This window comes from Streptomyces sp. GD-15H (assembly GCF_045291515.1).
Taxonomy (GTDB): domain Bacteria; phylum Actinomycetota; class Actinomycetes; order Streptomycetales; family Streptomycetaceae; genus Streptomyces.
Genome location: NZ_CP149447.1, coordinates 4,909,248 through 4,966,918 on the forward strand (window position 1 = coordinate 4,909,248; position 57,671 = coordinate 4,966,918).

Annotated in this window: 45 protein-coding genes and 6 pseudogenes (2 of these 51 cut by a window edge); 30 read left to right on the forward strand and 21 right to left on the reverse strand. The window is 71.7% G+C overall.

The window, feature by feature from the left end:
• The 5 genes from WJ438_RS23310 to WJ438_RS23330 all read left to right on the forward strand — a co-directional run.
• Positions 1-1,054 carry the 3' portion of a purine-cytosine permease family protein gene (locus tag WJ438_RS23310; protein WP_406726958.1) on the forward strand. It extends 395 nt beyond the left edge of the window, so only the last 1,054 of its 1,449 coding nucleotides appear in the window; the start codon falls outside the window, past its left edge; it ends in the stop codon at positions 1,052-1,054.
• On the forward strand, positions 1,051-1,923 hold the full coding sequence (locus WJ438_RS23315; protein WP_406726959.1) for a nitrilase-related carbon-nitrogen hydrolase: 873 nt from the start codon (positions 1,051-1,053) through the stop codon (positions 1,921-1,923). Before WJ438_RS23310 ends, WJ438_RS23315 begins: the two co-directional genes overlap by 4 nt.
• A gap of 178 nt (positions 1,924-2,101) precedes the next feature.
• Positions 2,102-2,884, forward strand: a complete 783-nt coding sequence (locus tag WJ438_RS23320; RefSeq protein WP_406726960.1) for a carbon-nitrogen hydrolase family protein — start codon at positions 2,102-2,104, stop codon at positions 2,882-2,884.
• A 309-nt stretch (positions 2,885-3,193) separates the two neighbouring features.
• Positions 3,194-3,358, forward strand: coding sequence for a hypothetical protein (locus WJ438_RS23325; protein WP_406726961.1), 165 nt, complete (start codon positions 3,194-3,196; stop codon positions 3,356-3,358).
• A 632-nt stretch (positions 3,359-3,990) separates the two neighbouring features.
• Positions 3,991-4,329 carry a MerR family transcriptional regulator gene (locus WJ438_RS23330; RefSeq protein WP_406726962.1) on the forward strand — a complete coding sequence of 113 codons (339 nt, stop codon included), beginning with the start codon at positions 3,991-3,993 and terminating at the stop codon, positions 4,327-4,329.
• A gap of 620 nt (positions 4,330-4,949) precedes the next feature.
• Here WJ438_RS23330 and WJ438_RS23335 read toward each other — a convergent pair.
• From WJ438_RS23335 to WJ438_RS23360, 6 genes are all read right to left on the reverse strand, one after another.
• Positions 4,950-5,276 carry an SCO5918 family protein gene (locus tag WJ438_RS23335; protein WP_406726963.1) on the reverse strand — a complete coding sequence of 109 codons (327 nt, stop codon included), beginning with the start codon at positions 5,274-5,276 and terminating at the stop codon, positions 4,950-4,952.
• A 47-nt stretch (positions 5,277-5,323) separates the two neighbouring features.
• The gene (locus tag WJ438_RS23340) at positions 5,324-5,725 is read right to left on the reverse strand and encodes a CBS domain-containing protein (RefSeq protein WP_406726964.1); all 402 of its coding nucleotides are present in this window, start codon (positions 5,723-5,725) and stop codon (positions 5,324-5,326) included.
• Positions 5,726-5,771: 46 nt separating this feature from the next.
• A complete protein-coding gene (locus WJ438_RS23345) occupies positions 5,772-7,262 on the reverse strand; it encodes a DEAD/DEAH box helicase (protein ID WP_406726965.1) in 1,491 nt (496 codons plus the stop codon).
• Between the two features lie 285 nt (positions 7,263-7,547).
• The gene (locus WJ438_RS23350; RefSeq protein WP_030039020.1) at positions 7,548-7,751 is read right to left on the reverse strand and encodes a cold-shock protein; all 204 of its coding nucleotides are present in this window, start codon (positions 7,749-7,751) and stop codon (positions 7,548-7,550) included.
• Between the two features lie 378 nt (positions 7,752-8,129).
• Complete coding sequence (locus WJ438_RS23355; RefSeq protein WP_406726966.1) at positions 8,130-8,441, reverse strand: hypothetical protein; 312 nt, start codon at positions 8,439-8,441, stop codon at positions 8,130-8,132.
• A 100-nt stretch (positions 8,442-8,541) separates the two neighbouring features.
• Complete coding sequence (locus tag WJ438_RS23360) at positions 8,542-8,958, reverse strand: CBS domain-containing protein (protein WP_406726967.1); 417 nt, start codon at positions 8,956-8,958, stop codon at positions 8,542-8,544.
• A gap of 257 nt (positions 8,959-9,215) precedes the next feature.
• On the opposite strand from WJ438_RS23360, the gene WJ438_RS23365 reads away from it, so the two are divergent.
• The 3 genes from WJ438_RS23365 (at position 9,216) to WJ438_RS23375 (ending at position 10,818) form a co-directional block, all read left to right on the forward strand.
• On the forward strand, positions 9,216-9,512 hold the full coding sequence (locus tag WJ438_RS23365) for a hypothetical protein (protein WP_406726968.1): 297 nt from the start codon (positions 9,216-9,218) through the stop codon (positions 9,510-9,512).
• Between the two features lie 307 nt (positions 9,513-9,819).
• Positions 9,820-10,038, forward strand: coding sequence for a hypothetical protein (locus tag WJ438_RS23370; protein WP_406726969.1), 219 nt, complete (start codon positions 9,820-9,822; stop codon positions 10,036-10,038).
• 300 nt (positions 10,039-10,338) lie between these two features.
• Positions 10,339-10,818 (forward strand): DUF6098 family protein, encoded by a 480-nt coding sequence (locus WJ438_RS23375; protein WP_406726970.1) that lies wholly within the window; start codon positions 10,339-10,341, stop codon positions 10,816-10,818.
• A 69-nt stretch (positions 10,819-10,887) separates the two neighbouring features.
• Here the strand turns inward: WJ438_RS23375 and WJ438_RS23380 are convergent, their stop codons facing one another.
• From WJ438_RS23380 to WJ438_RS23390, 3 genes are all read right to left on the reverse strand, one after another.
• A complete protein-coding gene (locus tag WJ438_RS23380; RefSeq protein WP_406726971.1) occupies positions 10,888-11,367 on the reverse strand; it encodes an ATP-binding protein in 480 nt (159 codons plus the stop codon).
• Between the two features lie 424 nt (positions 11,368-11,791).
• Positions 11,792-12,022, reverse strand: coding sequence for a helix-turn-helix domain-containing protein (locus WJ438_RS23385; RefSeq protein WP_406726972.1), 231 nt, complete (start codon positions 12,020-12,022; stop codon positions 11,792-11,794).
• Complete coding sequence (locus WJ438_RS23390; protein WP_406726973.1) at positions 12,022-12,642, reverse strand: DUF2975 domain-containing protein; 621 nt, start codon at positions 12,640-12,642, stop codon at positions 12,022-12,024. The genes WJ438_RS23385 and WJ438_RS23390 overlap by 1 nt, the downstream gene beginning before the upstream one ends.
• Before the next feature lie 439 nt (positions 12,643-13,081).
• Between WJ438_RS23390 and WJ438_RS23395 the strand changes: the two genes are divergently transcribed.
• From WJ438_RS23395 to WJ438_RS23405, 3 genes are all read left to right on the forward strand, one after another.
• Positions 13,082-13,285 (forward strand): hypothetical protein, encoded by a 204-nt coding sequence (locus tag WJ438_RS23395; protein ID WP_406726974.1) that lies wholly within the window; start codon positions 13,082-13,084, stop codon positions 13,283-13,285.
• A gap of 758 nt (positions 13,286-14,043) precedes the next feature.
• On the forward strand, positions 14,044-15,111 hold the full coding sequence (locus tag WJ438_RS23400; protein ID WP_406726975.1) for a nitrous oxide reductase family maturation protein NosD: 1,068 nt from the start codon (positions 14,044-14,046) through the stop codon (positions 15,109-15,111).
• 970 nt (positions 15,112-16,081) lie between these two features.
• Positions 16,082-16,963: an SDR family oxidoreductase gene (locus WJ438_RS23405; RefSeq protein WP_406729784.1), complete on the forward strand. Its 882-nt coding sequence runs from the start codon at positions 16,082-16,084 to the stop codon at positions 16,961-16,963.
• Between the two features lie 237 nt (positions 16,964-17,200).
• On the opposite strand, the pseudogene WJ438_RS23410 reads toward WJ438_RS23405, so the two are convergent.
• Positions 17,201-17,518 (reverse strand): annotated as a pseudogene (locus WJ438_RS23410) (transposase); the annotation flags it as partial.
• A 191-nt stretch (positions 17,519-17,709) separates the two neighbouring features.
• On the opposite strand from WJ438_RS23410, the gene WJ438_RS23415 reads away from it, so the two are divergent.
• A complete protein-coding gene (locus WJ438_RS23415) occupies positions 17,710-17,784 on the forward strand; it encodes a 50S ribosomal protein bL37 (RefSeq protein ID WP_109381338.1) in 75 nt (24 codons plus the stop codon).
• Positions 17,785-18,409: 625 nt separating this feature from the next.
• Positions 18,410-18,586, forward strand: a complete 177-nt coding sequence (locus WJ438_RS23420) for a hypothetical protein (RefSeq protein WP_406726976.1) — start codon at positions 18,410-18,412, stop codon at positions 18,584-18,586.
• 99 nt (positions 18,587-18,685) lie between these two features.
• On the opposite strand, the gene WJ438_RS23425 is transcribed toward WJ438_RS23420, so the two are convergent.
• The gene (locus tag WJ438_RS23425) at positions 18,686-18,856 is read right to left on the reverse strand and encodes a hypothetical protein (protein ID WP_406726977.1); all 171 of its coding nucleotides are present in this window, start codon (positions 18,854-18,856) and stop codon (positions 18,686-18,688) included.
• A 568-nt stretch (positions 18,857-19,424) separates the two neighbouring features.
• Between WJ438_RS23425 and WJ438_RS23430 the strand changes: the two genes are divergently transcribed.
• Entirely contained in the window at positions 19,425-19,679 is a 255-nt protein-coding gene (locus WJ438_RS23430; RefSeq protein WP_406726978.1) for a hypothetical protein, read from the forward strand.
• A gap of 52 nt (positions 19,680-19,731) precedes the next feature.
• Here WJ438_RS23430 and WJ438_RS23435 read toward each other — a convergent pair whose 3' ends face one another.
• Positions 19,732-21,213 (reverse strand): TrkH family potassium uptake protein, encoded by a 1,482-nt coding sequence (locus WJ438_RS23435; RefSeq protein ID WP_406726979.1) that lies wholly within the window; start codon positions 21,211-21,213, stop codon positions 19,732-19,734.
• A 62-nt stretch (positions 21,214-21,275) separates the two neighbouring features.
• Positions 21,276-22,589, reverse strand: a complete 1,314-nt coding sequence (gene trkA, locus WJ438_RS23440) for a Trk system potassium transporter TrkA (protein WP_406726980.1) — start codon at positions 22,587-22,589, stop codon at positions 21,276-21,278.
• Positions 22,590-22,956: 367 nt separating this feature from the next.
• Here trkA and WJ438_RS23445 point away from each other — a divergent pair.
• Both WJ438_RS23445 and WJ438_RS23450 read left to right on the forward strand, forming a co-directional pair.
• Positions 22,957-23,160, forward strand: a pseudogene (locus tag WJ438_RS23445) (IS5/IS1182 family transposase); the annotation flags it as partial.
• Between the two features lie 356 nt (positions 23,161-23,516).
• Positions 23,517-26,465 carry a BTAD domain-containing putative transcriptional regulator gene (locus tag WJ438_RS23450; protein WP_406726981.1) on the forward strand — a complete coding sequence of 983 codons (2,949 nt, stop codon included), beginning with the start codon at positions 23,517-23,519 and terminating at the stop codon, positions 26,463-26,465.
• A 101-nt stretch (positions 26,466-26,566) separates the two neighbouring features.
• On the opposite strand, the gene WJ438_RS23455 is transcribed toward WJ438_RS23450, so the two are convergent.
• From WJ438_RS23455 to WJ438_RS23475, 5 genes are read right to left on the reverse strand one after another with little or no spacing between them, the layout of a single operon-like run.
• Positions 26,567-28,006, reverse strand: coding sequence for a condensation domain-containing protein (locus tag WJ438_RS23455; protein ID WP_406726982.1), 1,440 nt, complete (start codon positions 28,004-28,006; stop codon positions 26,567-26,569).
• Complete coding sequence (locus tag WJ438_RS23460) at positions 28,003-29,241, reverse strand: cytochrome P450 (RefSeq protein WP_406726983.1); 1,239 nt, start codon at positions 29,239-29,241, stop codon at positions 28,003-28,005. Before WJ438_RS23460 ends, WJ438_RS23455 begins: the two co-directional genes overlap by 4 nt.
• Positions 29,238-30,008 carry a thioesterase II family protein gene (locus WJ438_RS23465; RefSeq protein WP_406726984.1) on the reverse strand — a complete coding sequence of 257 codons (771 nt, stop codon included), beginning with the start codon at positions 30,006-30,008 and terminating at the stop codon, positions 29,238-29,240. The genes WJ438_RS23460 and WJ438_RS23465 overlap by 4 nt, the downstream gene beginning before the upstream one ends.
• Positions 30,005-33,163: a non-ribosomal peptide synthetase gene (locus tag WJ438_RS23470; protein WP_406726985.1), complete on the reverse strand. Its 3,159-nt coding sequence runs from the start codon at positions 33,161-33,163 to the stop codon at positions 30,005-30,007. The genes WJ438_RS23465 and WJ438_RS23470 overlap by 4 nt, the downstream gene beginning before the upstream one ends.
• A gap of 9 nt (positions 33,164-33,172) precedes the next feature.
• A complete protein-coding gene (locus WJ438_RS23475) occupies positions 33,173-35,038 on the reverse strand; it encodes a non-ribosomal peptide synthetase (RefSeq protein WP_406726986.1) in 1,866 nt (621 codons plus the stop codon).
• Positions 35,039-35,603: 565 nt separating this feature from the next.
• Between WJ438_RS23475 and WJ438_RS23480 the strand changes: the two genes are divergently transcribed.
• Positions 35,604-36,458 (forward strand): aspartate/glutamate racemase family protein, encoded by an 855-nt coding sequence (locus WJ438_RS23480; protein WP_406726987.1) that lies wholly within the window; start codon positions 35,604-35,606, stop codon positions 36,456-36,458.
• A 25-nt stretch (positions 36,459-36,483) separates the two neighbouring features.
• Here the strand turns inward: WJ438_RS23480 and WJ438_RS23485 are convergent, their stop codons facing one another.
• Entirely contained in the window at positions 36,484-37,107 is a 624-nt protein-coding gene (locus WJ438_RS23485; RefSeq protein WP_406726988.1) for a hypothetical protein, read from the reverse strand.
• Positions 37,108-37,299: 192 nt separating this feature from the next.
• Here WJ438_RS23485 and WJ438_RS23490 point away from each other — a divergent pair.
• The 5 genes and pseudogenes from WJ438_RS23490 to WJ438_RS23510 all read left to right on the forward strand — a co-directional run.
• Positions 37,300-37,581, forward strand: a pseudogene (locus WJ438_RS23490) (AMP-binding protein); the annotation flags it as partial.
• Positions 37,514-39,142: a non-ribosomal peptide synthetase gene (locus WJ438_RS23495; RefSeq protein WP_406726989.1), complete on the forward strand. Its 1,629-nt coding sequence runs from the start codon at positions 37,514-37,516 to the stop codon at positions 39,140-39,142. The pseudogene WJ438_RS23490 and the gene WJ438_RS23495, both read left to right, overlap by 68 nt.
• Positions 39,126-45,584, forward strand: coding sequence for an amino acid adenylation domain-containing protein (locus WJ438_RS23500; protein WP_406726990.1), 6,459 nt, complete (start codon positions 39,126-39,128; stop codon positions 45,582-45,584). The genes WJ438_RS23495 and WJ438_RS23500 overlap by 17 nt, the downstream gene beginning before the upstream one ends.
• 37 nt (positions 45,585-45,621) lie before the next feature.
• Positions 45,622-46,887 (forward strand): annotated as a pseudogene (locus tag WJ438_RS23505) (condensation domain-containing protein); the annotation flags it as partial.
• A 1-nt stretch (position 46,888) separates the two neighbouring features.
• Positions 46,889-48,214, forward strand: a complete 1,326-nt coding sequence (locus WJ438_RS23510; RefSeq protein ID WP_406726991.1) for an MFS transporter — start codon at positions 46,889-46,891, stop codon at positions 48,212-48,214.
• 93 nt (positions 48,215-48,307) lie between these two features.
• On the opposite strand, the pseudogene WJ438_RS23515 reads toward WJ438_RS23510, so the two are convergent.
• Positions 48,308-48,517 (reverse strand): annotated as a pseudogene (locus WJ438_RS23515) (MbtH family protein); the annotation flags it as partial.
• A gap of 251 nt (positions 48,518-48,768) precedes the next feature.
• Between WJ438_RS23515 and WJ438_RS23520 the strand changes: the two are divergent.
• The 7 genes from WJ438_RS23520 (at position 48,769) to WJ438_RS23550 (ending at position 56,174) form a co-directional block, all read left to right on the forward strand.
• A complete protein-coding gene (locus WJ438_RS23520; RefSeq protein WP_406726992.1) occupies positions 48,769-49,251 on the forward strand; it encodes a methylated-DNA--[protein]-cysteine S-methyltransferase in 483 nt (160 codons plus the stop codon).
• A 399-nt stretch (positions 49,252-49,650) separates the two neighbouring features.
• Entirely contained in the window at positions 49,651-50,283 is a 633-nt protein-coding gene (locus tag WJ438_RS23525) for an SMI1/KNR4 family protein (protein ID WP_406729981.1), read from the forward strand.
• Positions 50,284-50,679: 396 nt separating this feature from the next.
• Positions 50,680-52,320 carry a helix-turn-helix domain-containing protein gene (locus WJ438_RS23530; RefSeq protein ID WP_406726993.1) on the forward strand — a complete coding sequence of 547 codons (1,641 nt, stop codon included), beginning with the start codon at positions 50,680-50,682 and terminating at the stop codon, positions 52,318-52,320.
• 400 nt (positions 52,321-52,720) lie between these two features.
• Positions 52,721-54,181 (forward strand): amino acid permease, encoded by a 1,461-nt coding sequence (locus tag WJ438_RS23535; RefSeq protein ID WP_406726994.1) that lies wholly within the window; start codon positions 52,721-52,723, stop codon positions 54,179-54,181.
• 332 nt (positions 54,182-54,513) lie between these two features.
• Positions 54,514-54,783: a type II toxin-antitoxin system prevent-host-death family antitoxin gene (locus tag WJ438_RS23540; protein WP_406726995.1), complete on the forward strand. Its 270-nt coding sequence runs from the start codon at positions 54,514-54,516 to the stop codon at positions 54,781-54,783.
• Positions 54,773-55,240: a type II toxin-antitoxin system VapC family toxin gene (locus WJ438_RS23545; RefSeq protein WP_406726996.1), complete on the forward strand. Its 468-nt coding sequence runs from the start codon at positions 54,773-54,775 to the stop codon at positions 55,238-55,240. The genes WJ438_RS23540 and WJ438_RS23545 overlap by 11 nt, the downstream gene beginning before the upstream one ends.
• 358 nt (positions 55,241-55,598) lie before the next feature.
• Positions 55,599-56,174, forward strand: coding sequence for an SMI1/KNR4 family protein (locus WJ438_RS23550; protein WP_406729785.1), 576 nt, complete (start codon positions 55,599-55,601; stop codon positions 56,172-56,174).
• Between the two features lie 303 nt (positions 56,175-56,477).
• Here the strand turns inward: WJ438_RS23550 and WJ438_RS23555 are convergent.
• Positions 56,478-56,807, reverse strand: a pseudogene (locus tag WJ438_RS23555) (IS3 family transposase); the annotation flags it as partial.
• Positions 56,808-57,304: 497 nt separating this feature from the next.
• Here WJ438_RS23555 and WJ438_RS23560 point away from each other — a divergent pair.
• Positions 57,305-57,671, forward strand: the 5' portion of a protein-coding gene (locus tag WJ438_RS23560; RefSeq protein ID WP_406726997.1) for a fascin domain-containing protein. It continues 296 nt past the right edge of the window; only the first 367 of its 663 coding nucleotides appear in the window; its start codon is at positions 57,305-57,307; the stop codon falls past the right edge of the window.

Genomic DNA, 57,671 nt, shown 5'->3' on the forward strand with positions numbered 1-57,671 from the left:
CGGGCTCGTCCTGCCCGACGCCAAGTTGTTCTGGTACCCCGTGCTCATCGCCGCCTCGATCATCATCGCGGTGGTCGGGCACGATCTGCTGCACTTCGTGCAGCGGTGGCTGACGTATCTGCTCATCGTCGTGTTCGCGATCATCACGGTCGTGGCCATCGTGCACTTCTCCTCGACGCCGCTCGCGGTGGACGCACCGGCGGCCACGGCGGGCTGGGACACCACGGCCTTCCTGGTGCAGATCTCGCTCGCGGCCGGGTACAACATCAGCTACTCGGTGTACGTCTCGGACTACACCCGCTACCTTCCGGCGAACGCGCCCGCGAAGAAGCTGATCGGCTCGGTGTACGCCGGCGCCACGTTCTCCGCCGTATGGCTGATGTCGCTCGGCGCGGTCCTGGCCAGCTACCTGCCGGATCCCGACCCGATCCTGGCGGTGCGACAGGTCGGTGACCTGGTCTTCCCCGGATTCGGCACCATGGCCGTGATCGTTTCGGTGCTCGCGCTGGTCTCCATCATGGGGGTCAACGCCTACGGAGCCATGCTGACCGGAACGAGCGCCGTCGACGGCTTCAAGAAGGTCAGTCCGACGGTCCGGCTGCGCGTCATCGGACTCACCGTGGTCGGTCTCGGCTCGCTCCTCGTCGCGCTGCTGATCCCCGACAACTACATCGGGAGCTTCAACACCTTCGTGCTGCTGATGCTCTACTTCCTGGTGCCGTGGACCTCGGTCAACCTCGTCGACTTCTACTTCGTGCGCCGCGGCCGGTACGCGATCGGGGAAGTCCTGAAGCCGAACGGCATCTACGGGCGCTGGGCGTGGCGGGGTGTGCTCGCGTACCTCCTCGGGTTCCTCTCGATGATCCCGTTCTTCTCGACCAGCTTCTATGTGGGACCGGTCGCGGAGCTGCTCGGCGGAGCCGACTTCTCGTTCGTCGTCGGGCTCTTCGTCTCCGGCGTCCTCTACCTGGTCTTCTCGCGCAACCTCGACCACGGTGCCGAGGCCGACGCCCGCGTGGAGGACGAACCCGAACTGGAGGGATCGGTCCGATGACCCCCTCGCTGCCGTCATCGGCGTCCGCCGCGTCCGCCGTCACGGTCGCCTGCTGCCAACTCGCCCCGCAGGTCGGCCGCGTATCGGAGAACCGGGAGCAAATCCGCGAGGCGGTCCTGTCCGCAGCGGACCGGGGCGCGAACATCGTGGTCCTGCCGGAGCTCGCCAACTCGGGGTACGTGTTCGACGATGCCGAGGAGTTGCGGGCGACAGCCGAGCCGATCGGTGGCGAGACGATCAGGGAGTGGGAGGCCCTGGCGTCCCGGCTGCGGCTGGTGATCGTGAGCGGCTTCGCGGAACTCGGCGCCGACGGCCACGTCTACAACACGGGTGTCCTGATCGACGAGACCGGGCTCCGTGCCGTGTACCGCAAGGCGCACCTGTGGAACGCCGAGAAGACCCGGGGTTTCACGCCGGGTGCGGCGCCGCCGCCGGTGGTCGACACCCCGTACGGCCGTATCGGGATGCTGGTCTGCTACGACCTCGAATTCCCCGAGTGGGTGCGCATGGCGGCGCTCGAGGGAGCCCAGCTGCTGTGCGGGCCGGTGAACTGGCCGCTGTACCCGCGACCGGAGGGTGAGCGCCCCGGCGAGATCATCCGGGTGCAGGCGAACGCCGCGGTCAACCGCATGTTCGTCGCGGTCGCCGACCGCGCCGGCGTCGAACGAGGGCAGGAGTGGCTCGGCGGCAGCGTGATCGTCGACGCCGACGGATATCCGGTGACGGCGCTGCGCCTGGGCGAGGCGGCGACCGTCAGCGCGACGGTCGACCTCGCCGAAGCGCACGACAAGTCCATCAGCGAACTCAACGACGTGCACGCGGACCGGCGCCCCGAACTGTATTCGGGTGTCGGACCGGAGCAGCCGTGACCCGGACGCAGGTGGCCATCGTCCAGCAGCCGCCCGCGTTGCTGGACCTCGAGGAGTCGGTGCGCCGGGCCCGCCGGTCACGTGGCGGACGCGGCGGCCTCCGGCGCGACGCTCGTCGTGTTCCCGGAGACCTGGCTCACCTGCTACCCGGCCTGGGTGTTCGGCTTGGCGGGCTGGCGTGACAGCACGGCACTGGCACGCGCGCCTGCTCGAACAGAGCCCGGTGCTCGATCACACCGGTGGCGTGGACGACGATCTCGCCCCAATCCGGGCGGCGGCTCGCGAGGCCGGCGTGACCGTGGTCCTGGGCCTCAACGAGCGCCCGTCCGCTGCCGCCGGGTCGCTGTACAACTCGCTCGTCACCATCGGTCCGGACGGCCGTACGCTCAACCTGCACCGGAAACTGACGCCGACGCACACCGAACGCATCGTCTGGGCGGCGGGCGACGGGGCGGGCCTGCGCGTCGTCGACACACCGGCCGGGCGTATCGGCTCTCTCGTCTGCTGGGAGCACTTCAACCCGCTCGCGCGCCACGCCCTGCACGCGCAGAACGAGGAGCTCCACGTCGCCGCCTGGCCGGACATGCCCGAGAGCCACACGATCGCGGCCCGGTCGTACGCCCTTGAGGGCCGCTGCTTCGTGATCTCCGCCGGGCAGATCCTCTCGACGGACGACATCCCCGCCGACCTCGTCGACGCGTACCGAGCAGGTGTCGGCCCCGACGCACCCGAGAACGGGCTGCTCTTCAACGGTGGTTCGAACATCGTGGGTCCCGACGGCACCTGGATCGTCGAGCCGGTCTTCGACCGGGCCGGCCTCATCACGGCGCCCCTGCCCACCGGCCGCCGCTACGAGGAACTGCTCGACCTCGATGTCGCCGGCCACTACGCCCGGCCCGATGTATTCCGGCTCTCCGTCGACCGCCGCCCCCGCACGAGCGGTGTGAGCTTCACGGACTGACCGACGCGGCTCAGCACCATGCCAGTGGTGTCGCTCCTCGCCGGGCCCCACCGGGCTCCGCGCGAGAGCACCAAGGTCCCGGTCGAGGATCCGGCACGCACCTGGCACGCGAGTCGTGATCACCGTCCAAGGGCTCCGTGCACCGCCGACCGGACCCCAGCGGCGGCCTCGCCGCATCGCGCCGATCGGCGAACCTCCGCGAGAGCGTCACGGACGTGGCCGGCTCAGCCCAGGTCCACCTCACGGTTTCGGGACCACCTCGAGCCTCGGGGGGTTCGACCGGGGGAGCCGCTTCTTCGCTGTTCGCACGTGCTCGCGGCCACGGGGATCACGAAGATCGAGGCACTGCCCGAGATGCTCCACCGCGGGGTGACATCGAGCGACGACGGCTTCGAGGAGTTCCTGTTCTCCCGGCCGTTCGAGGGTCTGGAGTTCGGCGCATGCTCCTACGACGAGCAGACGGACGCCGAGTGATCCACCTGTTCGGCGCCCACGTGGTCGCCGGACCCACGACCCGGGCCACGCCCGATCCTCGCGTCATGTCCCAGCCGCAACCGAGCGGCTGAGGCAGAGGGGCACGGGCGTAGAACCTTTCACTCGCACGGGCTGAAATCTGTCATGGCTGCTGTAGACATGTGCCCGCGAGGGGGTTAGTGTGTCTGCTGTAGCCAGGAAGTCAGTGAGGCGTGGCAGACACGGACTGCCCGCGTGGAACAAAGGTTGTGGCACGGCGGTGGAGTGGTGGGGCCGGAGTAGGCGTGGGGCCCCCTCGCTGACCGCCGGGCCCGGTGGCCTCGTGAGGGCTGCCAGCAGTACGTAGGATCCGCAGTACCAAAAGGTCCGTCAGAAGGAAGAAAGAAGGAGGAGTACGCCATCAGGATCGCCCGGGCGAGAACGGTTCGCTCGGGTACCGCAGGCCCCGGAACGGAAGGTGGTCCCACGGTCACGCATCCGCGATCCCCGCACTCTCCGCCCCCTGCTGGGGGCCGGTGCGGAAACAGAAGGCCGGCATCGCAGTAAGCCGGCCGGTGGTGTTACAAATCCCTCGGGGCCTTGGTGCCGTACGGCACCAAGGCCCCTCGACGCATTCCCCATCAGAGGTGCAGATGACCGCAGACACACCGCTCGACCGAATCGACGACGACGACTACCCCGCTTACACCATGGGGCGAGCAGCGGAGATGCTCGGCACCACGCCCGCCTTCCTGCGGGCCCTCGGCGAAGCCAGGTTGATCACGCCCCTTCGCTCCGAGGGCGGCCACCGTCGCTACTCCCGCTATCAGTTGCGTATCGCCGCCCGCGCCCGTGAGATGGTCGACCAGGGCACCTCCATCGAGGCGGCCTGCCGCATCATCATCCTGGAAGACCAACTCGAAGAGGCCCAGCGCATCAACGACGAACTGCGACGCGGTGATGTCGGGTCCGGCCACAAGGCGGACGCCTGATCCGCACCCTCACAGTGGACGGTAGCCCCCTCAGGCCCGTAGCCGGCAGCCGATCAGGCCGGGCGTCGCAGTCCGGCCTGGGACGGCAGTCCGAGGAGACGGAGCGCGGGTGCCGCCGTGTCGACGGTGGACCGGCAATCGAGTCCCACCGTCCGGCCCGCACGCCATGTGCCAGTCGCGCGGGCTGCGGCTTGCCAGGTGCCCCCCGTGGGAGCGCCCGGACCCATGGTCGCCCTTGCGCCGAGTCGGCGCGGCTGTGGACGCGGAACCGGGTGGGCGTGTCACCCGGAGCGGGGCACGGGTCGACGGCGACGGGGCCGGCGAAGGTATGTGTCCCTGTGCCGAAGGTATGTCCCCGTTCGGGGCCGTGACGGTACACCTGGGGGCAAGGACGGGGCCATCGGCAGAGGGGTGTCGGAGAGCCGCCGGGGCATCTCCGGGGCATGCGGAAGAGCCCTGCCCTGCGTCGGCGTGTTCGGGGACGGCCCGAGGCTGCGCCGCAGGGCCGGCCCCGGCGGTAAGAGTGCACGCCCACTTGCCCGACCGGCCGACGAGGTCGGGAACAAGCCGGCTCGGGCTCTGGCCGCTGTCCTGGTACCGGCTCGCACCTCTCCCGTCGGTCAGATGGACATGGGGGCGCCAAGCAACGCGGAAGCCCGCTGGAGCGGGTCGACGATCCTCGCCGCCGAGGCCGCAGGGGCCTCTGCGGCCTTGGGGACGGTGCGGCAGGTGAAGCCGAGCTGGGTCATGGCCCTGAGGACTTCGCCGCCGCTGAAATCGCGGCGGTCCTGGCGGGTGATGACCTGGCCGACCTGCTTGGCGGGGTAGTGGCGGCGCCCGATGACCACGGAGTCGCCGGTGACCGGCTCGGGTTTGACGCCCTTCATCGCTTCCAGCACGCCACTCTTGGTGAGCTCGAACGGAAAGCGGGCGATGACACAACGCATGAGGCCTCACAAGGAGAAGGGGAAGGGGCCGACCGTGGGGAGGCGGTTCAGCGGGAGTGGGCGACGACGCCCAGGGCGTTGCCGTGTTCGTCGACCACGGGCAGGGCCCCGAGCCGCCGGTGGCGCATCGCGTGCTCGGCTTCGGCCACCGTGGTCAGCGGCGAGGCGAAGGGCCCGCCGTCGGTGATGTCGCGCAGGCGGACCCGGTCGGTGTATCCGGAGCTGTCCCGCACCGCGGTGAGCCGGGCCCGGGTGACCAGGTCGGTGTACTGGCCGTCCTCGTCGCAGACGACGAGGTGACCCGTGCGGGCGGCGGCCATGACGGACAGCGCCACCTCGACGGTCATGTCGTCCCAGACCTGAGGCCCGGCCGCGTCCATGGCCTCGGCAACCGTCCTGTGCACGGCGTTGGTGCTCGTTGAGCGGGAATGCATCCGGACCAGCGTCAAGAGGTGCCTCCTGCAGAGATGGGTCAGCTTCCTGAGCAAGACGGTTCTAGGCCGCGTCGGGGACGGACCGCCGTGCGGGCGCGCGCCGGGTCGCCGGAGCCGAGCGGCGCCGACCGCGTGAGGTGGCGCTGCGCTTCGCACGTTCGACCACCGGCGCGGTGATGACGACCGGGATGCCGGAGGGGGCTTGGGCACCGGTGATGCGGTGCAGGGCCTCCGCGCCCGCCTGGACCTGGGTGGTCTGCGGGACGATGCCGGCTGTTGCCATGAGGCGGGTCATGGCGCGGCGCTGGTTCGGGGTGACCAGGGTGACGACGCTGCCGGACTCGCCGGCGCGGGCCGTGCGGCCGCCGCGGTGGAGGTAGTCCTTGTGGTCGGTCGGAGGGTCGACGTTGACGACGAGGTCGAGGCTGTCGACGTGAATGCCGCGCGCAGCGACGTTGGTCGCCACCAGCACGCTGACGTGTCCGTTCTTGAACTGCGTCAGCGTACGGGTGCGCTGCGGCTGCGACTTGCCCCCGTGCAGGGCGGCGGCCCGCACCCCGCTGTTCAGGAGGTGCTCGGTGAGGCGGTCGACGGCGTGCTTGGTGTCCAGGAACATGAGCACACGGCCGTCGCGTGCGGCGATCTCGGTGGTGGCCGCGTGTTTGTCGGCGCCGTGGACGTGGAGTACGTGGTGCTCCATCGTGGTGACCGCGCCGGCCGACGGATCGACGGAGTGCACGACGGGGTCACTCAGGTAGCGGCGCACGAGCAGATCGACGTTGCGGTCGAGAGTGGCGGAGAACAGCATGCGCTGCCCCTGGGGGCGGACCTGGTTGAGCAGGGCGGTGACCTGCGGCATGAAGCCCATGTCGGCCATCTGGTCGGCTTCGTCGAGGACGGTGATGGCGACCTGGTCCAGCCGGCAGTCGCCGCGTTCGATGAGGTCCTTGAGGCGTCCGGGGGTGGCGACGACGACCTCGACGCCGCCGCGCAGCGCACTGGCCTGCCTGCCGATCGGCATCCCTCCCACGACCGTGGCCAGGCGCAGCTTCACCGCGCGGGCGTACGGCGTGAGCGCGTCGGTGACCTGCTGCGCCAGCTCACGCGTCGGTACGAGGATCAGCCCCAGCGGCTGCCGGGCCCCGGCGCGCTGCCCAGCCGTACGGGCCAGCAGGGCCAGCCCGAAGGCCAGGGTCTTGCCGGAACCGGTGCGCCCCCGGCCGAGGACGTCGCGGCCGGCGAGGGTGTTCGGCAGCGTCGCGGCCTGGATCGGGAACGGTACGGTCACGCCTTGCGAGCCGAGCGCGGCCAGCAGCTCCGCGGGCATGTCGAGATCGGCGAAGCCCGTCGCCGCGGGCAGCGCCGGGGTGAGCGTCTCCGGGAGGGCGAACTCACCCTGGAACGCGGCGGGGCGGCGGCTGTGACCGTGGGAACGGATCGGCCCGCCGGAGCGGCGCGGGGACGACGAGCCGAACCGGTTGCCGTTCTTCCCGGGGGCGGCGCTCCCGTTCCGAGTGCGGGCGAAGCGGTCGTTCGTGCGTGTGCGGTTCATGCGGAACCTTCCTCGATGCGGCACATATCAAGGAATTCCCGCGGCAATGAGCGGCGTGGAGAATTGCAAGAACGGGCCGAATGGAATGCGAAAGTAATCGTGCGCTGCGACACGTTCGAGAGGAGATGCAAGGGCATCCTCGAAGGGGAATCCGTGTGTGTGATCCAGCGGATTCCCGCAGTCGTCCCGCAGTCGTCCCGCAGGAGAAACCACTGCGGGGAGTGCGTGCAGCTGGGGCCCGCACCCCGAAGGATGCGGGCCCCAGCTGCGAAGTGTGCGCCGACGTCAGGCGAGGACGATGTTCTCGGCCGTCGGGCCCTTCTGGCCCTGCGCGATGTCGAAGCTCACCTTCTGGCCTTCGAGCAGCTCGCGGAAGCCCTGGGCGGCGATGTTCGAGTAGTGGGCGAACACGTCAGCGCCGCCACCGTCCTGCTCGATGAAGCCGAAGCCCTTTTCCGCGTTGAACCACTTCACGGTGCCAGTAGCCATGTCTTTTCTCCTTCGGGGCAGTGAGTCGGCATCCGCACTGTACGGACACCGTGTCGCCGCGATGATGACCCCGCCCGGAAAAAGACCGGTGCCAAAAGGCACTTCCAGTGGCACAGAAGCCGACTGAGAAGAACTTGGAATTCGGGAACCACAACTGCAACTGAGATCGACAGTAGCACGTTGCGGCGGTCCGTGTGCGTTGAATAATTCCGCTCCGATCGTTACTGCAAGGAAACTGCCCGCACGGTTCCGTAAAACCCTCACCCCGCGGATACAGATATAATGTTGTCCCGACCTTGCTGGCCCGTAAATCCCCGGCTCCGGCCACGGGCCCGGAGCGGTATCGCTGCTGGGGCATCGACGGACCCTCGCAGCGGTTCAGTCGCGGGACAGGCCCTGGAGGCCGACCACGCGCAGCAGCTCCAGCCGTTCGTGGGACTCGCTGCCCGAGCGGGCGGTGCAGACGATCAGCCGCTGGTCGTGCTCCGGCCTCAGCAGTACCTCGCAGTCCGGCTCCGACAGGCCGACGACCGGATGCGGGAAGCGCTTGACGTCGCTGCGGCGCACGCCGACGTCGTGGGTGTCCCACGGCGCCGAGAGCTCCTCGCTCCGGGCGCGGAGCCGGCGTACGAGCCTTGCCGGCCGCGCGTCGTCCGGCCGACGGGCGAATGCGGCGCGCGGATCCGCCACCACTCCCCCGGGGTTGCACACGGACCGCTTGCCCCGGGCTCCGGCCGCTGCTCCTCCATGTCCCGGGCGAGCGGCCGAAGCCCCTGAGGCCGGCAAGGGATCAGTCGGTGGACAGGGCCTGGAGCAGGTCACCCACCTTCGGGTCGGGCAGGGAACGGGCGACGTCGGCCTGGGCGACCATGCCGACCAGGTCGTGCCCGTCGATCACCGGCAGGCGGCGCACCTTGTGCTCGGCCATCGTGCGCAGGACCTCCTGCACGTCGTCGTCGGCTCCGATGGTGACGGCCTCACCCTGAGCCAGTTCCCCGGCCTGACACGTCGCGGGGTCCTTGCCCGCGCCCAGCACCTTCACCACGATGTCCCGGTCGGTCAGCATGCCCTTGAGCCTGTTGTCGGTACCGCAGATCGGCAGCGCGCCGACCCCGAGGTCCTTCATCTTGCGGGCCGCGTCCAGCACCGTCTCCTCGGCGCCGATGCACTCGGCTCCGCTGGTCATGATGTCTCGCGCCTTGGTCATGGCATCCCCTTCTCTGGCTGTGCCGCCCGCCCTCACGTGTCGATGCGCCGAGGGGGCGGCTCCGTGGATGATGTGGTCTGGGTTCCCCGACGCCGTGCTCGGTAACGGACTCCGTCTCCGCCCCGGTACCGGGTCTCCGGGAAAGGAAGGCAGCGACTCGCCCGGCGCGCCGACGGTCCGGCTCTTCCGGACGGGGCTTGGCTCAGGGCCCGCCGGATACCCGGCGGGCATGACTGACACACGACCGTTCCCGCTCAGTGACCAGGAACGGTGACACCGCACTGAACCTGCGCCTCCTCGGCCACTCGGCACTGGCCGTGCGGGGGCCCGAAGCGGTCCCGTCCTTCTACGGCGAACGGCACGCCCGGCGCCACGGCGCCCTCCCCGGCCCGGTCCCGAGCACGCTCTTCGACGATGCGGCGGGCCACACGCTCGACGGCGATGCCCACCGGTCCCGCAAGTCCTTCTTCCTGTCCCTGCGGGAGAACGACGCGGTCGCGGGCTCGGCGAAGCACCTCACCGCCGCCACCGTGACGCCTCCGGCACCGGGCTGACGCCTCAGACAGCCCCGCGGTGGAACTGCTCCACGCATCCGGCTCACGGTGGCGCTCTGCCGGTTCGTCGCCTTCGCCGTGCACGCGCCGCACCGCCGGGCCGAGAACGGGCGGCGGTGCGGCGGTGCGGCGCCGCGTTCGCCACCGCCTTCGCCCGCGAGGCCCGCACCCGGCGAGGCCGGAGGGTCCCGGCATGCGGGTCGGGCGCTTTGCACGTTTGGTACCAGAATCTTCTGGCTACCCGCGTCGACGCGCGGGACGAATGAGGAGATCCGCCGGACCGAACAGAGGGAGAGGTGGAAGCGCGATGCCGAATCCGCAACAGCCGGAGATGCGGCGCAGCGGCGAAGGCGCGAGCACACCGCAGGACGGTCGGGAGCTCAAGGCGTCGCAGGAGTCCCGGGCGGGGCCCCGGCTCACGGCACGGACCGTGACGACAAGGGTGGCGGCGAGGGCGGTGGCACGCCTCCCGCACGGCGCCCTGACCAACCGGAGCAAAGAGACGACGCCGGAGGGCGACCGGTGATCGCCGCCGCATGCCGCCGCATGACGGGAACGGGCCGCCGTAGACCAGAACGGCCGATGAACCCTCGAGTCGAGCCGACGAGAAGGACCCACCGAGCGGGGGACCGGTGGTGCGAGCGAGCACACTGCAGGTGAAGCCCGGAGAAAGCCGATCTGTGGCCGGAGGGCGTGCGGGAACGACGCGCCGCGGCGCTCGCGGCCTCACGACGGGTCGGTTCCCATGTCCCGGCAGTCGGTGAGTCCGGAGCGCCTGCCGGTGCTCGAACCGGGCGTAACCGATCATTCCGGAAGAAACGTGAGAATGCCCACGGCGCTGACCACTCTGCACACTCTCGATGAGGTCGCCGACAAAGTCCGTCGGCAGAATCATCTTTACGTTCGCTGGTCACTCGGTCCGGAGAAGGACCTGCGCGGTACGTCCAGCCGTGACGAGCTCACCGGGGTACTCCTGCCCGGGCTGTCTGCCAACTCGCTGGACGTCGAGTCCTGGTGGCAGGACCGGCCGGTACGGATCTGGGTCGCCCGTCGCCTCTACGACTACTGCCACCTGCCCCGCCATCGAGGCAACGGTGTGAGGCCCTGGCTACTGCGGGGCCAGGAGAGCGGGCGCGGGCCCGACAACGAACCGTTGGTGGATCATGTGGAGCCACTGGCCTGGATCGCCGCGGCGGTCATCGAGGAGGCGGTGGGAGTGATCGAGGAGCAGCCCGGTCCCTGGGGCCCGATGGAACGTATGGGGCAGGCTCCGCGGTCGGACGGAGACACCCCCGGGGCGCGTTGACCTGCTCGGCGACGGCGGTCAGTTCGATGTGGGTGCGCGGGGGAGCCGTCCCTGGGCGTTGCGGAACCGTCACACGGGACTCCGCCCGGCGATGCTGCTCGCCGGGTCGTCGAGCAGGGCGATGCGGGCGGTGATGCGTTTGCCGACGGACTCGCGCTGGACCGCGAGACTCTGTACGACGGCCCTGACGATCTCCAGCCCGTGCTGCCCCACTCGTCCGGCATCGGTGGGCCGGGCCGCCGGCAGTACCGGCTCGGAGTCCCACACCACCACCTCCACCATGTCGCCTGCGATGCGCAGGTGCATCAGCGCCGGGCCCGGTGCGTACTTGCGTGCGTTGGTGACCAGCTCGCTGACCACCAGCTGTGTCAGGTCCAGGGCGCGCTGCGAGACGCGCAGGCCGCGCTCGGCCTGTACCCGGGTGAGGAAGCCCGCGGCGCGGTGGCGGGCCCGGGCGATGGACGTGCCATCCCCGTCCAGGGCCACTGTGGTCTGCAGGGCCGACCGGTCCAGCGCGGCTCCGTCCTCGGCCCCAGGTACAGGTTCCATACAACCGCCTTCGCTTCCCGGCTCACACCCCCGCGTGTACCCGGGCTCGCCCCGGTACACGCCCTGCGCCCCGGTACACGCCCCGCGCCCCTCGCCGGCTCCCTTCCCCCTCGCCGGAGCATCGCCCTGGCCGTGCGGGGAAGCACTTCGGGCGGAAGGCCTGGTGTGCACGTATCACCGGCATGGCTGAGGAACCAGGGCCGGACGGCGAACAGGCCGGACAGCCCGGCGGCCTGTCAATCGTGACCACCGCCCTCAACGGTATCCGCGTGTTCCACCCGACCGGGGAGGCCGACCACCACACCTGCGAAGAACCGGAGCTCCACGCGATCGGGGTCAGCACACGCCACGAGCCCGGGAAGACCGTGAAACGAGTGGCACCCTCACCGGACATGTCCGCCCGAAAGAGCGGCGAGGTGGGGCATCAAGTTCGGTCCTCGCGGATGCTGAGCAGGTCACCGGGCCGGCAGTTCAGTTCGCGGCAGATCGCGGTGAGGGTGGAGAAGCGGATCGCCTTCGCCCGGCCGTTCTTCAGGACGGAGAGGTTGACCACCGTCACCCCGACCCTGGCCGCCAGCTCGGACAGGGTCATGCCGCGGTCGGCCAGCAGCCGGTCCAGGTGGACTTGAACCCGGTGTTCCTCCGCCGGCGGCATCAGACCAGCCCCTCGGTGTCGGCGCGTAGCTTCGTACCGCGCCGGAAGACCTCACTCAGGGCCAGGATGAGGAAGGCGAGCAGGACGTACGCGCCGGAGAAGGTGGCTGAGAAGGGGATCCGGTCGGCCATGGGGGTGCCGCTCACCAGCGCCTGTGTGGTGAGCGCAGACAGTACGGGGGAGAGGACGGCCTGCACCAGCACCGTGAGTCCTATGACGCTCAGGCGTCGGGCGTTCTTCGGCGCGAAGACGTCGCCGCCGCGCAGGGTCCTGGCCATCTGCAGGAGGAGGACCAGGATGAGGAGCAGGAGCAGGCTGCCGATGAGCTCCGGCAGGGCGAGCAGCAGGCGCTGACCCGGGTCGGGATCGGCGAAGGCGAGGTCGGCCTGGTGAGTGCCGGTGAGAGTCATGCCGTGGCCCGCCGCCCCGTCGGTCACGGTGCCTGGCACCTGGGTCGTGGTCGCGGCCTCGACCTCGCGGGTGTCCACCGGGTCGACGAGGCCGACCGCTCCGAGGGCCGGGACAAGCACCCCGAAGAAGCCGACCAGCAGAGTGGCCAGAGCCAGAGCTGCCCCCAGCATTCGATCGTCGGTCCGGCTCCACCAGGACTTCGCACCCATGCTTCCCCCTGCCATCCGCAACGCACTTATCGACTATCGATACTATCGATAGTCGATAGGTTTGTTGTCAAACTCACGAGTCTGCTTCCCGAGGCGGAGCGGGCGATCGCCGAGGTCGCATCGTCCCGTACTGCGGGCACGAAGTCCGCTGAGCTCTCCTGGCCCGGTGGCGAGGCGGCCTGCGCTCGCGGTGGTCGCCTGCGGTCGCCATGGTCGCTGTGCTTCCGTGTCGTACGGCGACGGCTCCGGAGGCCTTGGCTCGTTCGTTGTCCGCCCAGGGCGCAGCCATGCGCGGGAGACCGGTGCTCCGACCTGGTCGCGAAGAGGCCGGACCTCGGCAGGCGGGCATCGTCGGAGCAGCGCACCGGCGGATTTATCCGGAAATGTTTGCCATAGAGGGCGGGAAGGAGCCAGAGTCGGAGGGGGACAGGAGGCGACCGTGACCGTCCTCGCGATGTTTCTTCTCGTCATCGGGACACTCTTGATCCTGCTCGGGACGGTGCTGGTCGTCGTCGGGACACTCTTGATCCTGCTCGGGGCGGCGTTGGTCGTCGTCGGGGCAATCGTGATTCTCATGGGGATCGCCCCGCTCGCCATTGTGGCCTTCCTGCTGATCCGGAGGGCGCTGAGGCGCCCACAGTAGAAATGGCAAGGCCGAGGCGGGTGTCTGTGCGTTCGGGCCGGGCGGTGGCCGCGGTGGGGATTTTGGAGGTGGGCATGGTGGGCACATGGTCCGCGATCCTGCCTCGCGTCCACGGATCCCCGCACTCACCACCGCGGCACTGAACCGGGCGGAGGGGACGTAACGAGCATGGGGCCCTCGTGACCATGAGCGTGTTCCCGGTGGTGCGCGCTCTGGGCGTGCTCCTCATCCACCTGCTCAACTCGATCCACCTGCTCAACTCGCAGCGCGATGAACACATCGCCGCCTTCCGCTACGGCCGCTCCCGGTCGGCTGTCCCGGGATCGGTGCCACCGGTTCCGCGGAAGGCACGCGGTCGGGCCGGAGCGAGCGGCATCGGTGCCCGCCGTGACCCTCGCGACGGGGAACACGGCCGGCTCGCTCGCCCGCGTGCGTGGCCACGGCCATGGCCCTACGGGCCGTACGGGACGACAACCACCTTTCGGCCGAACGGATTCTGGCCGTCACCGGCGTCACGCCCATCGGCCGGACGGGCGTACCGACCGACGCTCCACCGGCCGCCCCGACGTCCCGCCGGCGGCGGGCGCGGCTCGAGCGGCGACCGCCCCCGGTTCGTCAGATCCCCTGCCCCTGCCGCGTCCCCGTGCCGGCCGGGCGGCCGGCGGCGGAGCCGGGGAACAGGTCCGATCGGTGACTTTCCATATCCATATGGTTGCTAAGAGTGGCGATGCTGCGGGGTGGCCCATAACGTTGGGATCATGAGGAAATACCAGGCCACAGGCCTTAGTTGCGCCATCGCGCCCCTTGTCGTCGGCATGGGCGCCCTCGCTCCGGTCGCCTCCGCCCACAGCGGACCCGAGCAAGTGGTCCGTCCGGACCAGTCCATCCAGAAGGCCGTCGACGCGGCCAGACCCGGAGCCACCATCGTCCTGACGCGGGGCACCTACCGCGGAAGTGTCACGATCACCAAGCGGCTGACCCTCCGGGGCGCGGGCGAGCAGACCGTGATCGTGCCCGGAAAGGACAAGGAGGCACAGAGTGCGTGCGCCAAGGCCGGGGACGGCATCTGTGTCACCGGCACGGACGAAAACCCCGTCACCGGGGTGCGGATCCAGTCGCTGACCGTCAAAGGGTTCAAGAAGAGCGGTGTCTTGGCCACGCGTACCGACCGGCTGGAGGTCCACCGGGTGACCGCCCGGGACAACGGCCAGTGGGGCATCGCGCAGGATCGCTCCACCCGCGCCTCGTTCCGCCTCAACACCGCAAGCGGCAACGGCGACGCCGGGCTGTACACCGCCAACGTGTTCGAGGCCGACGCGGAGAGCAAGACCTTTGACACCCGTGGCACGGTGATCAGTGACAACCGCCTGACGGGCAACCGGATCGGTATGACCACCCGTCGGCTCAGGAACCTCACCGCCGAGCGCAATGTCATCACCGGGAACTGCGCGGGTGCCTTCGTCGTGCTGCCGCGCACGGTGAACGACCTGACCGTCCGCCACAACATGGTCTACGAGAACAACGCATACTGCCCCGCCACCGCGCGCCTGCCCCACCTCCAGGGGGTCGGCATCGTCCTCGTCGGTGCGGAGAAAGTACTGGTGACGCAGAACGTGGTCCGCGGCAACGTGGGTGACTCGCCGTATTCCGGCGGGATCGTCGTGTTCGGCAGCATGGACGGCATCCCCAACGATCGGAACGTTGTCCGCGCCAACCTCGTGCTGGGCAACCTCCCGGCGGACCTGGCCACCCGCGACGACAAGGGGAAGGACAACAAGTTCGTCCACAACGTCTGCCAGATCTCCGTCCCGGCCGGCGCATGCTGACCGGCCGGGTCGCGGCGGCCCGGGGCAGCCGTCTCCGGGGGACACGGGCCATCGCCGACCGGCTCGGTGCCATGGTCCGGGACGGTGGGGGAGCGGCGTCGGGCTCCTCCGGAGGGAGCGCCGAGCGGACGTAGCGGCACGCGTGTGGCACGGCGTCCGGAACGACGAAGGGCCGGCCCGGGAGGAAACCCCTCCTGAGCCTGCCCTTTTCTGTGCCCCCGGCCGCAGTGCCCCCGGCAGGATTCGAACCTGCGACACCCGCGTGGGGAGTTTTCCCCGAGCGGTGCTGTGACCTGCAAAATCGCTGTCTGCCGGTGTCTGGCCCGGGGAACACCCCTCCGGGGTCCTCACATGTTCACAAGGCTTCCCGGCCGCATGTGTGCCGTATGCGTTCCGACTGTCAAGGAGAACGACGGGACCGCGCAGGACGGGGACGGCACCCGCCGACGAGAGTGAGGGCGCCCGACATCGTGGTCGTCACCAGCGGGTGCCTGGGGACGCCGGCTCCACGAAAGACTCTGCGGGCCGGTCGGAAAGGCGCACCACGCACAGGACGGCTCTCCGGTCCCGAGCGAATCGCCGGGTGACCGACGGGACGCTGACACCCGTGGCCGTGACCGGCGTGGTCACCCAGGTGGATGACCACCGTACGGACTCCGGGTACTGCGACCGCACCACAGCGGTTCGCCGGCGCCACGCGTGCCCTGGTGAAATCGATGGCGTCGTCGCTCTCGATATCCGGGGCGGAGCCCTGCACGTCGTGCCACCAAGGCGTCGAGCGTCCCGGTTCCCCCGGTCGCCGAAGGCTCCATGACCAGCGGACAGTTTGACCTCGCCTGATGCGGACACGCGAGGTGAGTCGTTGTCGGTCCGGCAGCGTCGACTGTTCTGGCCTGGAAGTCCGAAAGCGAAGGGAGCAGCCATGTCGGAGGGGGAAGCAACGGACCGTACGCCGCCCGAGCGCCTGGCGATGCCGCAGGAGGAGGCGGAGATCTCTCCGCCCTACCGCTTCCAGCGCCAGCAACGTCCGGGGCTGGAGGCCGATATGGAGGTACGTCCGAGGTATCTGGCGCCGAACTACCGCGGATCGGGGAAGCTCGACGGCAAGGTCGCCCTGATCACGGGAGGCGACTCGGGGATCGGCCGCTCGGTGGCCGTCCTCTACGCCCGGGAGGGGGCCGACGTGGCCATCGTCTACCTTCCGGAGGAAGAGCGTGACGCCGCCGAGACGCAAGAAGCGGTGGAAAAGGAGGGGCGCACTTGCCTGCTGCTGCCGGGCGATCTGTGCGATCCGTCCTTCTGCACCGACGTCATCGAGCGGACGGTGGCGGAACTGGGCGGTCTCAACGTCCTGGTGAGCAACGCCGCATACCTCAACAGTCAGAATGACCTGTCGGAGCTGACCGCCGAGGACTTCGACCGTGTCTTCAAGACGAACGCCTACGCCTACTTCCATCTGGTGATGGCGGCCCTGCCGCATCTCTCCCATGGAGACGCCGTGATCGCCACAGCCTCCGAGGAAGCCCTCAAGGGCAGCGAGATGATGATGGACTACGCGGCCTCGAAGGCCGCCGTGGTCGTCTTCACCAAGTCCATCGCCTCTCACCTGGCCCAGCGCGGTATCCGTGCCAACGTCGTCTCGCCCGGACCCACATGGACCGTGCTCAATCTGGCGGGCCAGCGCTTCCCCGACGACTACCTGACGAATCTGGGCAGTTCGGCCCCGATGGGGCGGGTGGCTCAGCCGGAAGAAGTGGCTCCCGCCTACGTCCATCTGGCATCCGACGCGGACTCCAGCTTCACGGTCGGCGAGGTGATAGCTGTCACTGGCGGGCTGACCGACACCCGTTGAGGCCTTCGGACCACAGTTGACCGGTTCCCTCGCCTCCTGGGGCCCGATTCCTGCCCGGTGTCGCGCACCGTGCCCGATGCACGGGCTTGTGGGCGCCTGATACACAGGCTGACGTCCGCCACTCTTGGACGACCCTGACGTCGTCCACGGGTTCTGTGTGGCGCCCCGCTCTTCTCGAAGAAGCCGGCTTCGCACCGTAGGAGTGTGGCGAGAGGCCGCGAACATCGCACAACCGCTTCACCTTGTGGGCGTTCCGGCGCTCGTCGACGAAACAGCAAGCGGATCGCCGTGTCGTCTCCGCGCAAAACAGGCGGCGGCTTTCCGGAGGATCTCGTTGTCCTCCTTCAGCCGGGCGTTCTCCCGCCGCGGGCGCTTGGGTTCTTCCTTCTCGTCAGGGGGCGTGTCGGCGCCATTCCCGCCGTCCGCCGTATGGGCCCGTGCCCTGTCCTCGCGGAACCACTTGCGCAGGGTCTCCAGACGAATGCCCGGACTGCGGGCGATGCCGGTGAGGGAACGGTCCGTCGGGGAGCGCACCAGGTCCACCGCGTCCCGCTTGGACTCTTCGGGGCGGTTCTTCCGCTCTGCAGCCTTGGATCACTTCCCCTGGACGGCCTGGCACATCCAGCGTCCAGGTGTCGGAATTTCGGGGGCGCTCCACTGTGGCTGCGGCACCACTGATGCGGACACCCCGGGCCGAATCTAGACTGGCGAAGGCAGGAAGAGTCCCGACCAGGGAGATGTGCGCCATGGCCAAGCGAGCCAACAAACGACGCGGCCGTAAGAAGAAGAAGGCCAACCACGGCAAGCGTCCCAACGCCTGAGCCGACCGAGCGCGCCGCCGAGGACAATCACGCTGGAAGCGCCCCGGCAGGATCAATCCCCGCATACGGCTCGAAGGCCCCATGCGGGGAAGGCCGCATGCGGGGCCGACGTTTCAGCAGGTCAATCGACTGCGCTGCCTGCAGGAAGGCCAAGTACGCCTCTCGGCGCTCGGTTCTGAGCGTGTTGCGGTGCGTGGCTTTCCCTGGTCGTCGGCCTGCCTCCGAGCTGCCGAGAAGGTCAAGCCCGCCTTCCCCATGGTCCCAAGCACGCCGACACTCGCTCCGAGTACGGCCGATATGCCTTGATCCATACGGTCATCGCGCCTCGAACACGTCGCCGTCCGTGGCAGATCGGCAGGAGGCTGGGACGGCCCGGACCCTGAGCCGGGCGGTCACTGGTTCGGAAGATCGCGTGTGCGGCTCCCTGCTGACCTGACGAGTGCTCGCGCTGGGAGAGAATGCGACTGGACTCGTGATTCACCGTGGTTCCCCGCGGCCTCCTGCCTGAACGGGCACGCAGCGGGCACGGCACACTCGGGCGGTCCGGTAGTGGTGAGTGGTTTCGTCAAGGAGAAACGCGACCAAGGGCTGGCCCAAGCGCTGGTGGACGACGGTTCTCGGGGCCATGGGGCTGACCGGCATCGTGACCTACGACGTCTGGTGGGTGGTGAGGATCCTTGCGGAGCCGGCAGTGGACTGGTGGGACCTTCTCGGGCCGTGCCTGGGGGAACCTGGTTCGCGCTCCTGGCGGCTCAAGCTGCTCGCCGAGCGATCGCCCTCTACGAAGTGGCACGCCCCGTAGGCGGTGAGACGCAGGCTGGCCACTGAATCTGTGGCACGACTGCACGGACCTCGACCACGCGGTCGGCGGAGTCTCCATGCCCTGGTCAAGCGCCGTGGCTTATCTGCTGAGAGCTTCCGCGAGAGCCATGAAGACGCCCACGCCGAAGACAGCGAGTGCAACGAGACCGAGGGTCAGCAGCGAGCAGCAGGAAGCGATCGCCACCATGACCCACGCCCGCCCTGCGGCCTGGTGGTATTCGGTGTCGTCGTCCCAGTCCTGATCGACCATGTCGCCCCCTCGCCGTACACCGTACAGAGCGGTCGGTGGAGCGGCTTCGAGCGGGAGCACCGTTCCCGAAGCGGAGCCCGAGCCCCACAGCACGGAGAAGCCCGGCCCGGAGTCCGTGCCGGATGACACTGATCCTTGGGGGAGATACTCGGGAGTCCGACTCCCCGCCCGCTCACGCACACGGCCCCGGACGAGCAGCCCGAGGCCGACCAGAGCGCTTCTCTGGGGAAGGAACCCCAGGTCAGAACGGTGATGTGTGGTGCCCCCGGCAGGATTCGAACCTGCGACACCCGCTTGAGGAGTTTTCCTCGGTCAAGGCCCTGACCTGGGCAGACGTTGCCTTGAGTGCGTCCGGCCCGGGAAAACACGCTTCAGTGGTTCTCGCGTGTTCGCAGGGTTTCCCGTCCTCATGTGTGCCGAATCCGTTCCGGTCGGCCACCGGATTGAGGGTGGAGCCCTGAATCCGGACGGATGCCCGCTCCGGTGGCAAAGCTGTGAGCGGGTGGGTGGGAGCCCGTAGCCCGGGGCCAGTCCCTCGCGTGCCGACGGGCGTGCGTGATCCATGCCGATGGGTCGGTCGTTCGACGACTCACCGGCGGGGCAGGAGCAGGTGGCCCGGTTCGGCCGGTCGGGCGAGGTGCCCTCGCAGCACGAGTCGGGGCGGTTTTCCTTCCTCGATGACGCCGACCGCGTGCTGGCCGGGCGGCACCGTGAGGAGCACAACCGCCTGGACCTCAACCTTCAGCTCGCCAACGGTGCTGTCAACCGAGGTTCGCCCGATGCCGGAAGCGAACCGTACCCGCCGTCGTTACCAGCGCGGTGATCCTCAGCCGCCTGAGCTTCGGACAGGACAGTGGGACGAGCCGCCCCATCGCCTACGCGTGCCAGTAGCTGCGGCGGAGCAGTACCGCCAGGGGAACGATCTCGATACGGCCGAGGAGCATGAGAGCGGTGAGGACCGCCTTCGACAGGTGCCCGAGCGGCGCGTAGGAACCAAACGGGCCAACCTCGCCGAACGCCGGGCCGACGTTACCGAGGCAGGCCGCGGCGGCGCCGAGTGCGGTGAACGCACCGGTGCCGGGCGTGCTCGCTTCGGCGTCGAGGGCGAGGCCGAGCGTTCCGAGCGCGAGGGCAAGCATGTAGAGGAGAGCGAACACGAGCACCGAGCGGAGCATGGGGTTGTCGACCACCCGGCCGCTCACCCGCACCGGGAGAACAGCGTCGGGGTGAACGGCCTGTTCCAGCTCGTGGCGGGCGAAGCGAAAGAGGATGAGATGGCGAACGACCTTGATCGAGCCACTGGCTGACCCGGCGCAGGCCCCGACGAACATCAGCGCCAGTAAGGTGAGCGTCGCGAGTGGTCCCCAACTCGACCAGTCCAGTGTCGCAAAACCGGTGGTGGTCATCACCGAGACCGTCTGGAAAGCCGCGTGCCGGACGCCGCCGAGCCCGTCCACCGTGTCGTCGGCGGCCAGCTCGACAGCCAGGACGGACGTGCTCACGGCCAGCAGGACCAGATACAGGCGCAGTTCCTCGTCGCGAGACACGGCCCGGATCTGACGCAGCGCAGCGAGGCGGTACAACCGCAGCAGGTTCACCCCGGCCACCACCATCAGCACGCACAGCACCCACTGCGTCACCGGCGCGAGGCCCCGAGCCGAGTCTGCCTCCGGGGCGAACCCACCGAGGGCCACGGCGGACGTCGCGTAGGAGAACGCGTGGAAGAGATCCATCCGCGGGTCCAGCCCGGCCCACCCCAGGGAGGCCAGGACCAGGACGCCGATCACCGTCACCGCGAGGTAGACCTTCCAGAGCCGTCGGGCGGTCCCACGGATGGTCGCGCCGAGCGACTCCACCTCGACCGGCCCCGGTAGTTCGGAGCGCAGGAGCTCGCGTCCGCCGATGCGCAGACGCGGCAGTACCGCGAGCGCCAGCACGATGATTCCCAGACCGCCCAGCCAGTGGGTGAGCTGTCGCCAGAACAGCATGTCGAGTCCGAGCGCGTTCACGTCGGTCAAGACAGTCGCGCCGGTGGCGGTGAATCCCGACATCGCCTCGAAGTAAGCATTGACCGGGTGATCGAGCTGCGGGACGTGGCCGAGCACGAATGGCAGCGCACCGAACGCGGGCACAAGCAGCCAGACGGCGACGACGACGAGAAATCCCTCCCGGATGCCCAGCGGGGGCCGCTTGCCCATCAGACGCTTGAGCGCCAGGCCCGTCACGGCCACGGTAAGTCCGGTGATGAGGAAGGGCCATGGGGGCTCGCCGGTTGAAAGCGCGACGACTGCCGGCGCAACGAACGCGACCGCGAACCACGCGAGCAGAGCACCGACGACGCCCAGCACGGTCCGCACGTCGACGCCGATCCGTCTGCGCGGGCGCCACCGTCGCTGACGCGGCGACGAGCACGACGGCGTCACAGGTCGTGCTCGATCGCGGGGACGCGTCCGGGTTCGGTGAGGACGATCGCGCGGTCCCCGGGCCGCAGTTCGCCCTCCCCGTCGGGGAAGAAGACGGTGCCGTCGCGAACGATCGCGCCCACGCCGGCTCCGGGAAGCGCGTCGACCGGACAATGTGCGAACCGACTGTCGGGCCGGACGGTGATGTCGAGCACCTCGAAGCGGTCGTCCTCCAGCATCGCCATCTGGTGCGTGCGCTCGTCGAACGTGAAGCGGGCCATCTTCTCGGCGGTTTCGTCACCCGGGTCGATCGTCACGTCGACGCCGGCGGCTTCGAAGACTTCGGCGGCAGCGGGGTCGTCGAGGACCGTCAGCGTGAGTCCGACCCCGTGGACCTTTGCGAGCACCGCCGCGTGCAGGTTGCGCGAGTCGTCTCCGCCGGCGAACACCGCCGCTCCCGCCGCACCGATGTGCTCACGGCGCAGGAACACCGGGTCGAGGCCCGTCGCGTGGAACACCCGTGCCCGGTCGAGTCCGTCCGCGGCCGCGCGCGCTCGTGCCGCATCCGGCTCGATCAGCCGCACAGAGATCCCTTTGTCGAGCAGCACTCGAGCAATAGCCGTCCCCATGCGCCCGGCGCCGAAGAGCGCGACGTCATCGACGGGATCGGCCCCGGTGACCAGCCGGCTCCACGTGCGCGCTGCCGCAAGTGACGCCATCACGATCACCCAATCGCCAGGCCGCACCACCTCATGCGCGGTCGGTCTGACCCAGTTCCCGTCGCGCACGATGGCGACCACCCGCAACGCCGCGGGCAGGCCCGCATCACGCAGGAGGCGGCCGGCGAACCACGGCGGCTTCGCCTCGCGGATGTCGACGCCGAGCACGACCACCTCGCCGCCGGCGAAGAAGTCCACGTGCCGTGCGCCCGGCACGTGAAGAACGCGCGCGACGGCGCTCGCCGTCTCGAACGCCGTCGAGACGAGGAGGTCCACATCAAGATCGCCCGCACGCCAGGCTGCCAGGTAGTCCATTCCGGTGGCACGCACGACCGTCCGCGCCGACGACAGCCGGCGGGCGAGCATGGCGGTCACCAGGTTGACCTCGTCCCGCGACGTGCATGCCAGGACGAGCTCGGCGTCAGCTGCACCGGCTTCGAGGAGCGTCTCGCGCCAGGTGCCACTACCGCGCGTGATCCGCACGTCGTAGGCGTGCGACACGGCCTCCAGGCGCGCCTCGTCGATGTCGATCACCGTGCACTCGTGCGTCTCGGCGAGCGACTTGACCACGGTGTGACCGACCTGGCCCGCACCCACCACGATGACCCGCATGCCAGCATCGTGGCACGCACGGATGCCGACCGCCGCCGCAGTGTCAGCAACGAATCCCTCAAGGCCGACCACGAGCACACCGGACCGCGCCCGGCCACGCCACACCCGCCGACCGTGGTGCGGAGACGGCCGAGGTGCCCCGGCTTACGCGGATGAGAGTCAAGTCGGACGAAGGCTGCTTTTCGGGAGGCCGTCAAGCCTCACTGAGTAAGCGCCGGAGCTTCAGCAAGCGTCACAGCCGCCTCTGAAGGTGCCTCTGCCACATCCATGGCATCGGCCCCTGACCAGCCAACGCGTGGTCGGCGAGTCGAACCTGGCCGCAGCCCCTCCCCTGGCTGCACTCGCCCACGGGGGATGGCTGTACTGCTGCCAGGTGAGGGAGCGGGCCCGCCGATGAGAGGACCCGACCCTGGTGGTGCCGGACACGCAGAGTGTCCACGTGGCCGCCGGGGTCCCCGCCGCCACGACCGGCCTCGACGCCGCGGAGCGGGTGCCGGGCCGCAACCGCGGACTGGCCGTGGACGTCCTCGGCCTGGTCATCGCCGTCACCGTGCCGGCCGCGAACACGCACGGCAAGGCTCTGGAAAGGTCCCTAGTCCACGGTGACTTTACTGGTCGCTGGGCGCCCTCCGGGATAGGGAGGGGCTCGCACATGATCCCGCGGCGGAAGGAGGGGACCGTGCTGAGGTTCGCGGCGCACCGGCAACGGATCGGTCCCGCCCGGCACACCGGACCGACGGGCCGGACCCGTGGCGGCCCTCTCCGCACGGCAGGAGAGACGAGGTGTCGCCGATGAGGGTCATCGCCCGAGGAGGCCTGCCGGGCACCCGTGATCCGGCCGCCGGGCCGGGTCCGGACGGGGCCGGGCCGCCGAGCGTGCGCGTCACGAGATCGCAGCAGTCGGAGAGGGGAGGTGGCACTTTGCCGATGTACCGGGTGCTGGGGCCGGTGGAGTGCTTCCGCGGGGGAAGGGCCGTCGCGCTCGGAGGGGTGCGCCAGCGGCGGGTGCTCGCCGCGCTCCTCATGGACGCCGATCACGTCGTCTCGACGACCCGGCTGATCGGGGCGACCTGGCAGCAGCCGCCGCCCACCGCGCAGAGCCAGATCCAGATGGTCATCTCCCGGCTGCGCCGGGCACTCGGGGTGGGCCCCGGCGACCATGTGATCTCGACCGAGCCGTCCGGGTACCGGCTGCAGGCCGGTCCCGGGCAGCTCGACAGCGCGGTCTTCCAGGAGCATGTCGCCGCCGCGCAGGACCTCGCCCGGTCCTCGCTCGACGAGGCCGTGGCACGACTGCGCGACGGGCTCGCGATGTGGCGCGGATCGGCCCTCGCGGGCCTTGAGGGCAGCACGGTGCTCGACTCCTGGGCCGGATCGCTCGAGGAGGCCCGGCTGGCCGCACACGAGCTGTGCCTGCGTCTTGAACTCCAGCGCGGGCGGCACACCGAGACCGTCGGCGAGCTGATGGAGGCGACCGAGGCGCATCCGCTGCGCGAAGGACTCCAGGGGCTGCTGATGCAGGCCCTCTACCTCTCCGAGCGGCAGGCCGAGGCGCTGGCCGTCTACCGGCAGACCAGGCGGCGCCTCATCGAGGAACTCGGCGTCGAGCCGGGCGCCCGGCTGCGCAGGCTCCAGTACGAGATCCTCTCCGGCGACACCCGGAACTGGCTGCCGGTGAGCACCGCCCCACCAGTCCGGATCCGGCACGCGCAGCTCCCGGCCGCGGCGAGCGTGTGCACGCTCCCGGAGCGGGACACCGACTGCGTCGGACGGGCCGAGCTGCTCGAGCGGATCCGCCGGCAGCTGACCGCGGCCGGGCGGACGGCGGACGGTGACGTGCCGGTGGTCGTGCTGCACGGACGCGGCGGGTCGGGCAAGAGCACGCTCGCCGTGCACGCCGCCCACGAGCTGGCCGGGGAGTTCCCCGACGGCCGGCTCTACGTCGACATGCAGGGCCGGTCGCTGCGGCCGCTGACGACCAGCGAGACGCTGTCGCGCCTGCTGAGCGACCTGGGGGTGGACGCGGCCGACCTGCCGCAGGGACTCCAGGCGCGGGCGGAGCTGTTCCGGAAGCTGGTGGGCCGGCGGCGCGTGCTCGTCGTCGTCGACAACATGTCGGCGGATGTGCCACCGTCGGAGTGGCTGCCGGAGAAGGGCAGTTGCGCCGTCCTGCTCACCGGGCGCCGCCGGTGGCCCGGCGGGCCCGGCGTGCGGGGGCTTGAGGTCGGCAGCCTCGGCAGTGAGGCCGCGGTGGAGCTGCTGGGCCGGATCGTCGGCCCGTCGCGGGTGGCCGCCGAGTGGCGGACCGCCCACCTCATCGCACAGCTCTGCGACAGGCTGCCGCTCGCGCTGTGCATCGTCGGCGCACGGCTCGCGACGCGCTCCGGCTGGACGCTCGAAGAGATGATGCACCGGCTGGGCGACGAGTCCCAGCGGCTCGCGGAGCTGGTCCACGGCGGCACGGCCGTGCGCACGGTCCTGGCCGAGGCGTACCAGGACCTCTCGCCCGGGGCGCGGCGGCTGCTGCGCCGGCTGGCCGCCATCGGCATGCCCCCCTTCGCCGGCTGGGCGGCCCCCGTGCTGCTCGGTTGCGGGGCGGGCGAGGCGGCGTCGACGCTCGGCGAACTGCTGGACACCCATCTGATCGAGGTGGTCTCGGGCGCCGACGCGGACTCGCACTGTTACCGGATCCCCGATCTGGTGCGGGTCTTCGCGTGCGAGCGCGCCGCGTCGGAGGAGCCGGAGGAGGAGATCGCACGGGTCAGGCACGAACTCCTGGAGGTCTTCCTCGGCCTGATGGTGCGCGCGCACCGCGCGGACTACGGCGGCGACCACGCCCTGGTGCACGGCAGGGCGGCCCTCCGGCGCGAACCCCCCGTCATACCGGCCCTGTTGCAGCGGGAGCCGCTGCGCTGGATGGACGGCGAGCGGGCCAACCTGGTGTGGGCGCTCCGCGAGGCCGCACTCGCCGGGGCCGACGAGGTCTGCTGGGACCTCGCCGTGACGGCGGTCACGCTGTTCGAGAACCGCTGCTACCACGAGGAGTGGCTGATCACACACACCGAGGCGCTCACCGCCGTGCGCCGGGTCGGCAACCGGCGCGGCGAGGCCGTGCTCCTGGCCTCGCTCGGCGCGCTCAACATCCGCCAGTACAACTTCGCCGAAGCGGGCTCGCTGCTTGAGCGGGCGCTCGCGGGCTTCGACAGCATCGGCGAGAAGCAGGGCCGCGTCCTCGCGCTGCGCCACGTGGCCTACCTCCACAGGATGCGCGGGGACTCGGCCGCGGCGCTGAGTACGTACCAGGAGGCCCTGGCGGGCTGCCGGGACTTCGGCGACCGGGCCGCCGAGACCCTGGTACTCATCGGCATGGCGCGACTCGCCCTGGCCGAGGGACGGTTGCGGGACGCGAGCGCCCTCCTCGACGGCGCCCTGGCGATCTGCGTGGAGATCGGGGCGCGGCGCTGCCTCTCACAGGTGCTGGAGTGCCGGGGCATGGTCCTGCTCCGACTGAAGAAGTACGAGCGCGCCGAGCGGACGCTGGAGCGGGCACTGGAGATCGTCCGCCTGCGCGGCGACCTGGAGGGCGAGGCGCGCGTCGCCTACGGCATGGGCGTCATGCGGCTGAGCCAGGGCCGGCTCACGGAGGCGGCGGGGCTGCTGCACACCGGGACGGCCCTGGCCCAGTCGGTTGGCGATCAGGCGCTGCGGGCCCGCGGGCTGCGCGCCCTGGGCGCCCTGGGCGAAGCCACCGGTGAGGACGCGCTGGCCGCGGTGTCGTACGAGGAGGCACGCGCGCTGTTCCACCAGATCGGGCTGGCGGAGGAGCCGGGCGCGCTCACCGAGGTCGACGAACCGGTCTCGCAGCCGGCCGTCTGACCGGCGCCAACCGACCGGGCAGGCCGGTGAGGTGGCGGGCGGGCGGGGAGCCGCCCGCCCGGTCCCCGCCCCCGGCGGCCCCCCGCACCCGCGGTCCCCGGTCACGGGCGGCCCGCGTCGCCGGGGCGCAGGGCGGCGAGCGGCGCGTCAGGCTGCTCGCCGCCCTGCCGCAGGACGTCCAGGAAGCGGTTCTGGAGGTGCCGCACGGTGGACTCGTCCAGAAGCGCGGAGCGGTACTTCCAGACCGCGACGAGGTCGAGGCCGCGCCGCCCCAGGCTCACCGTCATGTCCAGCGCCGACTTCTCCGCGAACAGCTGCCGGTAGGAGACCTCGACACCGTCGAAGCGGGGCTCCGCGAAGTCGGTGTTGTCCAGCTGGAAGATCACCTGCACCAGCGGCTGGCGACCCGGCACCCGGGCCTGCCGCACGGCGTCGACGATGCGCTGGAAGGGCACCTCGCCGTGCGCGAAGTCGTCGAGCGCGTCCTCCCTGAACCGCAGCAGCAGCTGCCGGAACGACTCCTCGGGCCGGACCCGCACCCGCATCGGCAGGGTGTTGGTGAACACGCCGATCAGCTGCTCGGTCTCGGGCAGCTCACGGCCGGCCACCGGCGAGCCGACGACCAGATCCTGCTGACCCGAGCCCTGCCACAGCATGACCGCGAACGCCGCGAACAGCGCCATGAACCCGGAGGCGCCCGCTGCCGCGCTCACCTTCTCAAGCTCGGCCACCACCGTGCCCGGCACGGTGGCGAAGGACGTGCCCGACTCCAGCGAACTGTCCTCCCCGGGCGCCCGGTCGAAGGGCAGCGGCACCGTCGCGGGCGCGTCCGCCAGTCGCCGGCGCCAGTGCCCGAGCCGCCGCTCCAGCCGGGCACCGGACTGCCGCTCCCGCTGCCCGGTCGCGAAGTCCGCGTACTGCAGGGAAAGTTCGGGCAGGTCGACGGGGCGTCCGGTGAGCCGGGCCCGGTAGAGCCGGGACAGGTCCCGGTTCAGCACTCCCTCCGACCAGCCGTCGGCGGCTATGTGGTGCAGCCGCAGCACCAGGTGGTGCTCGTCCGCCGCACGGCGCAGCAGCGTCCACGACACCGGTGGCTCCGCGGCCAGGTCGAGCTTGCGGAGCAACTCCTCACGGGCGAAGGCCTCCACCGCCTCGGCCCCGGCGTCCGGCGGCAGATCGACGGCGGGCAGCGCCACGTCCGCCCGGGGCAGGATCCGCTGCACCAGCCGGGCGCCGTCCGGCTCCACCACGGTGCGCAGCACCTCGTGGCGCTCGGTCAGGTCGTTGACGGCACCGCGCAGCGCCGCCACGTCAAGGTCTCCCCGAAGACCGATGACGAACACCGTGGACTCGGTGGACGCCTCGGGGTCGAACCAGTCGGACAGCCACATGCGCTCCTGTCCGAAGCTGGCCGGGATCACCTCGGGCCGCTTCCCGACGGTCTGCCGGGCCGCGGCGGCACGCGCCAGCAGCATCCGCTCGAACGCGATCCGCTCCGCGGAGACCGACGCCCCGCCACCGCTGTCCTGCCCCGCCGTCATCCCCGCTCCTTCCCGGGCGCCGCGGCGGCCTTGAGCGAGACCACGGCCTCCTCGAATCCCGCGATGTGGTTCGACCGCACCCTGCGCACGGGGCCGGCCACCTCGACCGCGTCCACCCGGCGCGCCAACTCGTCGAACAGCACCCGCAGTTCGCTGGTCGCCAGGGCGCCGCCGAGGCAGTAGTGGGTGCCGTGGCCGAAGGTCAGGTGCCGGTTGGGCCTCCGGTCGAGGAGGAAGGCGTCCGGCTCGGCGAAGACCGTCTCGTCCCGGTTGGCCGAGGGGCCCCAGACGACGACCGGCTGCCCCGCCTCGATCTTCCGCCCCGCGAGTTCGGTGTCGCGGGTCGCGGTGCGCAGCGTGTGGGCGCCGGGCGAGGTCCACCGCAGGATCTCGTCGACGGCCGTGTGCAGCAGGCCGGGGTCCTCGCGCAGCGCCCGCCACTGGTCGGGGTGCGCGGCCAGCGCGAGCAGGCCGCCCACCGCGGCGTGCCGGGTGGTCTCGTTGCCCCCCGAGATCAGCCCGTCGCAGTTGAGGAAGATCTCCTCGTCGCTGAGCGGCTCGCCGTCGACCTCCCCCTGGACGAGCGCGGTGACGACGTCCTCGCCCGGCTCGCGGCGCCGCCGGGCCGCCAGCTCCGCGTAGTAGAGCAGGATCTCGGCGTGTGCCTCGACGGCGGCGTCCGTGGGCGCCCCGTGCTCGTCCACGGCGCCGAAGGCCACGGTGGTCCGGTCCAGCATGAAGTCCCAGTCCTCCCGGGGGACTCCGAGCAGATCGCAGATGACCGACACGGGGAGCCTGGCCGCGGTCTCGACGAAGTCGCAGGTGCCCTGTTCAAGGGCCCGGTCGAGGCTGGAGGTGACGGTCTGCCGCATGTTCTGCTCAAGGCGGCGCACGGTGCGCGCGGTGAACGCCGAGCCGATGATGCGCCGGACGGCGTCGTGCCGGGGCGGGTCGGTGACGATGAGCATCTTGCGGGAGGCGGCGGCCGCCGCCCGCGGATCGCCCTCCAGCCGCATGCCGCGCTCCGAGGAGAACGTCCTGCTGTCGCGCAGCACCCGCACGCCCTCCGCGTGGGTGCAGACCGACCAGTACGCCGTCCCGTTGGGGCGTACGTTCCACCGCACCGGGTCGTTGCGGCGCAGCCACCGCCACACCGGGTCCAGCACGCCGTCACGGTGCAGCCGGGGGTCCGCGACGTCCGCGGCCGCGGGGTCCGCGAGGTCGTTCGTGGTCATCGCATCTCCTCGGTACGCTCGCCGGTCAGCAGCCCGGCGAGGAAGGACGGCAGCCCGGAGGCGGGTTCCAGGTGGTACAGGTGCCCGCCGGGGAACATCCGCTGCTCACAGCCGCCGCATGTGTACTTCCGCCACCCCGCCAGGTCGGCGGGGGTGACGTCGGGGTCGTCGGTTCCGCCGCACACGGTGATCGGGCACGGCACCGGCGGCCCGGGCCGGTGGCGGTACTCGTCGCACACCACGAAGTCCCTGCGCAGCGGCGGCAGCACCAGCTGCTGCACGTCCGCGTCGTCCAGCACCCAGTGGGGCAGCGAGCCGTTCGCCACGAAGTGGCCGAGCACCTGTGCGTCGTCGAAACCGCCGAGATCCACCTCGGTCTGGCGGTGGTGCGGGGGCAGTGCGGCGGAGACGACCAGCCGCTCGGGCCACTGGCCGTGCACGGCGCCCAGCCGCCGGACCAACTCGTACCCGACGATCCCGCCCATGCTGTGACCGAAGACGGTGAACGGCCGGTCCAGCCTGGGCGCCAGGGCCTCGCACGCCTCCGCGACGATCTCGTCCACGGAGTGCAGGAAGGGCTCACCCCAGCGGTTCTGGCGGCCGGGGAGTTGCAGCGCGAGCACGGCCGTGTCCGGCGCAAGCCGCTCCTGCCACGCACGGAACTGGGACGCCCCGCCGCCCGCGTGGTGGCAGCACACCAGCAGCCGCCCGGCCGCCTCGGCGGCCGGCCACTCCATCAGCCACGGAGTGCGGGTGGTGCTGCTCATCGGCCGCCTTCCCGCTGTTCCTCGCCGAGCGCGCGCTCCGTGATCGCCTCGGCGAGGTCGGCCGGCACCCGGTGCTCGAACAACAGCCGCACCGAGACGTCCACCCCCGTCACCGCCCTGATGCGGGCGATGACCTGGGCGGCGAGCAGGGAGTGCCCGCCCCGTTGGAAGAAGTCGTCGTCGACCCCGATCCGCGGGACGGCCAGCACCTCCTGCCAGATCTCCACGATGACCTCCTCGAGCGGGGTGCGGGGCGCCCGGTAGCCGGCGTCCCCGGCCCCGGGCCGCTCGGCGGCCTCGTCGACGAGCGCGGCCAGTGCGGCACGGTCGGCCTTGCCGTTGCTGGTGCACGGCAGGCTCTCCAGGAACAGGTAGCCCGCGGGCAAGCAGGGGGCGGGCAGTCTGCCGGTCAGGTGCTCCCGCAGCTCCTCGGCGGACGCTTCGGGACCGCCGGGTTCCCGTACCACGCAGGCCGTGAGGCGGGTGACGCCGAGGGTGTCCTCGCCGGCCACCACCGCGCACTCGCGCACCGCGGGATGCGCGGTGAGCGCGGACTCGATCTCGCCCGGCTCGACCCGGAACCCGCGGACCTTCACCTGGTCGTCGGCGCGCCCGGCGAACACCAGCCGGCCGTCGGACCGTCGGCGGGCCAGGTCCCCGGTCCGGTAGAGCCGGCCGCCGGGCACGGCGGAGTACGGGTCGGGTACGAAGCGCTCCGCGGTCGTTCCGGCCCGGCCGAGATAGCCGCGGGCCGTCCCGGCACCTCCCAGGTACAGTTCGCCGACCACGTTCGCCGGCACCGGGCGCAGCTGCTCGTCGAGCACCAGGGCGCTGTATCCCGGAATCGCGGTGCCGATCGGCAGCACCCCGTCGCCGTCACCGGCCGCCACCTCGTGACCGGTGGCCCAGATGGTCGCCTCGGTGGGGCCGTAGAGGTTGAAGCACCGTGCCTGGCCCGTCCAGTGCCGGACCGTCGCGCCCGTCAGCGGCTCACCGGCTCCGATCACGACCCGCAGGCCCGGTACGTCCGCGGGCCCCAGCGCGGCGATCGCGGACGGCGGGGCCGTCCAGGAGGTGACCCGGTGTCGGCGCATCAGCTCCGCCAGCGGCTCGCCGGGGACCAGCTCGTCCCGGGTGCCGAGCACCAGACCGGCGCCGGCCCCGAAGGCCAGCCCGATCTCGAACATCGAGGCGTCGAAGCTGGGCGAGCAGAACTGGAGCACGACGTCGTCGGGACCGTGCGGCAGCAGCGCCCGCTGCGCGGCCATGACCGCGGCGTACGCGGCGTGGGTGATCTGGACGCCCTTGGGCCGGCCCGTGGACCCGGAGGTGTAGACGATGTACGCGAGGTTCTGCGGCGCCGGGCCCGGACCGCCGCCCGGCGCGTCCCCGGGTGCGTCGGGCGCCACCAGCGGCACCCCGCAGGTGCGTGCCAGCTCGTCGGCGACGGCGCCCGATCCCACCAGCACCGCGGCGCCCGAGTCCGCCAGCATGAACTCCCGCCGCGCGGCCGGATACTCCGGGTCCAGAGGCACGTACACGCCGCCGGCCTTCAGTACGGCGAGCAGGGTGACCAGCCACTCCACCGACCGCGGGAGGCACACCGCCACCCGCACCTCCGGTCCCACGCCCCGTGCGCGCAGCACGCCCGCGAGCCGGTCCGCCGCCGCGTCCGCCTCGGCGTAGGTCAGCGACCGCTCGTGGGAGGTGAGCGCCACCGCGTCCGGCCGCTCGCGCGCCCGGGTCGCGAACGCCTCGTGCAGCAGCGGCGGTTCGGCCTCGGCCGGCGGACCGGGAGCGACCAGCTCGGCATGTTCCGCCTCGCCCAGTACCGGCAGCTGCGAAAGTCGCAGTGCCGGCTCGGCCACGGCCGCCTCCAGAAGCCTGCGGAAGTGTCCTTGCATGCCCTCGATGGTCGCGGTGTCGAAGAGGGCGGCGTCGTACTCCCACGCGGCGGCGAGACCCGACTCGGCGGTCGCCAGGGTCAGCGCCAGGTCCACGCCGGGGGCCTGGGTGTCCATCCGGACCACGTCGGCGGTGAGCCCGTCGAGGCGGATGGTGTTCAGCTGCACCTCCGCGAGGTGCAGCACCGCCTGGAAGAACGGCTGCCTGATCCCGTCGCGGTCCGGACGCAGCTCCTCGGCCAGCCACTCCAGCGGCACCTCCTGGTGCTGGATCGCCTCCAGCGACACCTCACGGACCCGGGCCAGCAGCTCCTCGAACGTCGGGTCGCCGTCCAGGTCGGTGCGTACGACGAGGGTGTTGACGAAGCAGCCGATCAGTTTTTCGAGACCCGGCTGGGTGCGGCCCGCCACTGGTACGCCGACCATCATGTCGGTGCGGCCCGAGTAGCGGTGCAGCAGGGTGTTGAAGGCCGCGAGCAGCACCATGAAGACGGTGGCGCCGCGCTCCGTCGCGAAGGCGCGGACCTCGTCGACCAGGTCTCCGGGCAGCGCGGTGAGCAGCATGCCGCCCCGGGAGGCCGTGCCGGGGGTGCGGCGCCGGTCGGCGGGCAGTTCCGGGGCGTCCTGCGCCCCCTTCAGCCGCCGGCGCCACACCTCCATGGACGTGTCCAGGGTCTGCGGTGTGGTGTTCTCCCGCTCCCAGGCGGCGAAGTCCGGGTACTGGATCTCCAGGTCGTCGCCGAGCGGCGGCTCGCCCGCGGCCAGCCGCCGGTAGTTCTCCATCGTCTCCTGGTAGAGGATCTGGAGCGACCAGCCGTCCGCGACGAGGTGGTGCAGGCACAGGGCCAGCAGGTGCTCCCGCTCGCCGAGGCGCAGCAGCGCGGCGCGGAACAGCGGACCGGCCTCGATGTCGAACGGCCGCCGCCAGGCCTGCGACAGCCATTCGTCCGCGGCGGCCTGCGGATCGGCGCCGCCGTCGCACGGCACAGTCTCCAGCTCGGCACCCGGCCACGGCCACACCACCTGCACCGGGTCGCCGTCCTCGGCCGCGAACGTCGTGCGCAGCGCCTCGTGGCGGCGGACGACGGCGTCCAGCGCGGACCTCAGCAGCCCCTCGTCGAGGGTGCCGCGCAGCCGGAGCACGGCCTGGATGTTCCAGGCGGGTCCGCCGCCCTCCATCTGCTCAAGGAACCACAGCCTCTTCTGCGCGTACGACGCTGGTACGGCGAACGTCTCGTCGGTGAGATCCATGGCCACTCCTCACATCGGGTTGGCGTCGGCCGGACGCGCTGGACGCGCCGGACGCGGTGCGCGGCCCGGGCGCTGAATACGGGTGATGCGCGGCCGGCCGGTGCCGCCGCCGGCCGCCGCACGGGAGACCTCGCCGGCCAGGTCCTCGACCGTCCGGCCGCGGGCGAGCAGCGCCTCGGGTGAGAGGTGCACGCCGTGGGCCTGCTCGATCCGGGCCACCACCTGGGCGGCGAGCAGCGAGTGGCCGCCCAGCTCGAAGAAGTCGTCCCGGATCCCGATCTCCGGCTGCCCCAGCAGCTCCTGCCAGATCCGCAGCAGGTCCTTCTCGACGGGTGTGCGTGCCGGAACGGGTGCCGAGGTGCGCAGCCGCGCGACCGGTCCCCGCGAGGCCAGCGCCGCATAGTCGATCTTGTGGTTCGCGGTGAGCGGGAACTCCCGCACCAGGGTGATGGAGTTGGGAAGCATGTAGTCGGGCAGTTCCCCGGCCAGCCGGCGCCGGAGCGCCCCGCCGGTCACCGCGGGCACCGCCGCGTCCCCGGCCGGTGCCGGCCGGACGAAGGCGAGCACCTGCCTGCCCACCAGACCGGCGTCCGAGACCGTCACCGCGGCCTGGCTCACCTCGGGTTGGCGGGCGAGAGCCTGCTCGATCTCGTTGAGTTCGATGCGGTGGCCGCGGACCTTCACCTGGCGGTCGGCACGGCCGCGGAACTCCAGGTTGCCGTCGGGCAGGAGGGCGCCCAGGTCCCCCGTGCGGTACATGCGCGCGCCCGGGGTGCCGGAGAAGGGGTCGGGAACGAAGACGGCCGCGGTCTGGGACGGGCGGGCGAGGTAGCCGCGGGCGACCCCGGCGCCGCCGATGCAGATCTCGCCCGTCTCGCCGGGCGGTACCGCGTTCGCCCGGTCGTCGGCGACGTACAGGGACATGCCGCTCATGGCCTCACCGATGGGCACGGAGTCCAGCTCCCCGAGGTCCGGGGAAGCATGGAAGAGGGAGGCGGCGACCGTGGTCTCCGTGGGCCCGTAGCCGTTGATGAAGTGGACCCGGGAGGCGAACGCGGCGGCGAGCTTCGGCGGGCACGTCTCCCCTCCCGAGGCCACCACGGCGAGATCGGGGAACTCCCGCTCGGCCACCGTCGCGAGGACCGAGGGCGGCAGCACCACGGTGTGGATGCGGTCGGTCAGCAGCCGGTCGGCCAGCCGGTCGGGCGAGGAGACCTCGTCCTTGGCGGCGACGACGAGCGTGCCGCCGCTGATCAGCGTCGTCAGGGTGTCCACGAGGGAGATGTCGAAGCTGAACGACACGCACTGGAGAGTGCGCCGCCCGGGCCCGACCCCCAGCTCCGGCACCAGGCAGGCCAGTACGTTGCCGAGCGAGGCGTGCGTGATCTGGACGCCCTTGGGGGTGCCGGTGGAGCCGGAGGTGTAGATGACGTACGCCAGGTTGTCCGGTTCCGCGGCGGGGCCGGCGGCCGTCTGCCCGGCGGCGTCGGGCGCGATCAGCGGTACGGCGCTCGCGGCGGCCAGCCGCTCGGCCGCCGGGCCGGTGCCGACCACCACGGCGGCGCCGGAGTCGGCGAGCATGAACTCCAGCCGCGACTGCGGGTATTCGGGGTCGAGTGGCACATAGACACCGCCGGACTCGAACACCGCCAGCAGCGCGGCCACCCACTCCACCGAGCGCGGCAGGCACACCGCCACCCGCACCTCCGGTCCCACGCCCCGTGCGCGCAGCACACCCGCGAGCCGGCCCGCCGCGGCACCGACCTCCTCGTACGACAGCGACCGGCCGCCGGAGGTCACCGCCACCGTGTCCGGCTGCTCCCGCACCCGCCGCGCGAACACCTCGTGCGTCAGCGTGGCCGAACTGCTCTCCATCGACTCTCCCCTCACCCTCGGTGCCCCGCGCTCATTGCCCGGCCGGCGAGCAGGAGATCCCCCGGCGACGTGATTCCGTCAGAATTCCTCGACCCTTTTCGGGTGCTGCGCTCCGTGCCTTTCACGCCTGCGGAGACCCGCTGCGCCCCGGCCTTCGGCGAGCACACCGAAGTCGCGCCGGTCGCCGGTCACTTCGCTGTCGCCGGACAGACCCTAGACGCGGTTCCCATCCGTCTCCCATCCGCCCGCCGTCCAGCGGTTATCCATTCGCTATTCGTCCGCCGCATTCCGGCAAATGCCTCTTGACTCGACGAAGTCGGCGCTGGAAATCTGCACGACGGATCGATTACCCGACCGAGGAGTCGAAGTGGCTGAGGACCAGGCAGTGGGGATTCCCACCCGGGCCGCGGACCGCGACGCCCCGCCGGAGCCCCACCCCGCGGCGGCCGTCGCGGGAACGCGGGTGGGCAGCCCGGCATGACGACGGTGCTGCCCGGCGAGACCACCGTGCCGCCAGGCATCCCCGTCGCCACCGCCGACCACGGACGGAGCCCCTTCGGCAGCGATGGCCGCCGGTAGTTCGCCCACGACGAAGGACGCCGACGACACGATGCTGAAACCGCCGCACACCGGGCCCGGCACACTGCCGGGCATCCCGGCGACGTTCCCGGTCTCGTCCGGCTGTCCTGATCGTGCGACGTCCGGCGGCGGTGCCGGTGACGTGCTGGGAATCCTCGGCGGCATGGGACCGCTGGCCTCGGCCGGATTCCTCCAGTCCGTGTACGAGGCGGCCGTGGAGCGGGAGGGGCCGTTCGCGGAGCAGGCCCTGCCGCGCTGCCTGCTCGACTCGGACCCGGCGTTCCCCGACCGCACCGAGGCGATCCGGGCAGGCGCCGAGGCGGAGTTCCTCGCGCGCATGCGGCGCAGGCTGACCGCGCTCACCCGGCTCGGCGCCACCAGGACCGTGGTCGCCTGCGTCACCGCACACCACTTCCTGGAGCTGCTGCCCGCCGCGGAACGAGAACGGGTGATATCCCTCGTCGATGTGCTCCTCGACGAACTCGCGGCCGTCGGGCCGGGCGAGCGGCTGCTCCTGGTCGCCACCCACGGCACCCGCGAGGCCCGGGTGCTCGAACGCAGCGTCCGCTGGCCGGAGGTCGAGCAGCGGGTCGTACTGCCGGGGCCGGACGCGCAGCACACCGTGCACCGACTGCTCTACCGGCTCAAGCGGGAACCCGTGTCCGAGGAACTCGCCGGCTGCTTCCTCGCGCTGGCGGACGAGCACGGCTGCCAGGGACTGATCGCCGGCTGTACGGAGGCCCACCTGCTGACGCGCTGGCTGCGCGGTCGCGACGGCCCGCGGATCGTCGATCCGCTGCTCACCGTCGCCACCCGACTCACGTCCCTGCTTGCCGGTTGACCGAAAAGAGGAGTAAGCGGTGAATTCAGACCAGGCGATGCGGTACTGGCGGGAACGGCTCGCCGGGCTCACCCAGCCGACCCGGCTGGGCGTCGAACGGGCCGGTGCCGGCGGTGGGGACACGCGCGGGCACGCGCGGCTGCCGTGGACGCCGCAGCGGGTCGCCGGCCTGGAGCGCACCGCGTCCTCGGCGGGCATCCGGGTCGAGCATCTGGTGTACGCGGCCTGGGGGCTGGTGTTCGCGGCCCACGCGGGCGAGCAGGACGTGGCCTTCGGCGTGCTCCCCGAGGAGGGACACCCCGGTGCGGGCCCGGCCGCCGGCGGGGCGGGTGACCGGCCGTGGCCGCTGCGGCTGCGGGTGGATCCGGCCCGCGGCCTCGGCGCATACCTCCGCGAAGTGCACGACGACTGCGTGCGGGGGGCGGTTCATGCCCTGGCGGCCCCCGCCGAACCGGCCTCGTACGCCGAACTCGACGCAGGTGCCGCGCTGTTCACGACGGCACTGCGGTGTACCCGCCGGGCGGGCACCCGGCCCGTCCCGGCGCACCCCGTGGAGATCGGGGTCGCGCTGGGCCCCGAGCCGGGACTCCACCTCGACCACGCCGCCACGAGCCTCGACGCCGCCGACGCGCAGCGCCTGCTCGAACATCTCGACCGGATCCTGACCGCTCTGGCCGACGCCTCACCCGGTACCACGCTCGGTGCCCTCAGCCCGCTGTCCGCGGCGGAGTACGCCCGGGTCGTCGAGGACTGGAACGACACCGACCGGGACCTCGGCGAACCGCGCTGCCTGCACGAGCTGTTCGAGCGGCAGGCCGCCCGCACACCGGACGCTGTCGCAGTGCTGCAAGGCCGGGACTGCCTCAGCTACGCCGAACTCGACGCCGCCGCCGACCGGGTGGCCGCCGGGCTCGCCGCCGCGGGCGTGGGCCGCGGGGACACGGTGGCGCTGAGCCTGGGCCGCAGCGTGCACATGGTGGTCGCGCTCCTCGGCGTGCTCAAGTCGGGTGCCGCCTACGCCCCGGTGGACCCGCAGCTGCCCGCCGAGCGGGCGCGTGAACTGGTGGCCGAGCTGGCCGTGCCCGTCGTCCTCGCCGACGCCGGTACCGCCCCCGAGATGCTGCGGCGCTGCGCCGGACTACCCGCGCTGCGCGAGGTGCGCTGGCTGGGCGACGGCGACGAACTCCCCGCCCATCCGGGCACGGACGGCATCCGGGCCGTCCACGCACTCGCCGAGCCGGCCAGGCGCCCGGCCGACCGGCCGCGCCCGGCCCGAGGACCCCGCCTACACGATCTTCACCTCGGGCTCCACCGGAACCCCCAAGGGCGTCATGATGGCGCACGCACCCGCGGTCAACCTGATCCGCTGGGTCAACGACACCTACGGCGTGGGCCCCGAGGACCGCGTACTGTTCATCACCTCGCTCAGCTTCGACCTTTCGGTGTACGACGTCTTCGGGCTCCTCGCGGCGGGCGGCAGCATCCGCGTGGCCACCGCCGAGGAGGTCGGCGACCCGCAGCGGCTGCTCGCCGCGCTCGACGGCGAACCGATCACCTTCTGGGACTCGGCGCCGGCCGCCCTGCAACAGCTCGAACCGTTCCTCGCGCAGCGCGAGCCGTCCGCGCGACACCCCCTGAGGCTGGTGTTCCTCAGCGGCGACTGGGTGCCGCTGACCCTGCCGGACACGGTGCGCACTGCCTTCGCCGCCCCCGAGGTGGTGGCACTCGGCGGCGCCACCGAGGCGGCGATCTGGTCCAACTCCTTCCCTGTCACCAAGGTCCCCGCGGAGTGGACGAGCATCCCCTACGGCCGGCCCATCGCCAACGCCCGCTACTACGTGCTCGATTCCGGCCTGCGCCCGGCGCCCGTCGGCGCCCCGGGGGACCTCTACATCGGCGGCCGCTGCCTGGCCACCGGCTACCACGCGGACCCCGCGCTGACCGCGGCCAAGTTCACCCCCGACCCGTACGGCGGGGAACCGGGAGCGAGGCTGTACCGGACCGGCGACCGGGCCCGCTTCTGGGCGGACGGCACCATCGAGTTCCTCGGCCGGCAGGACGACCAGGTCAAGATTCGCGGCTTCCGGGTCGAACTCGGCGAGATCGAGGCGTGCCTCGCCACCCTGCCCGACGTCGCCTCCGCGGTCGCCGCCGTCCACGGCACCGCCCCCGACCTGCGCCTGGCCGCGTACGTGGTACCGCGGCCCGGAACCCTGGCCGACCCCGCCGCGCTCCGCGCCGAACTGGCCGACCGGCTGCCGCCGTACATGGTGCCCGCGCAGGTGACGGTGCTCGACGCGCTGCCCACCACCGCCAACGGCAAGCTGGACCGGGCCGCCCTGCCGGCCCCGGACCCGGGGGACGCGGACCGCGTTCCGTACGTGGCGCCGCGCACCCCCGTCGAGGAGGTCGTCGCCGCGCTGTGGGCCGAGGTGCTCGGGGTGGACCGGATCGGTGCCGACGACGACTTCTTCGGCCTGGGCGGCCACTCGATGCTGGCCACGCAGGTGGTGGCGCGGCTCAAGTCGGACCTACAGGTCTCGGTCGCCCCGCTGGGGATGCTGAACCACCCGACGCTGGCCGGGTTCTCCGGCCTCGTCGAGAAGGCGCTGCTCGAACAGATCGAGGCGGGCGAGACGGACGGGGCGGACGGAACGGGAGAACACAGTGACGACCGGCGCTGACGACCACGCGGACCAGCTCCGCGACCTGCTGGCCCGGCGGCTGTCCGCGGCCCGCCGGGACCGCGGTCCCCGCGCCGCCGCCGAGCGCCGCGGCGGCTCCGCCCCCGCGGCCGCCGCCCAGGAACGGCTGCTCTTCCTTGAGGAGCTGGAACCCGGCACGTCCGCGTACCACCTCATCTTCACCCTGCGGCTTCGGGGCCCGATAGACACCGCGGCGCTGGAGCGTGCGCTGCGCGGTGTCGAGGAGCGCCACGAGGTGCTGCGCAGTGTGTACGAGCGGCGTGACGGCACGGAGACGCTGGTGCCGCTCGACCCGTCCTTCGAGCTGCGCCGCGCGGAACTCGCGGACGCCCCCGAGGCGCTCGCGAAGCTCCAGGCCGAGGAGCTGCAGCGCCCCTTCGACCTGCGCCGCGGCCCGGTCTGGCGGGGACTGCTCGCACGCAGCCACGACACGCTGCACCACCTGGTGCTGACGGTGCACCACATCGCCTTCGACGGCTGGTCGATCGACCTGCTGCGGCAGGAACTGATCAGCGGATACGCCGCCGAACTCGGCCTCGGCCCCCGCCCGCAGGCCCCCGCCGTCCAGTACGCGGACCATGCGGCGTGGGAGCGCCGGCGCCTCGCCGCGGGCGAGCACGACGAGCAACTGGACCACTGGCACAAGCGGCTGGCCGACCTGCCGCCCGCGCTGGAGCTGCCCACCGACCGGCGCCCGCCGCGGCACCGCACCCGGCCCGGCGGACTGGTGTACCGCACTGTCGATGCCGAGCTGGCGCAGGGCGTCCGCGCGCTCGCGCGGGCCGCCTCGGCCACGCCGTTCATGGTGCTGCTGGCCTGCCTCCAGACGCTGCTGCACCGCTACTCGGGCCAGTCCGACTTCCTCGTCGGCGTCCCCGTGGCGGGGCGTTCCGAGCCGAGCGCCGAGCCGCTGATCGGCATGTTCGTCAACACCGTCGTGCTGCGCGCCGACTGCCGCCCCGAGCTGACCTTCCGCGAGCTGTTGGCCGCCGCCCGCACCGAGGCCGCCACCGCGTTCGCGCACCAGGAGGTGCCGTTCGAGCGGGTGGTGGAGGCGCTGCCGGCGCAAGGGGGCCTCGCCGGCCCCTCGCTGTTCCGGGTGATGCTGGTCTGGAACGGCGCCGACCAGGGCCCCTCGGTCCTCGGTGAGGCGAAGGCCGAGTACGTGCCGTGCGAGGCCGCGGGCACCGCCAAGTTCGACCTGAGTCTCCAGCTCACCGAGGCCGGTGACGGCTACGAACTGGCGCTGGAGTACGACCGCGAGCTGTGGGACGAGGCGAGCGCCACCCGGATGCTCGACCACTTCGCCCGCCTCACCCGGGCCGCCGTCGACGACCCCGACCGGCCCGTCGGGACGCTGGCGCTGCTCGGCGACGAGGAGCGCGCACTGGCCGCCCGGCACGCCGCGGGGCCGCTGCGCGACCACTCCGGGGCGATCGACCTGGCCGCGATGGTCGCCGAGCAGGCGGCGCGCACACCGGACGGTGTCGCCCTGGTGAGGGGCGGCGAGGAGCTGACGTACCGCGACTTCGACCGGCGGGCGAACCGGCTCGCGCACCACCTGCGGGAGCGCGGCGCCAGGCCCGACGAGCCCGTCGGCGTACTCCTCGACCGCTCCTTCGACCTGGTGGTGGCGATCGTCGGGATCGTGCGGGCCGGCGCCCCGTACCTGCCGCTGGACCCCGAGCACCCGGCGGCACGCACCACCGAGGTGCTGGGCGCCGCAGGTGCCCGCCTCGTCGTCACCGGGGCCGCCGGTGCGGCCGCGGCACGGGCGGCCGGCTGCGAAGCCGTGCTGCCCGACGCGCACGCCGCGTCGGCAGCGGGCGCCCCGGACACCTGGGAGCGGCCCGCCGCGGAGCCCGACCAGTTGGCGTACGTCTTCTTCACGTCCGGGTCCACCGGCCGCCCCAAGGGCGTGATGGTCACCCACCGGGCGGCGCACAACCAGATCCGCTGGCAGATCGACCGCTTCGGCCTCGGCCCCGGCGAGACCGTGCTGCTGAAGACCAACGTCACCTTCGACGACTCGGTGGTCGAGGTCTTCGCCGCGCTCGCCGGCGGCGCCCGGCTGGTCCTCGCGGAGCCCGGCGGCCACCGCGACCCGGAGTACCTGCGCGGCCTGATGGCCCGGGAGCGGGTCACGTACGTGCGGTTCGTGCCCACGATGCTGGCCGCGCTGCTGGAGCACGGCGGCGACGTCCCGGTGCCCTCGCTGCGGGTGCTGAAGAGCGCGGGGGAGCCGCTGCCGCCCGAGCTGGCCGCCCGCTGCCTCGCCACGTTCGACGCCGAGTTGTACAACGCGTACGGCCCCACCGAGACGGCCGTGAACGTCACGGCGGGACGCTTCAGGGCCGGTGATCCGCCGGTGTCGATCGGGACTCCGGTGGACAACGTCCGCTGCCACGTCCTCGACGCCGAGCTGGAGCCGCAACCCGTCGGCGTACCGGGCCAGTTGTACGTAGGCGGGGTGCAGCTCGCCCGCGGCTACCTCGGCCGCCCGGGCCTGACTGCCGAGTCGTTCGTGCCCGACCCCTTCGGAGCGCCGGGCGACCGGCTGTACCGCACCGGCGACCTGGTGCGCCGGCTGCCCGACGGCCGCCTCGACTACCTCGGCCGCGCCGACCGCCAGGTCAAGATCCGCGGTATGCGGATCGAACTCGGCGAGATCGAGTCGGTGCTCGCCGAGCACCCCGCGGTCGGCCAGGCCGTGGTCGTGGCCCGCGACGACCGGCCCGGCGGCCCGCGCCTGGTCGCCCACCTGCTGCCCGCGGCAGGCGGCGAGCCGGACACCGGTGAACTGCGCACCTGGCTGTCCGCCCGGTTGCCCGAGCACATGGTCCCGGCCGCCTTCGGCGTGCTGGCCGAGTTCCCGATGCTGTCCAGCGGCAAGGTCGACCGCAACCGCCTGCCGGATGTGGCGCCCGCGGCCGGACCGGCCGCGGCGTTCGAGCCGCCGGAGGGCGAGGCGGAGGGGGCCGTCGCCGCGATCTGGGCCCGCACCCTCGGCGTCGACCGGCTCGGCAGGAACGACAGCTTCTTCGTCCACGGCGGCCACTCGCTGCTCGCCATGGAGGCCCTGCTCGCGGTCCGGGAGGAACTGGCCCCGGACGTCCCGCTCCGGCTGATGTTCGAGGCACCCACGCCCGCCGCCTTCGCCGCCCGCCTCGCCGAACTGCCCGCCGCATCCGGGCGCACCGCACCGGTGGAGCGGGTACGCGCCCGCGGCGACAGCGCCGCGCCCGTCTCCGCGGCGGAGGCCCGGGTCTGGTTCGCCGACCAACTCGACCCGGGCGACCCGGCGTACAACCTGCCCGTGGTCTGCCGGCTGCGCGGCCCCGTCGACGTCGGCGCGCTGCGTGCCGCCCTGGGCGCGCTGCCGGCCGCGCACGAGGCGCTGCGCACCTCCTTCCCCGCCGCCGACGGCCGGCCGGTGCGCACCGTGGCCGACACCGCGGAACTTCCCCCGCGCCTCGTCGACCTCGGCCACCTCCCGGCGGAAGAGCGCCCCGACGCGCTCGCGGCGGCCCTCGCCGAGGAGACCGGCGCCCGCTTCGACCTGGCCACCGGGCCGCTGGCGCGCGCCGTCGTCGTCCTGCTCGGCGGGGACGAGCTGGTGCTGGCGCTCACCCTGCACCACATCGTCTGCGACGGCTGGTCGATCCAGGTGCTGCTGGAGGACCTGCGCACCGCCTACCTCGCCGCCCGCGCGGGCCGTCCGGCCGAACTGCCCGCCCGCCTCGGCGCGGGCGACTACGCGAGCTGGCGCAGCCGCCGGAGCACCGGCGAGGCGCGGGCGGCGGAACTCGTCCACTGGCGCGAGCGCCTGGCCGGTCTGACCCAGCCGCAGGAACTGCCCGCCGACACCCGGCGCGACGAGGGCGGCAGCCACGCCGGCGCCGGGCACCACTTCACGGTGCCGCCCGCGACCGAGGCCCGGGTGAGGGAACTGGCCCGGGCCGAGGGCTGCACCCCGTTCACCGTGCTGCTCGCCGCGTACGCCGCCGTACTCGCCCGGCAGTGCGCCGCCGACGAGGTCGTGCTGAGCCTGCCCGTCGCCGACCGCGGACGCCGTGACCTCGACTCCATCGTCGGCCTGCTCCTCGACACCGCCGTCCTGCGGATCCCGGTGCGGGGCGACCGGAGCTTCCGGACGCTGCTCGGCGAGGCGCGTACCGCGGTGCTCGACGCCCAGGAGCACCGGCTGCTGCCCCTCGACGAGGTCGTCAACGCGCTCGGGCTCGACGGCCGCGCGCTCGGTCGGTACGCCGTGTCGATGGACCCGCTGCACGTCGGCACCCTGCCGTTCGCCGACGGCGTCACCCTCGAACCGGAACCGTACGGCCTTGAACACTCCAAGGCCGACCTCGCCGTCTTCTTCGAAGACGGTGAGCAGGGGCTCGGCGGCCTGATCGCGCACCGCACGCCGCTCTTCGGCGAGGACCGCGTCCAGCGCCTGACGGGGCATCTGCTGACGCTGCTCGACGCGGCGGTACGCGCCCCGGGGACCCCGCTCGCCGGGCTGGGCATGCTCACCCCCGCCGAGCGGGCGGCGCTCACGCCGGGCGGGCCGGGGACCGGCGCCGCCGCGCCCACCTGCCTGCACACGCTGGTCCTCGACCAGATCGCCCGGACCCCGCAGGCCGTGGCCCTGGTCACCGACGAGGGCGAGTGGACCTACCGCGGGCTCGGCGAGCAGGCCGCCCGCCTCGCCCGCCACCTGTCCGCGCGGGGAGTGCGCCCGGGGACCCTGGTCGGTCTCTGCCTCGGCCGCGGGGCGCGGCAGCCCGTCGCCGTGCTGGCCGTGCTGCTGGCCGGCGCCGCGTACGTCGCCGTGGACCCCGCTCACCCGCCCGCCCGGATCCGCGGCGTCCTCGCCGACAGCGGCGCCGCCTTCCTGGTGACCGACCGGCCCTGGGCCGAGGCGTGCGGGGGCAGCGGACTGCCCACCGTGGTCCTGGGCGACGACGAGGAGCCCATCGCCGCCCAGGACGCGGGCATCCCCCCGAGCGCCGCCGCGACCGACCCGGCCGCACTCGCGTACCTCGTCTACACCTCCGGCTCCACCGGCCGCCCCAAGGGCGTACGCACCCCGCACGCCGCCGCGGCCGCCTACCTCCGCGACTACCTCGGAGGTTTCGGCCTGGGGGCCGGGGACACCGTGCTCCAGCTCGCCGGGCTCTCCTTCGACGCCTCGGTGCGCGACCTGCTCGGCCCGCTCACCACCGGCGCCCGCGTCGTCCTCCTCGACGACGAGCGGATCACGGACCCGCGGGCCGTGGTGGCCGCCCTCGAGCGGCACCGGGTCAGCTGTGTGCTGAGCGTCGTGCCGACACTCCTGCGCGCACTGCTCACCGCCGCCGGGGAACAGCACCCGGCACCCGGCGGCCGACTGCGCCTGCTGCTGACCGCGGGCGAGGCCCTGGACCTGGCGGACTGCGCCCGCGCCGCCGCGGTGTTCGCCGGACGCCCCACGGTGGTCAACCAGTACGGGCCCACCGAGGCCACCATGACCACCACCAGCACCGTGATCACGGCGGCGCCGGGGGACAGCGGCCCCGCCGCGCTCGGCACACCCGTCGCGGGCGCCCGCGTGTGGCTCGTCGACCGGCACGGCGACCTCGCCCCCGTCGGCGTGCCGGGGGAGGTGTGGATCGGCGGCGACCGGCTGGCCGAGGGCTACCACCTGGCGCCGGCGCTCACCGCGGAGCGCTTCGTGCCCGACCCGTTCTCCGGCGTCCCGGGCGCTCGCGCGTACCGGACCGGCGACCTGGCCCGGTGGGAGCCGGACGGCAGGCTGACGTTCCTCGGCCGGAGCGACGACCAGGTGAAGATCCGCGGCCAGCGGGTGGAGCCGGCCGGGGTGGAGAGCGTGCTGCGCAACCTGCCGGGGGTCGCGGAGGCGGCGGTCGTCGCCGTGCGGCCGGACACACCCACCGGCAGTGTCCGGCTCGTCGCCGGTGTCGCCCCCGCCGCACTGGACGCCGGCGTGCTCCGTGCGACGCTGCGCGGCCTGCTCCCCGAGCACCAGGTGCCGGCCGTCATCCGGGTGCTGCCGGCGCTGCCGCGCACCCCGAACAACAAGGTCGACCGCCGACTGCTGGCCGCGCTCGACGAGCCCGCCGACCGGTTCGACCCGCCGCGCACGCCCACCGAGCGCACCGTCGCCGCCGTCTTCGCGGAGGTCCTCGCCGACGAACTCGCCGGGCGGCGGCCCATCGGCCGGGACGACGACTTCTTCGACCGCGGCGGCCACTCCCTGCTCGCCGCCCGGCTGGCCGCCCGGCTGCGCCCGGCCACCGGCCGGGACGTGCCCCTGCGGCAGGTCCTCGACCTGCGCACCGTGGCCGCACTCGCGGGCTGGCTCGAACTCCGGGGGCCCGACGGCCGGTGCCCGGCCCGAGGTCCCGCCCACCCCTGACGCCGCCGTACGCCCTGCCGCCCCCACCCCGGGCCAGGAGTCCGTGTGGCGGCACTGGAGGCGGGAGCCCGGCACCGCCGCCTACAACGTCGGCTTCTGCGCACACCTCGCCGGAGCCGTCGACGACATCGCCCTGGCCCGGGCCCTGGACGCGCTCACCGACCGCCACCCAGCGCTGCGCACCCGCTTCCCCGCGGACGGGGACGGGCCAGGCGTCGTCGTGGAACCGAGGGCCCTGCTCCCGCTCGCCCGGCACGACGTGTCGGCCGCGGCCGACACGCGGCAGGAGGCCGTCCGGCTCGCCACCGCCGAACTGCGCGCCCCCTTCGACCTGGAGCACGGGCCGCTCGCCCGCGCCGTCCTCGTCCGCTGCGGCCCGCAGGACCACGTCCTCGGGCTGACGGTGCACCACATCGTCGCCGACGGCTGGACGCTGTCGGTACTCCAGCGGGACCTGGTCGCGCTCTACGACGAACTGGCCGCGGGACGACTGCCGCAACTGCCGCCCGTGCGCGGCTTCGACGGCTACGCTGCGGACCAGCTCGCCTGGCTCGACACACCGCAGGCCGCCGCCCACGCCGAATTCTGGCAGGAGCGGCTCCGGGACGTCCCGAAGCCGCTGCCGCTGCCCACCGACCGGCCGCGCCCGCGGCACTGGTCGCTGGACGGGGCCGTGGAACTGTTCGACATCGACCCCGAAGTGGCCGCCGGAGTGCGCAGGCTCGCCGACGACTCCGGCGCCACCCCCTTCGTGGTACTGCTCGCCGCCTTCGAGCGCTGGCTGCACCGCCTCGGCGGCGCGGAGCACTTCCTCGTCGCGGTGCCGGTCGCCAACCGACCCGACCCGGAGTCCGAGCAGGTCGCCGGACCGTTCGCCAACATCGTCGCGGTGCCCGCCGACCTGAGCGGGGAGCCGACCTTCCGCGAACTCGTCGCGCGCGTACGGGAGACCTTCCTGGACGTGTGGGAGCACCGCACCCTGCCGTACGAGAAGGTGGTCGCCCAACACGCCGTCGACGACGGGCGGCCGCCTCTGTGCCAGGCGATGTTCGCCGTGCAGAACCTGCCGTCGCCGGGACGCGGCCCGGGCGGCCTGACCACCACGCCGCTGACGCTGGACCGCGGTACCTGCCGCTACGAGCTGCACATGCGCTGCCACGAGACGCCCGAAGGGCTGTCCGGCTGGCTTGAGTACAGTACCGCCCTCTACGAACAGCAGGCGGTACGCGCCCGGTTGAGCGACTTCCTGGCGCTGCTCGCGGAGGCGACCGCTGCTCCCGACACTCCCGGTGGAGGCTCCTGAGGTGCGTGTCTTCAACCTGATCTGGGCGGGGCAGGCGACCTCACTGGTCGGCAGCGCGATGACCACCTTCGGCATCGGGGTGTGGATCTTCACCAGGACCCAGTCGCCGACCGCGTTCGCCACCCTGCTCCTGGCGGGCTCGCTGCCCGGACTGCTCACCCTGCCGTTCGCCGGGGTGCTCACCGACCGCTGGGACCGACGCCGGGTGATGCTGCTCAGCGACCTGGGCACGGTCATCGGGCCGCTGGTGCTGCTCTTCCTCAACTCGGCCGGTCTGCTGCAGAACTGGCACCTCTATGTGATGGTCGCCCTCGCCTCGGTCTTCAAGGCGTTCCAGTGGCCGGCCTTCTCCAGCCTCGTGTCGCAGCTGGTCCCCAAGGAGCAACTCAGCAAGGCCAACAGCCGGGTGGGCCTCGCCGAGGCCGGCGGCATGGTCTTCGGCGACCTGCTCGGCGGCGCGCTGTACGGGCTGCTCGGCCTGACCGGCCTCCTGCTCGTCGACCTCTTCAGCTTCGCCGTTGCGCTGGGCACCACGTTGCTGTCCTACCGGCTGCGGCCCAAGATCCCGCCGGTGCGCACCACGGACGCCGCGGCACGCGCCCCGATGCGCACCGAGATGGCCGAGGGCTGGCGGTTCATCAGACAGCGCTCCGGACTGCTCGGCCTGCTCCTGTTCTTCGCCGGCTACAACCTGATGATGGGGATGGCGCTCGTCCTCGTCTCGCCGCTGGTGCTCAGCTCGCACCCGCCGTCGACACTCGGCGTCATCAACGCGGTCGGCGCGGTCGGCATGATCGGGGTCAGCGCCGTGATGAGCTTCACCCGTCAGCCCCGGCACCTGGTCCGGGCCATTTTCGTGGTCGCCTTCCTGCACAGCGGCCTGCTCCTTGTGATGGGCTCAAGCCACGGCACTCCCTGGCTGCTCGCGGTCGGGATGTTCGGCGTCCTGGGCGGCTACGCCGTGATCAACGCCGTCACGGCCACGCTCTGGCAGCGGAAGACCCCGGCGAACGTGCAGGGCCGGGTCTTCTCCGTGCGCCGGCTGCTCGCCTGGTCGGCCGACCCCGTCGCGTTCGCCGTGGCCGGCCCGCTCACCGAGTACGTCGGCCGGCCGCTGGCCGACGCGCACGGGCCGCTCGCGGACAGCGCCGTGCGGCTCACCGGAACGGGCATCGGCGGCGGCATCGGCATGGTGTTCCTGTTGTCCGGGCTGCTGCTGGTGGGCGTGGTCGCGGTCACCGCCGTGCCGAGGGCCGTGCGGCGAATGGAGCGGGATCTGCCGGACGCCGACGAGGCGGTGCCCGCGGGCGTGGTGGCATCGTCCTGAACGACGCCACCGCGCCCGGCGGGCACCGCCGCGCCGGCGACCGGCTCTGCGGCGGGGAGCAGGCGCGTCAGTCTCCGCGGCGCGCCGGCTCCCGGCCGCCTGCTCCGCCATCCTGGTGCGCAGGCTGAGCGGACGCATGTCGGTCCAGACCTCCTCGACGTGGGCCAGGCACTCCTCCCGGGTGCCGGTCACGCCCTCGTCCCGCCAGCCCGGCGCGTTCTCCCGGCCGTCCGGCCAGATCGAGTACTGCTCCTCGTGGTTGAGCACCACCTTGTAGCGGGGGTTCTCCTGCTGCACGCCCATGTCTCCTCGCTCGTCGTGGTCCGTGCCGGGACGGACGGCGGTGTCCGTCCACGGCTCCACCACGCCCATTCGAACCCGGGACACCGGGCGGGCGAGCGGGGCCCGGCAGGCACTGGAACAACACCTGGAAGATGGCGGGGCCGGCGCCACGGCGGCGACCGTCCCGTCAACTCCCGCCTCGCGGGGCGACCGTCCCGTCAACTCCCGCCTCGCGGAAGCGAACTCGAAAGCCCCGTGGCACTGTGGCCCCCGTGAAGCAGCACACCGTGACCGACAGCCCCTACGGCCCGCTCACCCTCGTCGCCACCGACGGCGCCCTGTCCGGGCTCTATATGACCGACCACCGCCACCGGCCCCCGCTGGAGACCTTCGGGCCGCGCGCGGACTCCGCCTTCGGGCCGGTCCTCGCCCAGCTCGCGGCCTACTTCGCGGGCGAGTCGAAGACCTTCGACCTGCCGCTGCACCTGGACGGCACGCCCTTCCAGCGCCGTGTCTGGCAGCAGCTCCAGCAGATCCCGTACGGCGAGACCCGCAGCTACGGCGAGCTGGCCCAGGCGCTGGGGAACCCGAAAGCGTCCCGTGCGGTCGGCCTCGCCAACGGGCGCAACCCGGTCAGCATCATCGTCCCCTGCCACCGCGTCATCGGCGCCGGCGGCTCCCTCACCGGCTACGGCGGCGGGCTCGACCGCAAACGCCGACTGCTCGACTTCGAACGCGGCGCCGCCCTCTTCTGAGCCCCGTGTCCCTCCCCCAACGGTGCGCAGGGCCACATAATCCCGACGCCTCACGAACGGACCCTCCTGCCGGGATCCGACAACGACCCCTGATCCCGATGCACATGGTCCCCGACCTCCCGCTCTGTCCACCGGCTTCTTCGCGCCGCACCCCCTGTTCACGCCAGAGGCAGCCGCCGCACCGGAACGCGGCGTGCACGCTCCTGGCGCCGAGTACCACCAGCACGAGGCCAGCCAGACGACGCGGGACGGCCCACGGCTCCTGGACCTGCGTCGGACACGCACTTCACCGGGACGCGTATCGGGTCGTGATCAAGGACGGTCCGGGTGAGGCCTTGTCGGCGACCGGCGACCGGCGACCGGCGACCGGTGGCATGCCTCACGGCTGTGGTCCGGGCTGTGACCGGTGATCAGGTGCGGGCTGAACAGGCCCTCGTCGCCTGGACGCGGATCGAGACGTGGTTGAAGGAGCATGCGCCCCGCACCTTCCAGCGGTTGCCCGCGCCCGCGACGGAGGGCGAGCTCCGCTCGCTGGAGCAGGGTCTCGACTGGACGGTCCCGGCCGATGTGCGCGCCTTCTACCTGGTGCGCAATGGCACCGGACCAGCCTCGGATTTCGACTGGCCCACATCCCGCTATGCCCCCGAGCCGACCGGGTACTTCCTGCCCGGTGGTGAGGGGGTCGGCCCCTTGGAGAACCTGGGAGCGTGGTTCGAGGGCCCGGTCGCGGCCGCGTCCCTGGACGACGAGCCCGGACAGCGGTACCTGCCGATCACCACCATCGACCCGGACGGCTTCTCCGGCGGTTTTGTCGGCTGCACCCCCGGCCAGGGGTACGGGCTGCTCGGCGACTACGCCGAGGCCGAACTTCCGAACCCGGGGGAGGCGACGTTCGCCGCCTACCTGACCGAGGTCGCCAACGCGCTGTGCGAGGGGCGGGGCTGGGAAAGCACCCCTCCGGGGTTCTCGCTTGTTCGCAGGGTTTCCCGTCCTCATGTGTGCCGAATCCGTTCCGGTCGGCCACCGGGCTGAGGGCGGGGCCCTGAATCCGGGCGGATATCCGCTCCGGTCGCAAATTCCTGAGCGTGATCACTGTGGCCGAGATCGAGGTCGGCGTGTCCGCCGCCGCGGATCCCGTACGGCAGGCGCGCTACGCCCGAGCTCTCGCTGCGGTACGGCATGAATACCGCGACCGCATCGCGCCGATCGGCGAACCGGAAGCGGCTGCCCAAGGGCAAGATCCACCCTGTCGGCGTCGGCGGGGATGTTCATCGCGGTGGCCGTAGCGGCTTCGGCATCGCACTGCGCAAGCTGGGCGTGTGCGAGCCGGGTCGACCGTCGCACGCGCCGCGGGCCACAAATGCCCCAGTACTGTCCCTGTCGCTGGACGGATAGCATCAGGGCTCGGCGTGGCTCCCGGCAGAGGCGATGATCATAGGTTCGGACGCGGTACCTCCCCCCACAGCGAGCATCAGCCTGCGCGAGTTGCTGATGGCCCTGGGTGATTCGCTGGTGGAGGTACAGACCGCTCCCGCCGGACTGGACGTCGAGATCCGCAGCGTCGCCCTGCTCGATCCCGAGGACCCGCCGACCACTCAGCCGGGCGAGCTGGTTCTCGTCATCGGTGCCCGTGGCCGAGCCGCCTATCCCGCGCTGCGGGCCGCCGGGCGCGACGGAGCCGCCGGTGTCGTGGTCAAACTGGACGGCCCCGGCCAGGCGGCGGCCCTCAGCGAGACCGCCGCCGAGGCCGGGGTCGCCCTGCTCTCGTTGCGCAGCGGAGCGCGCTGGGAACAGGTGAACACGCTGGCCCGCGCCGCCCTCGACGACGTGTTGCCGGGCCACCCGGACGAAGGGGCCGAGGAGGGCGACCTGTTCTCGCTCGCCCAGACCACCGCCATCCTCACCAGCGGCATCGTCAGCATCGAGGACGCCGCCCACCGGGTGCTGGCGTACTCCCGCTCCATCGACTCCGACGAGATCGACGACCTGCGGCGGCGCTCCATCCTCGGCTGGCAGGGACCGGAGCCGTATTTGGCGAAGCTGCGCGAGTGGGGCGTGTTCCAGGACCTGCACTCCAGCGACGAGGTGATCAGTATCGACAGCCATCCCGAGCTGGGGATCCGTCGCCGGCTCGCGGTGGCCATGCGGTCCGGGGACCGGCAACTGGGGACCATCTGGGTGCAGGAGGGCTCGACGCCGCTGTCCGAACGCTCGGACCAGGCACTGCTGGGTGCAGCCCGGGTCGCCACGCTCCACCTGGTGCGCCGCCGCCGGGAGCTCTCGGAGGGACTGACGTTCACCCGGACCCTGCTGGCCGGACTGCTGGACGGGAGCACCGGGCCCCAGCCGCTGGCCACCCACCTGGGATTCGACGCGACCCGTCCGGCCGCTGTCCTGGGCTTCTCGTACGAAACCGCGGATGTCGTCGCCGCCCCGGAGCTGACCCACGCCGAAGTCACCAACCTGGTCTCCGTGCACATGGCCGCCCGGCATCGCAGTGCGCTGGTCACGCAGGTCGATCCCCGCATTTACGTGCTCCTGCCCCAGTTGCCACGCAGTATCGACGTGGACACGCTGCGCGGCTGGGGCCAGGAGATCACCGACGCCGCACGCCGCCACCTGGACCTGCCCCTGCGTGGCTCGGTCGGTTGTGTGGTGCCCGGACTCGGGGACGTCCCGGAGTCACGCCGGGAGGCCGACCGCATCCTCGACGCCATGCTGGGGACCGACGTCCCCGCCGCGGTCGCCGCGCTGCCGGACATCCAGGCGGAAGTACTGGTCAGTGAACTGCTGACGTTGCTTTCCACCCATCCCGAGATACGGGATCCACGGCTGACCGCCCTCCTCGAGCACGACAGCCGGAACCAGGGCCGCCTGGCAGAGACCGTCCTGACCTATCTGAATTCCTTCGGCGACGTACGGACCGCCGCCGCCCAGCTGTATGTGCACCCCAACACGCTGCGCTACCGCATTCGCCGGGCCGAGGAGCTGACCGGTCTCGAACTGAGCCGCCCTGACCAGCGTTTGCTTGCCATGCTCCAACTGCGGCTGCCGCCGCCCACCACCTGATCCCGCTTCCTTCCGCATTGGCCGGTCGTACAGCCGATCGGAGGCGGATTCGTCGAGATGCACAAACACATCGCCTCATGGCCCCTCATACGCTTGCGCAAATTCATCCCCGCAAGTGATGCGGACCGCCTCTCACAAGGAGACGGGCACAGCACCGACGTGCGATGACGACCCCATCATCGGCACCGTATCCGAATACCGAACGCCGCCCCCCACATTGTGAACGCTTTCGAGAATTTCCGGGGTCGTGGCCGACCCGCTGCCAGACCGGCCTGCTCGTTCCCGCCGATCACCGGGTATCCGGAGACCCGGATCGCCGGTGATCGGCGATCGACGGCCCGGTGAACACGGCAGCCACTCCCCGCATGACTCCCCAACCCCACTTTGGACGGATGTCGACATGACTACACACCCCCCTGACTCCCTGGCCACTGCCACCACTCCACCAGCGGACGGTCAGCCCCCGGAGCAGTCAGGTCTGAAGGCCGGTCTCAAGAACCGCCATCTGTCCATGATCGCCATCGGTGGTGTGATCGGCGCCGGCCTCTTCGTGGGCTCCGCCTCCGGTATCGCCGCCGCCGGGCCCGGCATCCTGCTGTCGTATGCGCTGGTCGGAGCCCTGGTCGTCTTGGTGATGCGGATGCTCGGCGAGATGGCCGCGGCCAACCCGACCTCCGGCTCGTTCTCCGCCTACGCGGACCGGGCGCTGGGCCGCTGGGCCGGGTTCTCGATCGGCTGGCTGTACTGGTTCTTCTGGGTCGTCGTGCTCGCCGTGGAGGCGACCGCAGGTGCCGTGATCCTGGAAGGGTGGGTGCCGGCCGTACCGCAGTGGGCCTGGGCACTGATCGTGATGGTGGTCCTCACCGCCACGAACCTGGTCTCGGTCGGTTCCTTCGGCGAGTTCGAGTTCTGGTTCGCGGGCATCAAGGTCGTCGCCATCGCGGGCTTCATCCTCCTCGGCGGCCTGGCGATCTTCGGTGTGCTGCCCGGCTCCGACAACGCCGCGACGGGCCTCGGCAACCTCACCGAACACGGCGGCTTCCTGCCGAACGGGCCCGGAGCGATCCTCACCGGCATCCTGCTGGTCGTCTTCTCCTTCATGGGCAGCGAGATCGTCACCCTCGCCGCCGCTGAGTCCCCGGACGCGCGGCGGGCGGTCGCGAAGGCCACCAGGAGCGTGATCTGGCGGGTCGGCGTCTTCTACGTCGGCTCGATCCTCGTCGTGGTCTCCCTGCTGCCGTGGAACGACCCCGCGATCGAGGAGAAGGGGTCGTACGTCGCGGCCCTGGACTCGATCGGCATCCCGCACGCCGGCGAGATCATGAACTTCATCGTGCTGACCGCCGTGCTGTCCTGTCTCAACTCAGGCCTCTACACCGCCTCCCGGATGGCCTTCTCCCTGGGCCAACGCGGCGACGCCCCGCAGTCCTTCGTACGGACGAACGCGCAAGGTGTCCCGCAGGCCGCGATCCTGGCCTCCGTGGCCTTCGGCTTCGTGGCGGTCGCCTTCAACTACCTGTGGCCGGACACGGTGTTCCAGTTCCTGCTGAACTCCTCGGGCGCGGTCGCGCTCTTCGTGTGGCTGGTCATCTGCTTCTCGCAACTGCGGATGCGGGGAATCATCCTGCGCGAGAGCCCGGAAAAGCTCGTCGTCCGGATGTGGCTGTTCCCCTATCTGACGTGGGTGGCGATCGCGATGATCTCGTTCGTGCTCGTCTACATGCTCACCGACGACAAGGAGGGCGGCGGACGGAGCCAGGTGCTGCTCTCCGTTCTCGTGGCCGCGTTGGTGATCGCGGTCTCGTTGGTCCGGGAGCGGATGCGCCCGGAAAGCACCGAGGACGCGGTCGCGCCCCGGTAGCCGCCGCGGGCTGCCACACGGCGTTCCAGGCTCCCCGCCGTCTTCGGCGGGGAGCCGTCACTGTTCCGGGCGTGGGTCGCGCGCGGGCGCCGGTGAGCGGAGCCGCACGGAGTCGCGAAGGGCGGCCAGGTGTCTCGCCTGAGAGGTTGGGGACGCGGCCGGCGGGTGGTTTGTCTGCGAGCGCGGTGTGTCCGCGGTGGTGATTGCGGGTGTGCAGTCAGTCAGGGAATGCCTCACGTCGTTCGGCTCCCCGAAGGCTTGTCGGCGCAGGCCTTCCGGCGTGAAGTGCCACCGGGTAGCACCTGGTGGCACAGCGCACTGTCCTGGTCGGTATGAGCGTTCAGCCCGAAATCACCCAACGGGATCTGCGCAGCCGGTCCCGAGAGATCATGGACGCCGTACAGGGCGGCCAGTCGTGCACCGTCACCCGCGACGGACACTCGATCGGTCGGCTCGTCCCGCTGCGCCTACGCCGTCGGTTCGTCTCCCGCCAGAAGTTCGCCGCGACGTCCAGGACCGCGCCCGGCATCGACCTCGACACGTTCCGCGCCGACCAGGACGCCACGGCCGACACCCACCCGGGCGATCCCTATGCCCGCTGACCGCTCGACGTATCAGCAGGGCCTCCTCGACACCGACATCGTGATGCTGCGCCGCTGGGTGGCCCCCGAGGAACTGCCGGACGAAATGGCGATCACCGCCATCACCCTGGCCGAGTTGTCCGCCGGCCCGCACGAGGTCCGCCGCAACGACGAACGGAGCGGCTACGACGAACACGCCGAACGCGCCCGCAGGCTCGACGTCCTGCAACGCGCCGAGAACGAGTTCGACCCCCTCCCCTTCGACGCCGACGCGGCCCGCGTCTACGGCCGTATCCGTGCCGCGGTGATCGGCGCGGGCCGCAGGCCGCGCCGCCGGGTGGCCGACCTGATGATCGCCGCCATCGCCGTGGCCGAGGACCTTCCCCTCTTCACCACCGACCCCGACGACTTCAAGGGGCTGGACGACCTCCTGACCGTCGTACCGGTCACCCGCCCGCAGACGCCCCACGAAGGCTGACGCCAGGGCGCCGGGCCGGTGGGGGTTCAACGGACTTCGTGGTGTGAGCGTGGCGCCGCCGCGATCACGCAGTGGGGCCGGTTGGGGAGCAAGCCCCTCGAACCGGCCCCCGGCCGGAGTGCTCCGGCAGGGTTCGAACCTGCGACCCCCGCTTCAGCTTGACGTTTAACCTCGCAGGTCACCCGACCTGCTGATCCGCGGTTCTTCCCGGAACAGCGGAGGCGGCCGTTCTCTCGCACTTCGTTACTCGACATCTCGAAGCGTGGCGAACGGCCGCCCTGCACATGCCCGGATCTCGCTGATCTCAGCAGGTCGGGTGACCAGCGACGTTAAACGTCAAGCTGACACGCTGCTTGCCATGATTGACGATCTGATCGGCACGCAGACACCGATGCGCTGTATCACGGATCCTGAAGAGGCGATCGCGGTGCTGGAGCGCGCTGTTCCTGGATTGGTCGAACACCGCCGACCAGTGCCCGCCGTGCTCGACTGGGCTTTGCTCGAAGAAGGTCTGGGCACCACGCTGCCCGCCGATTACAAGCGCCTCGCCGAGTGGTACCCCACCTTCGCCCTCGGAGACTTCCTCCTCGTCGGTCTTCCTGAACCGGGCGGAGAGCACTACGGGCTCCGCGGTATACGTGACGACCTTGAAGGGGTCATTCAGGATTGGTGGGACGCCGACATGTCCATCGGCCTGCGCCCACATCCGGCACCGGGTGGTCTCCTGCCGTGGGCGGAGTCCAACGAGGGCGACAAGTTCCTTTGGAGCGCGACCGGTGACAACCCGCAGCAGTGGCTTGTCACCATCGCCTCTCGAAACGGTGGCTGGTGGCACTACGAAGGCGGCGCCGTCCAGTTCCTCGCTGAGTACTGCGACGGCACGTTGGAACCCTGGGCTCTGCCTCCGGTCGACCCCGAAGTCACTCCCTGCTGAGCGCTTTGCAGGCCGTCGTCAGGCGCAAGAAACGACGACCACCTTCGCACACCACCTTCCCCAGCTCTCATCCTGTCCGCCATGGGCCGCGTCTGCTCGGCTCTGCCTGGGGCGACGGTGGACGGGATGGGAGCTCCCCGCGCACGCCACTACGGGCCCGCAGCCGGAAACGGCGCCCCCTCCATCCCGGTGCCGACCGATCCCCCGCCGGAGGCATCATCTTGTGCCCGCGGATGACGTCCCGCCCCTGCCCGCATGCACGTAGCGTGCCGCCGGGCGCGGCCAGCCGGGGCGAAGACAGGAGGCAGGCCGCGCCCGCGCCGTGCGCGGGCCTTGAGACGCGGAGAAAGACGCCACGGCCTTGAGGATCTCGTTCGCCCGCCTGAGCTCGGCGTTCTCCTTCTTCAACCGCTTCAGCTCGGCCGACTCCTCGGTCGTGGTGCCGGGCCGGGTGCCGACGTCGATCTGGTCCTGCCGTACCCACGTGCGCAGCGTCTCGGTCGTGCCGATGCCGAACTTGACCGCAACGGCTTTCCTCGCGGCCCACTCGGTGGCGTAGTCGAGTCGCACCTCGGCGACCCTGCGCACCGCGCGACGGCGCAGCTCAAGCGGGTACGGGGAAGGAAGTGCCATGACTCGATCCTCTCGAATGATCGAGTCTCTACCGAACCCGGAACGGTTCACTGGCCGTGGACGGATGTGAACGAACTCCCGGAGCCGTGGAAAGCGGCGCCCACCCGGCGCGACAGCCGGGCTACCAGCAAGGTCGCAAGCAGAAATCTCCCCTCTGAACAAGGGACAAGGGTTCGTCAGCAAGTTGATGAACCCTCACGTAATTCGAGGTTAAATCACTGCCGGAACTCACGCCCCACTATTTACGCTGGGGCGGCTACGCCAAGTGGCGCAGCGGCTGCAGAAGTGCCCGGGGAGGGGCACCGACCGCAGTTGTCGGGGGGCGAGAGATACGGGAGGGGCCCGCTGTGCGTCAGGGAAATTTCCCGGCGCGTGTAGCGGCCGGTGCTGTTCGTGCCGTCGATCTTCCGAGAAACGGCCGGAAACCCATCGTGGGCCCACCGTCTCGCCGTGCCCAGAATCCGTTCCATGAATGGTGAGGAAAAGCTGTGAGACGCATGACCCCCGTCCTTTTGTCCCTCAGCGCCCTGCTGGCGGCCTCCGCCTGGGCCGCACCCGCGGCCGGAGCCGCCCCGCAGGCCGACCGGCCGGCGGCCGTCCCCAGCGGGTGGGAGAAGATCGACGCCACCGAACTGGCGCACATCGCCCAGAACACGGACGCCCGGCAGGTGCCGCTCGCTGCCGGCGACGATGTCTCCACGCAGGCCGAGGAGCCCGAGCTGCTGGCCATGCGGTCGCTCCGCAACGAGAAGTTCGTCTCCACGGAGAAGACGTACCCCGCCCCCAACACCGGTGTGCTTCGGGCCCGCTCCGCTGAGTACAACGGCTCCTGGGAGGGCTTCGCCTTCGAGTGGGACGAGGTCA

What these genes read in the sequence shown, in the direction of transcription:
- WJ438_RS23315 (WP_406726959.1), top strand. Translation starts at nt 1,051, where the DNA reads ATGACCCCCTCGCTGCCGTCATCGGCGTCCGCCGCGTCCGCCGTCACG.
- WJ438_RS23330 (WP_406726962.1), top strand. Translation starts at nt 3,991, where the DNA reads ATGACCGCAGACACACCGCTCGACCGAATCGACGACGACGACTACCCC.
- WJ438_RS23335 (WP_406726963.1), bottom strand. Translation starts at nt 5,276, where the DNA reads ATGCGTTGTGTCATCGCCCGCTTTCCGTTCGAGCTCACCAAGAGTGGC.
- WJ438_RS23345 (WP_406726965.1), bottom strand. Translation starts at nt 7,262, where the DNA reads ATGAACCGCACACGCACGAACGACCGCTTCGCCCGCACTCGGAACGGG.
- WJ438_RS23350 (WP_030039020.1), bottom strand. Translation starts at nt 7,751, where the DNA reads ATGGCTACTGGCACCGTGAAGTGGTTCAACGCGGAAAAGGGCTTCGGC.
- WJ438_RS23360 (WP_406726967.1), bottom strand. Translation starts at nt 8,958, where the DNA reads ATGACCAAGGCGCGAGACATCATGACCAGCGGAGCCGAGTGCATCGGC.
- WJ438_RS23370 (WP_406726969.1), top strand. Translation starts at nt 9,820, where the DNA reads ATGCCGAATCCGCAACAGCCGGAGATGCGGCGCAGCGGCGAAGGCGCG.
- WJ438_RS23375 (WP_406726970.1), top strand. Translation starts at nt 10,339, where the DNA reads ATGCCCACGGCGCTGACCACTCTGCACACTCTCGATGAGGTCGCCGAC.
- WJ438_RS23380 (WP_406726971.1), bottom strand. Translation starts at nt 11,367, where the DNA reads ATGGAACCTGTACCTGGGGCCGAGGACGGAGCCGCGCTGGACCGGTCG.
- WJ438_RS23385 (WP_406726972.1), bottom strand. Translation starts at nt 12,022, where the DNA reads ATGCCGCCGGCGGAGGAACACCGGGTTCAAGTCCACCTGGACCGGCTG.
- WJ438_RS23390 (WP_406726973.1), bottom strand. Translation starts at nt 12,642, where the DNA reads ATGGGTGCGAAGTCCTGGTGGAGCCGGACCGACGATCGAATGCTGGGG.
- WJ438_RS23400 (WP_406726975.1), top strand. Translation starts at nt 14,044, where the DNA reads ATGAGGAAATACCAGGCCACAGGCCTTAGTTGCGCCATCGCGCCCCTT.
- WJ438_RS23405 (WP_406729784.1), top strand. Translation starts at nt 16,082, where the DNA reads ATGCCGCAGGAGGAGGCGGAGATCTCTCCGCCCTACCGCTTCCAGCGC.
- WJ438_RS23420 (WP_406726976.1), top strand. Translation starts at nt 18,410, where the DNA reads ATGGGGCTGACCGGCATCGTGACCTACGACGTCTGGTGGGTGGTGAGG.
- WJ438_RS23425 (WP_406726977.1), bottom strand. Translation starts at nt 18,856, where the DNA reads ATGGTCGATCAGGACTGGGACGACGACACCGAATACCACCAGGCCGCA.
- WJ438_RS23430 (WP_406726978.1), top strand. Translation starts at nt 19,425, where the DNA reads ATGGGTCGGTCGTTCGACGACTCACCGGCGGGGCAGGAGCAGGTGGCC.
- trkA (WP_406726980.1), bottom strand. Translation starts at nt 22,589, where the DNA reads ATGCGGGTCATCGTGGTGGGTGCGGGCCAGGTCGGTCACACCGTGGTC.
- WJ438_RS23450 (WP_406726981.1), top strand. Translation starts at nt 23,517, where the DNA reads ATGTACCGGGTGCTGGGGCCGGTGGAGTGCTTCCGCGGGGGAAGGGCC.
- WJ438_RS23455 (WP_406726982.1), bottom strand. Translation starts at nt 28,006, where the DNA reads ATGACGGCGGGGCAGGACAGCGGTGGCGGGGCGTCGGTCTCCGCGGAG.
- WJ438_RS23460 (WP_406726983.1), bottom strand. Translation starts at nt 29,241, where the DNA reads ATGACCACGAACGACCTCGCGGACCCCGCGGCCGCGGACGTCGCGGAC.
- WJ438_RS23465 (WP_406726984.1), bottom strand. Translation starts at nt 30,008, where the DNA reads ATGAGCAGCACCACCCGCACTCCGTGGCTGATGGAGTGGCCGGCCGCC.
- WJ438_RS23470 (WP_406726985.1), bottom strand. Translation starts at nt 33,163, where the DNA reads ATGGATCTCACCGACGAGACGTTCGCCGTACCAGCGTCGTACGCGCAG.
- WJ438_RS23475 (WP_406726986.1), bottom strand. Translation starts at nt 35,038, where the DNA reads ATGGAGAGCAGTTCGGCCACGCTGACGCACGAGGTGTTCGCGCGGCGG.
- WJ438_RS23480 (WP_406726987.1), top strand. Translation starts at nt 35,604, where the DNA reads ATGGCCGCCGGTAGTTCGCCCACGACGAAGGACGCCGACGACACGATG.
- WJ438_RS23485 (WP_406726988.1), bottom strand. Translation starts at nt 37,107, where the DNA reads ATGTTCGAGCAGGCGCTGCGCGTCGGCGGCGTCGAGGCTCGTGGCGGC.
- WJ438_RS23530 (WP_406726993.1), top strand. Translation starts at nt 50,680, where the DNA reads ATGATCATAGGTTCGGACGCGGTACCTCCCCCCACAGCGAGCATCAGC.
- WJ438_RS23535 (WP_406726994.1), top strand. Translation starts at nt 52,721, where the DNA reads ATGACTACACACCCCCCTGACTCCCTGGCCACTGCCACCACTCCACCA.
- WJ438_RS23540 (WP_406726995.1), top strand. Translation starts at nt 54,514, where the DNA reads ATGAGCGTTCAGCCCGAAATCACCCAACGGGATCTGCGCAGCCGGTCC.
- WJ438_RS23545 (WP_406726996.1), top strand. Translation starts at nt 54,773, where the DNA reads ATGCCCGCTGACCGCTCGACGTATCAGCAGGGCCTCCTCGACACCGAC.
- WJ438_RS23550 (WP_406729785.1), top strand. Translation starts at nt 55,599, where the DNA reads ATGATTGACGATCTGATCGGCACGCAGACACCGATGCGCTGTATCACG.